Origin of the sequence: Cellvibrio sp. PSBB023 (assembly GCF_002007605.1) — a bacterium.
Lineage (GTDB): Bacteria > Pseudomonadota > Gammaproteobacteria > Pseudomonadales > Cellvibrionaceae > Cellvibrio.
Window position 1 is genome coordinate 3154386 of sequence record NZ_CP019799.1, and the last position, 57671, is coordinate 3212056.

57 protein-coding genes (2 of these 57 cut by a window edge) are annotated in these 57671 nt (G+C 51.3%); 25 read left to right on the plus strand and 32 right to left on the minus strand.

What is annotated here, in order from left to right; genetic code table 11:
• From B0D95_RS13705 to B0D95_RS13720, 4 genes are all read right to left on the minus strand, one after another.
• Positions 1-378: the 5' portion of a hypothetical protein gene (locus B0D95_RS13705; RefSeq protein ID WP_078044419.1), read on the minus strand. 45 nt of this gene lie to the left of the window's left edge; the window shows 378 of its 423 coding nt (coding positions 1-378); its start codon is at positions 376-378; its stop codon lies beyond the left edge, outside the window.
• Between the two features lie 188 nt (positions 379-566).
• Positions 567-1406, minus strand: coding sequence for a CPBP family intramembrane glutamic endopeptidase (locus B0D95_RS13710; protein WP_078044420.1), 840 nt, complete (start codon positions 1404-1406; stop codon positions 567-569).
• A 48-nt stretch (positions 1407-1454) separates the two neighbouring features.
• Positions 1455-3116 carry a serine hydrolase gene (locus B0D95_RS13715; RefSeq protein WP_078044421.1) on the minus strand — a complete coding sequence of 554 codons (1662 nt, stop codon included), beginning with the start codon at positions 3114-3116 and terminating at the stop codon, positions 1455-1457.
• A 120-nt stretch (positions 3117-3236) separates the two neighbouring features.
• Complete coding sequence (locus B0D95_RS13720; protein ID WP_078044422.1) at positions 3237-5423, minus strand: di-heme-cytochrome C peroxidase; 2187 nt, start codon at positions 5421-5423, stop codon at positions 3237-3239.
• 260 nt (positions 5424-5683) lie between these two features.
• Between B0D95_RS13720 and B0D95_RS13730 the strand changes: the two genes are divergently transcribed.
• Positions 5684-6001 (plus strand): DUF4156 domain-containing protein, encoded by a 318-nt coding sequence (locus B0D95_RS13730; RefSeq protein WP_078044424.1) that lies wholly within the window; start codon positions 5684-5686, stop codon positions 5999-6001.
• 177 nt (positions 6002-6178) lie between these two features.
• Positions 6179-8254: a polyphosphate kinase 1 gene (ppk1, locus tag B0D95_RS13735; protein WP_168172455.1), complete on the plus strand. Its 2076-nt coding sequence runs from the start codon at positions 6179-6181 to the stop codon at positions 8252-8254.
• Positions 8255-8344: 90 nt separating this feature from the next.
• Here the strand turns inward: ppk1 and hisF are convergent, their stop codons facing one another.
• The 6 genes from hisF to hisB all read right to left on the minus strand — a co-directional run bounded on the left by hisF (position 8345) and on the right by hisB (position 11761).
• Positions 8345-9118, minus strand: coding sequence for an imidazole glycerol phosphate synthase subunit HisF (hisF, locus tag B0D95_RS13740; RefSeq protein ID WP_078044426.1), 774 nt, complete (start codon positions 9116-9118; stop codon positions 8345-8347).
• A gap of 17 nt (positions 9119-9135) precedes the next feature.
• Entirely contained in the window at positions 9136-9399 is a 264-nt protein-coding gene (locus B0D95_RS13745) for a DUF2442 domain-containing protein (protein WP_078044427.1), read from the minus strand.
• On the minus strand, positions 9359-9598 hold the full coding sequence (locus B0D95_RS13750) for a DUF4160 domain-containing protein (protein ID WP_078044428.1): 240 nt from the start codon (positions 9596-9598) through the stop codon (positions 9359-9361). Before B0D95_RS13750 ends, B0D95_RS13745 begins: the two co-directional genes overlap by 41 nt.
• A 14-nt stretch (positions 9599-9612) precedes the next feature.
• The gene (hisA, locus tag B0D95_RS13755; protein WP_078044429.1) at positions 9613-10341 is read right to left on the minus strand and encodes a 1-(5-phosphoribosyl)-5-[(5-phosphoribosylamino)methylideneamino]imidazole-4-carboxamide isomerase; all 729 of its coding nucleotides are present in this window, start codon (positions 10339-10341) and stop codon (positions 9613-9615) included.
• A 130-nt stretch (positions 10342-10471) separates the two neighbouring features.
• Positions 10472-11128 (minus strand): imidazole glycerol phosphate synthase subunit HisH, encoded by a 657-nt coding sequence (hisH, locus tag B0D95_RS13760; RefSeq protein WP_078044430.1) that lies wholly within the window; start codon positions 11126-11128, stop codon positions 10472-10474.
• A gap of 3 nt (positions 11129-11131) precedes the next feature.
• The gene (hisB, locus tag B0D95_RS13765) at positions 11132-11761 is read right to left on the minus strand and encodes an imidazoleglycerol-phosphate dehydratase HisB (protein ID WP_078044431.1); all 630 of its coding nucleotides are present in this window, start codon (positions 11759-11761) and stop codon (positions 11132-11134) included.
• A gap of 216 nt (positions 11762-11977) precedes the next feature.
• Between hisB and B0D95_RS13770 the strand changes: the two genes are divergently transcribed.
• Positions 11978-12616, plus strand: coding sequence for a hypothetical protein (locus B0D95_RS13770; protein WP_078044432.1), 639 nt, complete (start codon positions 11978-11980; stop codon positions 12614-12616).
• A gap of 165 nt (positions 12617-12781) precedes the next feature.
• The gene (locus B0D95_RS13775) at positions 12782-13492 is read left to right on the plus strand and encodes a hypothetical protein (RefSeq protein ID WP_078044433.1); all 711 of its coding nucleotides are present in this window, start codon (positions 12782-12784) and stop codon (positions 13490-13492) included.
• On the opposite strand, the gene B0D95_RS13780 is transcribed toward B0D95_RS13775, so the two are convergent.
• Positions 13489-14790: a dicarboxylate/amino acid:cation symporter gene (locus tag B0D95_RS13780; protein ID WP_078044434.1), complete on the minus strand. Its 1302-nt coding sequence runs from the start codon at positions 14788-14790 to the stop codon at positions 13489-13491. The genes B0D95_RS13775 and B0D95_RS13780 overlap by 4 nt on opposite strands.
• An 80-nt stretch (positions 14791-14870) precedes the next feature.
• Positions 14871-15146: an HU family DNA-binding protein gene (locus B0D95_RS13785; protein WP_007638849.1), complete on the minus strand. Its 276-nt coding sequence runs from the start codon at positions 15144-15146 to the stop codon at positions 14871-14873.
• Between the two features lie 136 nt (positions 15147-15282).
• On the opposite strand from B0D95_RS13785, the gene B0D95_RS13790 reads away from it, so the two are divergent.
• The 5 genes from B0D95_RS13790 to B0D95_RS13810 all read left to right on the plus strand — a co-directional run bounded on the left by B0D95_RS13790 (position 15283) and on the right by B0D95_RS13810 (position 20651).
• Positions 15283-15906 (plus strand): chorismate lyase, encoded by a 624-nt coding sequence (locus B0D95_RS13790; protein WP_246841609.1) that lies wholly within the window; start codon positions 15283-15285, stop codon positions 15904-15906.
• A 136-nt stretch (positions 15907-16042) separates the two neighbouring features.
• Positions 16043-16867: a 4-hydroxybenzoate octaprenyltransferase gene (ubiA, locus tag B0D95_RS13795; protein ID WP_244904624.1), complete on the plus strand. Its 825-nt coding sequence runs from the start codon at positions 16043-16045 to the stop codon at positions 16865-16867.
• 129 nt (positions 16868-16996) lie between these two features.
• On the plus strand, positions 16997-17695 hold the full coding sequence (gene phoB, locus B0D95_RS13800; protein WP_078044436.1) for a phosphate regulon transcriptional regulator PhoB: 699 nt from the start codon (positions 16997-16999) through the stop codon (positions 17693-17695).
• Between the two features lie 150 nt (positions 17696-17845).
• Positions 17846-19129, plus strand: coding sequence for a phosphate regulon sensor histidine kinase PhoR (phoR, locus tag B0D95_RS13805; RefSeq protein ID WP_078044437.1), 1284 nt, complete (start codon positions 17846-17848; stop codon positions 19127-19129).
• Positions 19130-19457: 328 nt separating this feature from the next.
• Positions 19458-20651, plus strand: coding sequence for a lytic polysaccharide monooxygenase (locus B0D95_RS13810; RefSeq protein WP_078044438.1), 1194 nt, complete (start codon positions 19458-19460; stop codon positions 20649-20651).
• Positions 20652-20746: 95 nt separating this feature from the next.
• Here the strand turns inward: B0D95_RS13810 and B0D95_RS13815 are convergent, their stop codons facing one another.
• Both B0D95_RS13815 and B0D95_RS13820 read right to left on the minus strand, forming a co-directional pair.
• Positions 20747-22519, minus strand: a complete 1773-nt coding sequence (locus B0D95_RS13815) for an ABC transporter transmembrane domain-containing protein (protein WP_078044439.1) — start codon at positions 22517-22519, stop codon at positions 20747-20749.
• Positions 22520-22700: 181 nt separating this feature from the next.
• Positions 22701-22910: a cold-shock protein gene (locus B0D95_RS13820; protein ID WP_007638858.1), complete on the minus strand. Its 210-nt coding sequence runs from the start codon at positions 22908-22910 to the stop codon at positions 22701-22703.
• A gap of 261 nt (positions 22911-23171) precedes the next feature.
• Between B0D95_RS13820 and B0D95_RS13825 the strand changes: the two genes are divergently transcribed.
• The 4 genes from B0D95_RS13825 to B0D95_RS13840 all read left to right on the plus strand — a co-directional run bounded on the left by B0D95_RS13825 (position 23172) and on the right by B0D95_RS13840 (position 26078).
• The gene (locus tag B0D95_RS13825; protein WP_078044440.1) at positions 23172-23597 is read left to right on the plus strand and encodes a hypothetical protein; all 426 of its coding nucleotides are present in this window, start codon (positions 23172-23174) and stop codon (positions 23595-23597) included.
• A 119-nt stretch (positions 23598-23716) separates the two neighbouring features.
• Complete coding sequence (locus B0D95_RS13830; protein ID WP_078044441.1) at positions 23717-24916, plus strand: Bcr/CflA family multidrug efflux MFS transporter; 1200 nt, start codon at positions 23717-23719, stop codon at positions 24914-24916.
• Between the two features lie 9 nt (positions 24917-24925).
• Positions 24926-25144 carry a VF530 family DNA-binding protein gene (locus B0D95_RS13835; RefSeq protein ID WP_078044442.1) on the plus strand — a complete coding sequence of 73 codons (219 nt, stop codon included), beginning with the start codon at positions 24926-24928 and terminating at the stop codon, positions 25142-25144.
• Positions 25145-25235: 91 nt separating this feature from the next.
• Positions 25236-26078: an MBL fold metallo-hydrolase gene (locus B0D95_RS13840; protein ID WP_078044443.1), complete on the plus strand. Its 843-nt coding sequence runs from the start codon at positions 25236-25238 to the stop codon at positions 26076-26078.
• Here B0D95_RS13840 and B0D95_RS13845 read toward each other — a convergent pair.
• The 7 genes from B0D95_RS13845 to B0D95_RS13875 all read right to left on the minus strand — a co-directional run bounded on the left by B0D95_RS13845 (position 26075) and on the right by B0D95_RS13875 (position 33521).
• Complete coding sequence (locus B0D95_RS13845) at positions 26075-26440, minus strand: response regulator (protein WP_078044444.1); 366 nt, start codon at positions 26438-26440, stop codon at positions 26075-26077. The genes B0D95_RS13840 and B0D95_RS13845 overlap by 4 nt on opposite strands.
• Entirely contained in the window at positions 26418-28676 is a 2259-nt protein-coding gene (locus B0D95_RS13850; protein WP_078044445.1) for a type IV pili methyl-accepting chemotaxis transducer N-terminal domain-containing protein, read from the minus strand. Before B0D95_RS13850 ends, B0D95_RS13845 begins: the two co-directional genes overlap by 23 nt.
• A 283-nt stretch (positions 28677-28959) precedes the next feature.
• Entirely contained in the window at positions 28960-30774 is a 1815-nt protein-coding gene (locus B0D95_RS13855) for an ABC transporter ATP-binding protein/permease (RefSeq protein WP_078044446.1), read from the minus strand.
• A 56-nt stretch (positions 30775-30830) separates the two neighbouring features.
• The gene (locus tag B0D95_RS13860) at positions 30831-32204 is read right to left on the minus strand and encodes a sensor histidine kinase (RefSeq protein ID WP_305763979.1); all 1374 of its coding nucleotides are present in this window, start codon (positions 32202-32204) and stop codon (positions 30831-30833) included.
• A complete protein-coding gene (locus B0D95_RS13865) occupies positions 32201-32869 on the minus strand; it encodes a response regulator transcription factor (protein WP_078044447.1) in 669 nt (222 codons plus the stop codon). Before B0D95_RS13865 ends, B0D95_RS13860 begins: the two co-directional genes overlap by 4 nt.
• A complete protein-coding gene (locus B0D95_RS13870) occupies positions 32869-33177 on the minus strand; it encodes a PepSY domain-containing protein (protein WP_078044448.1) in 309 nt (102 codons plus the stop codon). Before B0D95_RS13870 ends, B0D95_RS13865 begins: the two co-directional genes overlap by 1 nt.
• Before the next feature lie 35 nt (positions 33178-33212).
• Positions 33213-33521 (minus strand): PepSY domain-containing protein, encoded by a 309-nt coding sequence (locus tag B0D95_RS13875; protein ID WP_078044449.1) that lies wholly within the window; start codon positions 33519-33521, stop codon positions 33213-33215.
• Between the two features lie 323 nt (positions 33522-33844).
• Here B0D95_RS13875 and B0D95_RS13880 point away from each other — a divergent pair, with 323 nt between their 5' ends.
• Both B0D95_RS13880 and B0D95_RS13885 read left to right on the plus strand, forming a co-directional pair.
• A complete protein-coding gene (locus B0D95_RS13880) occupies positions 33845-35815 on the plus strand; it encodes a S9 family peptidase (protein WP_078044450.1) in 1971 nt (656 codons plus the stop codon).
• A 120-nt stretch (positions 35816-35935) separates the two neighbouring features.
• Positions 35936-36796: a PA4780 family RIO1-like protein kinase gene (locus tag B0D95_RS13885; protein ID WP_078044451.1), complete on the plus strand. Its 861-nt coding sequence runs from the start codon at positions 35936-35938 to the stop codon at positions 36794-36796.
• A gap of 54 nt (positions 36797-36850) precedes the next feature.
• On the opposite strand, the gene B0D95_RS13890 is transcribed toward B0D95_RS13885, so the two are convergent.
• Complete coding sequence (locus B0D95_RS13890; protein WP_078044452.1) at positions 36851-37606, minus strand: SDR family NAD(P)-dependent oxidoreductase; 756 nt, start codon at positions 37604-37606, stop codon at positions 36851-36853.
• Between the two features lie 134 nt (positions 37607-37740).
• Here B0D95_RS13890 and B0D95_RS13895 point away from each other — a divergent pair, with 134 nt between their 5' ends.
• Positions 37741-38643: a LysR family transcriptional regulator gene (locus tag B0D95_RS13895; protein WP_078044453.1), complete on the plus strand. Its 903-nt coding sequence runs from the start codon at positions 37741-37743 to the stop codon at positions 38641-38643.
• A 74-nt stretch (positions 38644-38717) separates the two neighbouring features.
• Positions 38718-39641: a DMT family transporter gene (locus B0D95_RS13900; protein ID WP_078044454.1), complete on the plus strand. Its 924-nt coding sequence runs from the start codon at positions 38718-38720 to the stop codon at positions 39639-39641.
• 38 nt (positions 39642-39679) lie between these two features.
• Here B0D95_RS13900 and B0D95_RS13905 read toward each other — a convergent pair whose 3' ends face one another.
• The 6 genes from B0D95_RS13905 to B0D95_RS21010 form a co-directional block, all read right to left on the minus strand.
• Positions 39680-40375, minus strand: a complete 696-nt coding sequence (locus B0D95_RS13905) for a hypothetical protein (RefSeq protein WP_078044455.1) — start codon at positions 40373-40375, stop codon at positions 39680-39682.
• A 66-nt stretch (positions 40376-40441) separates the two neighbouring features.
• Entirely contained in the window at positions 40442-42085 is a 1644-nt protein-coding gene (locus B0D95_RS13910; RefSeq protein WP_078044456.1) for a histidine kinase N-terminal 7TM domain-containing protein, read from the minus strand.
• Positions 42086-42168: 83 nt separating this feature from the next.
• Entirely contained in the window at positions 42169-43974 is a 1806-nt protein-coding gene (gene recQ, locus B0D95_RS13915) for a DNA helicase RecQ (protein ID WP_078044457.1), read from the minus strand.
• A gap of 3 nt (positions 43975-43977) precedes the next feature.
• The gene (locus B0D95_RS13920; RefSeq protein ID WP_168172456.1) at positions 43978-45198 is read right to left on the minus strand and encodes a type II toxin-antitoxin system HipA family toxin; all 1221 of its coding nucleotides are present in this window, start codon (positions 45196-45198) and stop codon (positions 43978-43980) included.
• The gene (locus B0D95_RS13925) at positions 45188-45457 is read right to left on the minus strand and encodes a helix-turn-helix domain-containing protein (RefSeq protein ID WP_078044459.1); all 270 of its coding nucleotides are present in this window, start codon (positions 45455-45457) and stop codon (positions 45188-45190) included. The genes B0D95_RS13920 and B0D95_RS13925 overlap by 11 nt, the downstream gene beginning before the upstream one ends.
• A gap of 245 nt (positions 45458-45702) precedes the next feature.
• Positions 45703-45825: a hypothetical protein gene (locus B0D95_RS21010; RefSeq protein ID WP_256386830.1), complete on the minus strand. Its 123-nt coding sequence runs from the start codon at positions 45823-45825 to the stop codon at positions 45703-45705.
• Between the two features lie 187 nt (positions 45826-46012).
• On the opposite strand from B0D95_RS21010, the gene B0D95_RS13935 reads away from it, so the two are divergent.
• The 4 genes from B0D95_RS13935 to B0D95_RS13950 all read left to right on the plus strand — a co-directional run bounded on the left by B0D95_RS13935 (position 46013) and on the right by B0D95_RS13950 (position 48488).
• On the plus strand, positions 46013-46363 hold the full coding sequence (locus B0D95_RS13935; protein WP_078044461.1) for a helix-turn-helix transcriptional regulator: 351 nt from the start codon (positions 46013-46015) through the stop codon (positions 46361-46363).
• A 79-nt stretch (positions 46364-46442) separates the two neighbouring features.
• Entirely contained in the window at positions 46443-46979 is a 537-nt protein-coding gene (locus B0D95_RS13940; protein WP_078044462.1) for an SRPBCC family protein, read from the plus strand.
• Positions 46980-47083: 104 nt separating this feature from the next.
• Positions 47084-47575, plus strand: coding sequence for an Rrf2 family transcriptional regulator (locus B0D95_RS13945; protein ID WP_078044463.1), 492 nt, complete (start codon positions 47084-47086; stop codon positions 47573-47575).
• A 4-nt stretch (positions 47576-47579) separates the two neighbouring features.
• Complete coding sequence (locus tag B0D95_RS13950) at positions 47580-48488, plus strand: NAD(P)/FAD-dependent oxidoreductase (protein WP_078044464.1); 909 nt, start codon at positions 47580-47582, stop codon at positions 48486-48488.
• Between the two features lie 12 nt (positions 48489-48500).
• Here the strand turns inward: B0D95_RS13950 and B0D95_RS13955 are convergent, their stop codons facing one another.
• The 4 genes from B0D95_RS13955 to B0D95_RS13970 all read right to left on the minus strand — a co-directional run bounded on the left by B0D95_RS13955 (position 48501) and on the right by B0D95_RS13970 (position 51808).
• A complete protein-coding gene (locus B0D95_RS13955) occupies positions 48501-48752 on the minus strand; it encodes a helix-turn-helix transcriptional regulator (RefSeq protein WP_078044465.1) in 252 nt (83 codons plus the stop codon).
• A gap of 32 nt (positions 48753-48784) precedes the next feature.
• Positions 48785-49324: a DUF2975 domain-containing protein gene (locus tag B0D95_RS13960; protein ID WP_078044466.1), complete on the minus strand. Its 540-nt coding sequence runs from the start codon at positions 49322-49324 to the stop codon at positions 48785-48787.
• A 158-nt stretch (positions 49325-49482) separates the two neighbouring features.
• Positions 49483-51165: an RNA-binding domain-containing protein gene (locus B0D95_RS13965; RefSeq protein WP_078044467.1), complete on the minus strand. Its 1683-nt coding sequence runs from the start codon at positions 51163-51165 to the stop codon at positions 49483-49485.
• Positions 51158-51808: a DUF4062 domain-containing protein gene (locus tag B0D95_RS13970; RefSeq protein WP_078044468.1), complete on the minus strand. Its 651-nt coding sequence runs from the start codon at positions 51806-51808 to the stop codon at positions 51158-51160. The genes B0D95_RS13965 and B0D95_RS13970 overlap by 8 nt, the downstream gene beginning before the upstream one ends.
• Before the next feature lie 372 nt (positions 51809-52180).
• Between B0D95_RS13970 and B0D95_RS13975 the strand changes: the two genes are divergently transcribed.
• From B0D95_RS13975 to B0D95_RS13990, 4 genes are all read left to right on the plus strand, one after another.
• On the plus strand, positions 52181-52939 hold the full coding sequence (locus B0D95_RS13975) for an HNH endonuclease (RefSeq protein WP_078044469.1): 759 nt from the start codon (positions 52181-52183) through the stop codon (positions 52937-52939).
• A gap of 81 nt (positions 52940-53020) precedes the next feature.
• Positions 53021-55183: a Z1 domain-containing protein gene (locus B0D95_RS13980; protein ID WP_078044470.1), complete on the plus strand. Its 2163-nt coding sequence runs from the start codon at positions 53021-53023 to the stop codon at positions 55181-55183.
• Between the two features lie 61 nt (positions 55184-55244).
• A complete protein-coding gene (locus B0D95_RS13985) occupies positions 55245-57350 on the plus strand; it encodes a GNAT family N-acetyltransferase (protein ID WP_078044471.1) in 2106 nt (701 codons plus the stop codon).
• Positions 57343-57671: the 5' portion of an ASCH domain-containing protein gene (locus B0D95_RS13990; RefSeq protein WP_078044472.1), read on the plus strand. It continues 91 nt past the right edge of the window; 329 of the gene's 420 nt are visible here — the first part of the coding sequence; the start codon lies at positions 57343-57345; its stop codon lies beyond the right edge, outside the window. The genes B0D95_RS13985 and B0D95_RS13990 overlap by 8 nt, the downstream gene beginning before the upstream one ends.

Consider the following 57671-nt stretch of genomic DNA (forward strand, 5'->3'; position numbering starts at 1 on the left):
CAGCCCCACCAGCAGCAACAGGAGTGGCAGGGTTTCGGACAAGTGCTGATCGGTGCTGCGGGACTGATTGACATAAAACCCGGCACTTTGCGCTGAAGGTGCGGCCAGTGAATGGGCTTGCGGGGTAAGCACGGCGACCACACTGTTGGCGGCGGCCAGGGTGAGGTCATGACGGACTTCACTGCCCGATAAGCCTGCCAGTTGGGGTTGTAAGTGCAGGGTCAGGCAATCATGTGCTACGCCGGACGAGGTAGGAGAGGAACAGTCAGCATAGGCGGCAGAGGCATTCATCGACAGCATCGCCGCCAGACCAAACAACACACCCAACAGGGCGTAAGCGCCAATTGAAAAGGTCATTCTGCTGTTATTGCTGGCCATATCCAGATTCCTGAAGGGTCGGAGTATTTGTGACTCTAGCAGCAATAAATAGTGATGCAAGTCACACAATAATCAGATTTATCCCCCAAGCACCCGCCAAAATGAAAATTTAAGCGCCAAGTTGTTGATTTTACAGAGGTGTTTTTAGGCGCCAAGCCACATCATTATTTGTAGCTATAAGCAGGCGTTTATAAAGAAAAAAATAATCCAGGCATTTCCTGTTTGCGCAGCAGGGCGGCGATATCCATGCTGAGGGCGACGCCAGCATGCACCAGAACGCCCCCCCAAATCGAACGGGAACGCAGCGCCAGGATGCCGAGGAACAGACCAAACAAAATCGCCCCGGTGGCTTCCAGCCAGAGCTTGGGGAAGTGAATCATCAGGTAGGGAACACACATCACCCAGATGGCATTGGCACCCAGTGCAGGACGCAGGGCATTCAACATAAAGCCGCGAAAGAAGAATTCCAGAAAGATGAACTGGCTCATGTAGAGCAATTCCCACAACAGGAAATCCAGCCAACTGCGCCCGGCCAAACCGTAAAAGGGATAGTGGTTGACGAAGTCTTCACCAAAGCTGACCAGTACCACAAATACCAGGATCGGGCTGAGTAACAGCAAATAGCCGCGCCAGTGGGCGCCGACCTGATTCCAGCGCCAGCCGAAATCGATCATCTTTTCCTTGAACAACCAGCGGATAACCAACCAGGGAATCAGGATAAAGGTGAACAGGTGGCAGCCCGTCCACCAGGCATAACCCGCCAGCTCCAACCAGCCACTGGCCTCCAGCGCGCGCAAATAATAGTGAGCATCCTGCATGCGCCACTGCCCCAAATAGCCCAACAGTGCGTGGAAATTTGTCGAGTAGCGACTGTAGTGAAGGATCAACAGGCTCACACAGACGGCAGCCAGTACCGCGAATACCCGGCGCAAGGCAGCCGGGCGGCTCAGGCTGTAAGACGGTGCTTCAGCATCGATGGCATCCAGCGCCTGCATGATGCGGCGCGGGTGCAAGGCGGCCAGTGCCATAGTTGTCCCTCGGCGATGGTGATGGAATCGGGTTATTGATCTTATCGCTTAGCGTTTTTTGGCGGCGCGGGCGGCTTGTTGCGCGCGCTCGTGCATATCCAAAAACTTGAAAATCACATCGCGCGCCAGACGGGTTTCGGAGTTGGAGAGAAATACCATACCGATCTGCAAGTCGCGGTTAAACACCATCTCGGTGCGGAACCCTTTTACATGGCCGCCGTGATGGACAAAATTCTTGTTGCGGCCGTAATCAAACACCCGCCACCCCAGGCCATAGGCAGTATTGTCCACGGCTTTGCGCACGCCGTAGTAATTCTGCTCAGGGGTATTTTTTGTCACCCGCGATTGGATCGGTTTGAGTACCGCCAGCGGCAGTGCATCCTGGCGACGGCCAATCTGCCCCAGCAAAAATTTGGACATATCCACAATACTGGCATTGACCCCGGCGGCAGGCGCCACTTTGTACCAGTTGGATACCACCGCCGTTGGCACCCAACGCTTGCCGTTGGCAATGTGGGGCGAGGCGCGATTGGGCGAAGCATTGTAGCTGTTCAAACCATAGGACGCCGTACGCATGCCCAGGGGTTCAAAGACTTTTTTGCCTACATAGGACTCAAAACTCATGCCCGATTTCTGTTTGATCATATCCCCCGCCAAACTGTAAACCACATTCTGGTAGGCGTAGCACTTGCCCGGCGGGCAGACAAAATTGACGTAGCGCAAGCGGCTGACCACATCGGCATAGTTCATGTTCTGGTCGATATAGTGGCTATAGGTGTGGCGCGGTAACCCAGAGGATTGGCTGAGCGCGTGGCGCAGGGTGAGCTGGTTGCCGTAGCGGGTATTTTTGAACCCCACCTTGGGCAGCACCGAGGTGATCGTCGTATCCCAACTGATTCCTCCCTCATTGACCAAAACGCTAGCGGCTGTCGCAGTGACCGGTTTGGAGAGCGATGCCAGGCGAAATACAGTGTCGGGCGTGACCTTTTCACGGGTACCGGCGCGGCGCACACCAAAGCCTTGCAGGGATTTAATCTGCCCACCCGAGACCACCACTATGGCCACACCCGGTACAAAGGGCGCAATTTTATGGGCGACATAATCCTCAAACTCCGCGACAAACGCCTCCGGGTGCCCAGCGGGATAACGCGGTGCCTTGATCGGCGCCGTGGTCACCAACGGAATACTGATCGCCGGTTCCGGCGCAGGTTTGGCCTTGGCAACCTGGGCGTTGGCGGGCGCTGGCTTGGCTGCCGCCGAAGAGGCTTGGGCCTTGCTGGCTGCGACTGCCGGAGTCGGTGTGGCGACGGTGGTCGCGGTGTTGTCCGGCAGTACCGCAGGCTGACTTGAGGCTGCCAGCGACGAGACCACAGCCACTGGTAGCGCCACAAGGGGCTGGGCGACTACGGCAGGCTCTGAGCTGGGCAGGTTGGCGACAGGCGCCGCACTGGATACTGCGGCGGAAGACGGCGTAGCCGTTTGGGTGAATTGGGTGGTTTGCACGCTATAGGCCGAGGGCGCTACCGCAGCAGGTGCCGAGCTGGCCTGGATGCTACTCTGCTGCTGAAACGGCAAGGCGATAGGTACAGTGACGCGCTTGGTATCTGCTGTGGCCAGCGGCGCGGCGGCTGCCAGCACAAGTGTCAGCAGGTGCCAGCGCAGCGGGCGGCAGCGGGGTGTTTTCCAGAGATTCGGTATCGTTAACAACATACGCCGTCGGGCAACTCAAATTGGGGTAATCCACATGCAACAACGCCACCCTGCTCACACCCGCCGCGAATGCCGGGCGTGAAGAGAGTGGCGTTATCGATCCTTTGACCCGTGCAGTAGCTACAAAGTTTTAATGTATTCGACTAAATCCCAACGCTCACTGTCGGTCAAAGGCTCCTGTGGCTGACCCTCGACCGGTGGCGCATGGATAGTGCCGTACTCGTGACCACTGTTAAAGTCGCCGCGCTTGGTGGCTTTGAATTCAAAGCCGGGATAACCCTCGCTGCGCAGGCCGATTTTGATAGGATCAAATTCACGGCTGCCAACGATAAATTCATTGGGGCGGTACTCACCCTCCTCCGGATCGCCCGGGCGCTTCACCGGCAGCAACAAGTCGTAGATGCTGGGCACCGAACCATTGTGCAGGTAGGGCGCTGTCGCCCAGATGCCGTTGAGTGCACGCGCCTTGTAGGATAGCAGCGATTGATAGGGCGCTGCGGTGGTATCCGCAAGATAATTGCCGGATTTTACACTGGCTTTAATTTCATTATCAAAAAAGGATTTGGCCATTAAATAGAGCCAATCCATTGCGCGGCGCGGCCACCATTTATCCGGGTCTGGCTCGGTCGCCACTTCACCCATGGTCGCCGCCGTTAAAATTTGCACCACCGGGGCGCGGTCTTTAATCACCAGTGAACCGACACTCTCGGACTGGTAGGTATTTTTGAAGTTGCCCGAATAGCCAGTGTAATTCACGCTGTTTTCCGCCATGGCGCGGTCAGTGCCCACCACATCAATATTCGACATATTGGCCACCAGGATGCGATCCCAATCGGTGCGGTCAACTACCTCGTGGCAGGATTCACAATACTCCGCGTACAGCTTGCGGCCGCGCCGCACCTTGGCATAGTCGATACGCCATTCAGGCAGGGCGCCAAAAATCGCATTGGCTTTTTGCTGCTCAAGGTTCTTGGTGCCGGTATCGATAGTGGGCCAGACCGGCGAGGTCAGGCTTTTCAGGTGGGATTCCAGGCGCGACAAATTGACCAGATCAATGGAGGAGCTAAAGTCGATTTGATAGCTTTTGCCACTTTGTCCCGTTAAAAAGGACGATAAACTCCAACCGCGCTCACGGGCGGTCCAATCCAGAATACCAAAGACGCCAATCACCTCACCGGTATTACGCCCCAGCGGCCCCATGGCGGCATTGCTCGCCAAGCCATTCCACTGCACATAATCGGACTGGGCGATATCCCACAGGAAGGGGTAACTGACCGGTGCGTTGGGCTCATTGAAAATAAGCGTTTTCACCCGTTCCATATCGACCATACCCAAGCCCGGATACCCCTCATCGGTCGACATCAGCCGCTCGATAATCTTCGCGAACTGCAAATCGCCAATAATGGTTTCACTGATATTGTCGAGCACCTTGTCGACCTGGGCGGCGGTCATCAAATTGGTATCGCCATCGGCTTTGGTGGCGCCGAGCAATACGTCGCGCACCTGCCGACGGCTGATCACATGCTCCAGCACCCGGTTGTAAATGCGCCCAAACGCATCGAGGCGCGCATAGCCATAGTCGACACGGGAGTGATTAATGGTGTTGTAAAGGTTGACCTTGCGCGTCCAGCGCTTCAGGTCGCGCTGCACCTCTTCCGCGCGACTATAGTTGTTGCCAAGCGCCAGCACATTACGCACAAAGCGCTCGTTCTTTTCCGCATCGGTCAGGGCGCGGGTCATGCTTTTTTCCAGTTCGGTGAGAAAGCCCACCATATCTGCCAGCGCCGGGCCACCGTCGATGCGTAGGGCCGTGCCTTTATAGTTGACCTGTCCGGTATGGCAGGCGGCGCAGGTGAAGCCGATGTAATCCTTGCCCTTGTAACCTTCTTTGACAAAGCCAACGGGCAACCCATCCGGATTAAAGAAGGTGGGCTTTTGTGGCAGGTAACGGTATTTGTCGATCAGGCTATTGGAGCGAAACGGCTCGTTGAATTCCGCCTGCTCCAGCGCGATAAAAAAGTCGTAGGGGATCAGCGCCGACCCTTGTGTCGTGTTGTAGTACCAGAGGCTGTCATTAGCGCTCCAGCCCTGATCCAGATACAGCGGCGTAGAATAATCCTCGCCAAAGGTGCCGTTCTGAATCGCCAGCGCACCGCGATCCGGATCGTCATCCCACTTTTGATAGAGCTTGCCAATCGCCAGGGTGATCGACATCAAGAAACCAAACAGTATGAGCAGTTTAATCAAGCGCCGTATATTTTGCCGGCTGAACAGGTGATGGAAAGCACCTTGTGGTGATGAACCCATTGGTAAAGTCCTCGCTGGGGATTGTCCTATCGTTGATTCACATTATTCGTAAAGGCTGGGCCGACGCACAGGGATGCGACCCCGCTAAAGATACTACTGCCGATTGCGATTGCTCAAATTTATTCGCGCCGGTGCCCGCCCTCACTCGCGGGCAAGACTTGCAACTGAGGCCCACTGGCATTAGTGTAGCCGCGAGTTTTGGGCTGGTGGTTAAATGCTAACCACGCGGCTTCCCCACCATCACCTGCGAGGATCTGTCGATGAAAAAAATGTCTCTGTTAGTGGTTGCTATGGTTGCCTTGACCAGTGCCTGTACCTGGGTAAAAGTCAACGAACAAGGTGCCAACGTCGCGGTAGCCAACGCCGCCAACGTGCGCAGCTGTGAAAAAGTCCGCACCGTGAATGTGAAAGTGAAAGATAACTTTGTCGGCTCAATGAAGCGCGATCCCAATAAAGTGGCCACTGAATTGACCAATATGGCACGCAACGAAGCCAGCGCCTTCGGCGGCGACACCATTGTGCCTGCCAGCCTGGTGAACAATGGTCGCCAAAGCTTTGATGTGTACAAGTGCAACTGATCGCCCGCCACTGATCCGCTCACAAGGCCTGCTACTGCAGGCCTTGTTTTTTTACCTCCCTCCCTCATCCACCGCGCTAATTCTTTGCTAGTGTTACAGCAGGCACAGTGTTGTCTTATTTCTGTCACACAATTGCCATAATCTGGCGCAATCTGTTGGTTTTACATGAAGCGAGTCATGAGGTACAAGGTGGATAACGCCTATTTCAATCGCGAGCTGAGTCTGCTCGAATTCAACAAACGCGTCCTGCACCAAGCCTATAATCGCAGCTTGCCGCTGCTGGAACGGCTGCGTTTTTTGTGTATTTTTTCCACCAACCTCGACGAGTTTTTTGAGGTGCGGGTGGGCGGTCTGGTGGAGATTCTGGAGCGCAATGCCCCACCTACCCAAGGGCCGGATGGCCTGACCCAAACCCAGACCCTGAACGAAATTTCCCTGCGCGCCCATCAGTTAGTGGATGAACAATATCGCATCCTCAACGAAGAGTTGCTGCCGGTGCTGCACAGCAACGATATTTATGTGCTGCGCCGCGACGAATGGACCCAGGAACAAATACTGCATTTAAAGCAGGTTTTTTTATCGGAAGTGCTGCCGGTACTTAGCCCTATCGGCCTTGACCCGGCGCACCCTTTTCCGCGCATCCTCAATAAAAGCCTGAACTTTATTGTCAAACTCGATGGTAAAGATGCCTTTGGGCGCAACTCCGGGCGCGCCATTGTGCAGGTGCCCCGCTCGCTGCCACATATCATCGAACTGCCCAAAGATCTGGTCGAAAAAGGACGCGCCTTTGTGTTCGTTTCCTCCATTATTCACTTTTTTATGGGCGAGATTTTTGTCGGTATGACAGTGATGGAAAGCTATCAATTCCGCCTCACCCGCAACTCGGATATTTTTCTCGACGAAGAGGAAACCGATGACCTGCTGCGCGCCGTACAAGGCGAGCTGGCCTATCGCCAATACGGCGATGAAGTGCGCCTGGAAATTACCGATACCTGCCCCAGCGAACTGGAACAATTTTTATTGCAGCGCTGCGAAATTAAAGAGCGCGACCTGTACCGTATTAACGGCCCGGTCAACCTCAACCGCTTTGCGGATTTGTTCGATTTAATCAAAGACCCGCAGCACTATTACAAACCCTTTGTGCAGGCCATGCCCAAACTGCCCAAGCGCACCAACTCCTATTTTGAAGTGCTGCAAAAGCAGGATTTATTACTGCATCACCCGTTTGATTCGTTTCAATGTGTGGTGGATTTTTTGCGCGAAGCCGCCGCCGACCCGAATGTATTAGCGATCAAACAAACCCTGTACCGCACGGGCTCCAATTCACCGATTGTGGATGCACTGGTCGCCGCCGCCAAAGCCGGAAAAGAAGTCACCGCCATTGTGGAATTGCGCGCGCGTTTTGATGAAGAGCAAAACGTGGCGCTGGCCGAGCGCTTACAACGTTTTGGTATTCACGTGATTTACGGTGTAGTCGGTTTTAAAACCCACGCCAAAATGATTTTGGTGGCGCGTCGCGAAAACACCAAGCTGCGTTACTACGTGCATTTGGGCACCGGCAACTATCATCCACGCACCAGTAAAATCTACACCGACTATGGTTTGCTCACCTCGGATAAGGATTTGGGCGAGGATGTCTACCGCGTCTTTTTGCAATTATCGAGCATGGGCAAAGCCTCCAAAATGGAATCCCTGCTCTATGCGCCCTTCACCTTGCACAAAGGGATGATCCGGCGCATTCGCATCGAAAAAGAAAATGCCGAGCAGGGCAAACCTGCGCACATCATTGCCAAAATGAATTCACTTTACGATGAAGAACTGGTGAATGAACTCTACGCCGCCTCACAAGCCGGTGTGCAAATTGATTTGATTGTGCGCGGTGTCTGCCAATTGCGACCGGGCGTAAAAGGGCAATCGGAAAACATTCGCGTGCGCTCTATTATTGGCCGTTTTTTGGAACACCATCGCGTCTTTTATTTTGAAAACAACGGCAACCCGGAGTTGTACTGCTCAAGCGCCGACTGGATGGTGCGCAATATGTTTCACCGCGTGGAAACCTGCTTCCCCATCAAGCACAAAAAAATTCGCGATCGCATTCTGGAAGATCTGGATTTATACCTGCGCGATAATACCCACGCCTGGATATTGCAGGCGGATGGCAGTTACCTTCCCAGCCAGCCACAGCAGGGCGAAGAAGCCATCGATGCACAGGCCATTTTGTTGGAACGCTGGTCAGCACACGTCACCACCTAGGGCGAGCATTGCCCAATCGCCCATTAAAAAAGCCAGCCCACAATCATATGGGCTGGCTTTTTTTGTGCGATCGGTTTGTAGCGTTCGCGTTTATAAACGCACTTCTATCCCGCGCTCACGCATGTACTCTTTGGCTTGTTGCAAGGTATATTCGCGGAAGTGAAAAATACTCGCCGCCAACACCGCATCGGCGCGGCCCTGGGTCACGCCATCCACCAAATGCTGCAAATTACCCACACCACCTGACGCAATCACCGGCACGGGTACGGCATCGCTAATAGCGCGCGTCACACCCAGGTCGTAACCTTTTTTGGTGCCGTCGCCGTCCATACTGGTGAGCAAAATCTCGCCCGCACCATAGGCCGCCATTTTGGCTGCCCACTCCACTGCATCAATACACGTGGGTTTGCGGCCACCGTGGGTGAAAATCTCCCAGCGCGGCGTTTCACCTTCAAGGCTCACTTTCTTGGCATCAATCGCCACCACAATACACTGGGCACCAAAGCGATCAGACGCTGCTTTTACAAAGTCCGGGTTAAACACCGCCGCCGAGTTGATGCTGACTTTATCCGCACCGGCATTGAGCATGATGCGTATATCCTCCACCGTGCGAATTCCACCACCCACGGTGAGCGGAATAAACACCTCACTGGCGATTTTCTCCACCGTGTGCACAGTCGTCGCGCGGCCTTCATGGGTAGCGGTGATATCAAGGAAGGTAATCTCATCCGCCCCCTCCTGGTTGTAGCGCTTGGCGATTTCCACCGGATCACCCGCATCGCGGATATCCAGAAATTGCACACCTTTGACCACACGGCCATTGTCCACATCGAGGCAGGGAATTATGCGTTTTGCGAGGGCCATAAATAACTCTTAACCAATCAGACTTTGGCTTTTAAAGGAAATCGTTCGGGATGCTCGATCATCTCTTCGGTGAGATCCACATCCATATCCGGCCAATAAAAATGGCCGGGGCTTTGTTCTTCAATATTAAGTATTGCGCCTACGGGCTGATCCTTGAACCAAGGAAAATCCACATACGCCATAAACAACTCTTTTCCATGGCTCAGCAGCCAAACGCCGTGTGCTGATATATGGGTAATTTCAACCGCCGAAGTGTTCTTGCCAAGCGTTGATAAGCTCATGGTAGTGAACCTCAATTAAGGACTCGATCTCTTTCAATTGCTGGCGCGAAAACTGATGGTTTCGCGCCAATTCAATTTCCGGCTGCAACCAAAACTTCGCCTCACCATCGGCGGCCACTACGTGGACATGCACTCCTTCCTCCTCGCGGGAGAAAAAGAAGAATCTATAGCCTTTTTCCCTAAAGACAGTGGGGCTCATCGCACTTAGTCTCTTTATTGATCGCAGTAAGCCTGCGCTTCCGCCATGCTCAATGTGCCTTCATAAATCGCGCGGCCGGTGATAGCACCACAGATGCCTTTATGGGCTTCGGCTTTGAGCGCGATGATATCGTCCATATTGGTGACGCCGCCGGAGGCGATAATCGGGATGCTGGAGGCCTGAGCCATGGCGACAGTCGCCTGCACATTCACGCCTTGCATCATGCCGTCGCGGGCAATGTCGGTGTAAACGATGCTGCTTACGCCGTCTTGCTCAAAACGTTTGGCGAGTTCAGAGGCTTGGACATTGGACACTTCCGCCCAGCCGTCGGTGGCAACCCAGCCGTCTTTGGCATCCAGACCAACGATGATGTGGCCAGGAAATTGTTTGCACATATCAGTCACAAACTGCGGCTCTTTCACCGCTTTTGTGCCGATAATCACGTACTGCACACCCGCATTCAGGTAGTACTCAATGGTTTCCGCGCTGCGAATTCCGCCGCCGATCTGGATTGGCAGGTTAGGGTAGGCTTTGGCGATGGCGGTAACCACGCCGCCGTTGACCGGTTTACCCTCAAAGGCGCCGTTCAGGTCGACCAAATGCAAACGGCGACAGCCTTGTTGCACCCATTGTGCTGCCATGGCGACGGGATCATCGGAGAACACGGTGGAATCGTCCATCAAACCCTGGCGCAAACGCACACATTGGCCGTCTTTTAAATCAATTGCGGGGATAATTAACATCTAATCGATCTCTTAATATTGTTGAATCCCCCTAACCCCCTTTTTCAAAGGGGGGACAGGAACTCACTTCGCAACCATTTCGAGGTGCATTCAAATTCCCCCCCTTTGAAAAAGGGGGGCCAGGGGGGATTTAGATTTTTCCATCCCACTGTAAAAAATTCTTCAGTAACTGCAATCCCGCCGTATGGCTTTTCTCCGGGTGGAATTGCACCGCAAACAAATTGCCCTGTGCCAATGCCGCGTGAAATGGCAAACCGTAATCGCAAGTTGCAGCAACTTGGCTGGCATCATCGGCCAAAATGTAGAAACTATGCACGAAATAGAAACGACTATCCTGTGGGATATTCGCCCAGAGCGGATGCTCGTTGTGATGCACCTGATTCCAGCCCATATGCGGCACTTTCAGATGATTTCCTGCCGCATCGCGATGGTTTTCGCCGAAGAAGCGTACGTTTCCGCGCAAAATACCAATGCAATCCACACCGCTGTTTTCTTCGCTGTGATCCATCAGCGCCTGCATGCCCACACAAATCCCCAGTACCGGTTTGCCGGTGGCGATTTGCTCGCGCAGCAGCTGATCGAAGCCGAGGCGTTTGATTTCTGCCATACAGTCGCGGATCGCACCCACGCCGGGGAAAACCACACGGTCAGCAGCGGCTACTACCGCTGGGTCGGAGGTTACTACGACATCTTGTTCGGGGGCGACGTGACTCAGGGCACTGGCTACCGAGTGGAGGTTGCCCATGCCGTAATCGATAACGGCGACCGTCTGTTTAGCATTGGCCATAAATCAGAGACTACCTTTGGTGGAGGGCATAATGCCTTCCATACGCGAATCTTTTTCCAAGGCCATACGCAGGGCGCGGCCAAAGGCTTTGAATACGGTTTCGATCTGGTGGTGGGCATTGTGGCCGCGCAGGTTGTCCACATGCAGGGTGACGCCGGCATGGTTGACAAAGCCCTGGAAAAACTCCCAGAACAGCTCTACATCAAACTGGCCGATACGCTTTTGGGTAAAAGGGATGTGCATCACCAGACCGGGGCGACCGGAAAAATCAATCACTACGCGCGACAAAGCTTCATCCAGCGGCACATAGGCATGGCCGTAACGACGGATGCCTTTTTTGTCGCCCACGGCTTTGGCAACGGCCTGACCGATGGTGATACCTATATCTTCCACCGAGTGGTGATCATCAATGTAAGTATCGCCGTCGCAGGTGACGTCCAGATCGATCATGCCGTGGCGGGCGATCTGGTCCATCATGTGTTCCAGAAAAGGCACGCCGGTATTGAATACGCCTTTTCCGGCGCCATCGAGGTTCAGGCTGACGCTGATTTTGGTTTCCAGGGTGTTGCGAGCTACAGTAGCAACCCGTTGATTGGGGGTAAGAGGGTCAGAACAAGGGGTTGAATCGGTCATAAATACACTCGGCAGGGAGCAGGCTAAAAAGATGCGCGAATTATATAGACTCGGGGCGCCAAATTCACGGAAAGCTGCGCTATAAGCACGATTGTTAAGTAGACATACAGTTTCGGCCGCTCAAAATTCCATCCAAGTCCGCTACCGGATGCCCAAATCACCGACTACTCTTCCCTTTTTTCTTTTGCCACTTTTTTACCTGAACGGATTATCACTATGAAAAGTTACCTGCTTAACACCCGCCGCACCCTGCTCGCCAGCGCCTTATTGATGACCAGCCTGTCGGCGCTGGCGGCATCACAGAACAACCAGCCCAATGCCAACTACACCGGTTGGAGCTGGTCGGGCCATGTTGATCACATCACTTTTGACAAACAGGCTGCGGCGACGCAGTTCATTGAAAAAACCGCCACCGCCGTGGGTGGCGCTGCCGAATACTATTCCAGCAACAGCGAAAACACCCTGTCACTGGGCGTTAACCTGCTGTTCTACCGCGATAATGCGGCCTTTGGTCAATATGTTGAAGACTATTGGGATGGCGATGTCGACTATGAAGAGTCCGATGCCAATGCTTTTATGCTGTTTGCCGAATACGGCCCCAAGTACCGTTTCGGGCAAGACAACATGACCTTTGTGACCATACGCGGGGGCCTGAGCGGCATTCTGGCGTCAGAGCGCAGCATCAGCAATTGCCGCAACTGCTACGCGGAAGATATAGAAATTGATGGCGGACTCTATGGCGTGATCGGCATAGGCCAGACCTTGGGTCGCCTGGATTTAGGCCTGCAATTCCAACAGTATTTTACCGGCGACATAGACAACAGTGTGCGCCTGAAGCTCTCCGGCGCGTTTTAAGCGACACCCATAAACCTGATGTCCTATGACAGGGCATCAGGTGAATTTCGGCAGTTATGCCATTTCTTATAAAAACACGTTATTAAGACTCACTTGCATTTGCACTGGCATGGTTTACTTTTAAAGCGCCGCTCGTTGAAGCAGGCGCCGCGAAGGACAATAAATGTGATTACTTATAACCAGTATCAGGGCACTATGAATGACCCCTTGAATCCAATCCGTCAACTGATCCGTCAAGCGCAGGAGCAGGATTCGGTGTCGGGCAAATTGCTCGAATTTGTCGAGTGCCGCAAAGGGCACCTGCATAACGCCATCAAATTACCGGCTGATAAGGCCACCAAAAAGCTCGCCGATTTTGTGGTGCGCTACATCAAACACGTGCCTGACTTTATCGACGCCATACGCACCATGGCACAGGAAGCGGGTATTTATGAGGACGTCCAACCGCTGCTGAAAATCGCCAGCGATTACTTTTTATCGCCGCCCTCGATTGTCGACTCCCACAGCCAGTTGCAAGCGCTGTTGGATGAGGCCTACCTTGCCCATCGCCTGCTGGAAGAGGTGAATGATCGCTTTATGGCGAAAAGCGGTATTCCGCTGGCGCCCATGGATATGACCCTGGCCAACGTGATTGCCCATGAATTGATTGGTGAACCCTTTGCCAATGAGTTGGATCAGGCCGTGCTCTTTTCGGCAGAGCTGCTGCTGGATGAACAGGGCTTTAGCGGTGAGCAGATAGAAGACTACGTGATTACCCATAGGGTGAACGGTTGGACGCGGGAGTTGGAACGCTGGCCCTGTCTGGTGGAAGACCTGTCCATCAGCGTGGAATTTGATCTGGACAACAATGACGACGAAACCGCCACCCGTCACTAGACGGGGTCGGTCTCGGCATTGAGCTTCATATTGTGAAAACGGGTTTCATCGAGCATATCTTCACTTTTTGCCACTATCACTGACACTGTCGCATCGCCAGTAATATTGACGGCGGTGCGCACCATATCCAAAAAGCGATCCACCCCGATAATCAGTGCAATCCCTTCCACCGGTAAACCTACCGACTGCAACACCATCGCCAGGGTCACCAAACCGACACCGGGCACACCGGCAGTACCCACTGAAGCCAGGGTGGCGGTAAGAATCACCATCAAATAACCCGCAATACCAATATCGATGTTGTAGGCCTGGGCGATAAAGACGGTAGCAACACCCTGCATAATGGCGGTGCCATCCATATTGATGGTGGCGCCCAGCGGCACCGAAAAGCTGGATACTTTGTTGTCCACCCCCAAATCGTGCTCAACGGTGCGCATAGTGATCGGCAGGGTGGCATTACTGGAAGCAGTACTAAAACCAAAGACCATGACCTTCCACATTTTGCGGAAAAAAATCACCGGATTCAGCCCGGAGAAGGTTTTCAGCAACACGCCGTAAACCCCCAAGCCGTGCAGCATCAAGACAAACAGCACAGTAAAGAAATACTTGGCCAGATCCAGAATGGCGCCAAACCCCAGGGATGCAAACAATTTCACCAATAGGCAGAACACGCCATAAGGTGCCAATTGCATCAACAGCATGACCATTTTAAGCACAACCTGATTCAGGTTCTCAAAAAAGGCCGCCATGTTGGCGCCGATAGTGCCTCCCGTACGGGCAATCGCCACCCCAAAGAGAATTGAAAAGACAATCACTTGTAGCATATTGCCTTCGGCCATCGCCTGAATCGGGTTGCTGGGAAATATGCCTACAAAGGTATCTTTAACTGATGGGGCAGTTGGCGCTTCAAAACTGGAGGCAAGGGCCATATCCACATCACCACCCGGCTGCACAATTACCGCCACCCCCATCGCCAGTGCAATGGCCAACGCGGTGGTCAATAAATACAGCGCCATCGTCTTGGTGGCCAGCGCACCCATGCGGCTATGGCCACCGAGCGATGCCGCACCGCACACCAGCGAGACAAATACCAGGGGCACAACCAGCAGTTTGAGCGAGGCCACGAACACCTGGCCAATGGCATCCAGTACACCATTGATGACAAAGGTCTGCAGCCATTGTCCATGCGGGGTGGTGGGAATTTTGTTGACCTCATCCACGCCCAGAATCAGGTTAAAAATCACGCCAACCACAATACCCAGCAACATGCCGAGCAAAATCTTGTTAGTCAGGGACATAGATGAGGCCTCTTGGAATTATGGAATGTCGAGGAAAGAACGCTGCGGCGACTAAGCACCGCAGGGCAAGAAGGTAAAGCTTATTCGTTGACTGCGTCTTTGAGGGCTTTACCGGCCTTGAAGGTCACGGTTTTACTCGCCGCGATCTGGATAGTCGCGCCAGTCTGTGGGTTGCGACCCTCGCGCGCGGCGCGCTCACTGACGTTGAAAGAACCAAACCCCAACAGGGCAACCGATTCACCGCGGGCCAAGGCATTGGTGATCTGTTCGATAAATGCCGAGACAACCAGGTCCGCCTTATTTACACCCAGGTCAGTGGTATTTGCCAGGGCAACAACAATATCGGTCTTATGCATAATGAGCTCTCCTTTAGTAGTAGCAGACGGGAGTTTACCTGCTTGCAGTCAGTTGCGGCAGACTTGGCACCGGTTTTTCCTCACTCGGGGCAATACAAGCTGATAAACTGCGCCCGCTCACAGCCAGGCAGAGGAGATGGTTTTGCCCAGTGCCATAGTTCATCACCGCCGTTCCCGCTGGTGCCCGCGCCGGCAACTTGCCCCCCAGTGCCGCCCGCCCGCCATGCTAAACACCTGGCTGGATGACAGTGGCTCGCTCACCGCGCGCCTGATCGCACTCAGCGATAACCACTTTGCTGTGGATGTGTTGCGCCAGACCATCGCCCTGCCAAGCCCTGATGAGCAGCGCGCATTGCATATGCCGCGCCCCGGTTATGCACTGATCCGCGAGGTAGTATTGCGCGGCCACCAGCAGCCCTGGGTGTTTGCGCGCAGCGTGCTGCCCCTGTCCAGCCTCACTGGCGAATTACGCCACTTGCGCAAACAGGGCAATCGCCCCTTGGGTGCCTTTTTGTTCAGTCAGCCGCACTTAACACGCAGCCCCATTGCAGTGGCGGCATTTAACGCCGATGATGGCTATGTGCCTGCCGCCATCGCTCAATCCTATCCCTTGTGGGGACGACGTTCGGTATTTGCGCTGAAAGGTAAACCGCTGTTGGTGAGCGAGGTGTTCCTGCCCGCGCTGTGCGAGCAGTTGCACGGACATCAACCTATAACAACCAATAACAAGTCATTACCTCTAACGACGGCTTTTATTTGAAATCTGGCTTATGACAACTCCCAACAAACCGCGCCGCGCGGCTAAATCCACCGCGGCGATGAAACCTCCACACACTGGCCTGCCACAAGGTATTGTCGCCACCCTCAAACACAAGCTGCCGCTGTACTGGCGCCTGATGCGCATGGATCGCCCCATAGGCACCCTGCTGTTGCTCTGGCCGACACTCTGGGCCCTGTGGCTGGCCGCCGAGGGGGTGCCCAGCCTGAAAAACCTGCTGATTTTTACCCTGGGTGTGATTGTGATGCGCGCCGCCGGTTGTGTGATTAACGATTTTGCCGACCGCAAGATCGATGGCAGCGTAGCGCGCACCAAAGATCGCCCACTGGCCACCGGCGCCATTTCCAGCCGAGAGGCGATCGGCTTGTTTATCGGCCTGTGCCTGCTGGCATTTGTATTGGTGCTGATGACTAACCTGCTCACGATCGAATTGTCGGTAGGCGGCTTATTGCTCGCCTTTTGCTACCCGTTTATGAAGCGCCACACCCACCTGCCACAGGTAGTACTGGGCGCCGCATTCGCGTGGGGCGTGCCCATGGCCTACGCTGCTGAAGCGGGTTCGCTGCATGAAAATATCTGGCTGATTTACCTCGCCGTCGTACTCTGGACAGTGGCTTATGACACCTTTTATGCCATGGTAGACCGCGACGACGACTTGAAAATCGGGGTGAAATCCACCGCGATTTTGTTTGGCGAGCAGGATCGCCTCATGACGGCCATACTGCAAATACTGTCGCTCTACGCGCTGATTCTGGTGGGAGACCGCTTTGCATTGGGGCTGCTCTACTACTTGGGCCTGGCGGTGGCAGGTGGTTTGTTTGCGTATCAACAATGGCTGATTCGTTTTCGCGCACGCGAGGCCTGCTTCAAGGCGTTTTTAAACAACAACTGGGTAGGTGTGGCGATATTTGTCGGGGTCGCTACCGATTACTACTTTCGCTAGGACGCACTGAAGTAGCGGCATAAATTTTTAGCCTGTCATAAATATGTAACACTGAACTTATTAAATAAGCTGCAACAATAGCTTCACAAACCCGTGAAGCTTACCCAGGTTTTATCTAGGCAGACAATTATGACCGGTCGTAAAATCCTTATCGTCGACGATGAATCCGCCATTCGCGATATGCTGCGCGTTGCGCTTGAAATGGCTGAATACCAAGTGCTGGAGGCAAGCAATGCGCAGGATGCCCACAGCCTGATTATCGACGAAAAACCCGACCTGATTCTGCTGGATTGGATGATGCCCGGCACCAGCGGCATAGAACTGGCGCGTCGCCTGAAGCGCGATGAAGTCACCGCCAGCACCCCCATTATCATGCTCACCGCCAAGGGCGAAGAGGACAACAAAATCCAGGGGCTGGAAGTAGGCGCCGACGATTACATCACCAAACCCTTTTCGCCGCGCGAACTGGTTGCCCGCCTGAAAGCGGTTCTGCGCCGCGCCGACCCGCAAATTACCGCTGCGCCCATCACCGTGCAGGGCCTGTGCCTGGACCCGGCCAGTCACCGCGTGACCATCCACGATCAGTCAGTCGATATGGGGCCCACCGAATATCGCCTGCTGGAGTTTTTTCTCACCCATCAAGAAAGAGCCTATACTCGCAGCCAACTGCTGGATCATGTGTGGGGCGGCAATGTGTATGTGGAGGAGCGCACGGTCGATGTGCATATCCGCCGCCTGCGCAAAGCGCTGACCATCGACGGTCACGAAGACCTGATCCAGACCGTACGCGGAACAGGCTATCGCTTCTCCACCCGCATCGAAGCCTGATTACCCTGAATTCGCACAAAGAGACGGACAGTCCTGCAAGACACGCCGTAAATCCATCCCTGGAGGCTCATCGTCGGGATCCATCCCTCCGATGGTCTTGCAGGACTGTCCGTCTCTTTGTGCTCGCTTTTGTGCCACGAGGTTTAGGTCTTGTTAAAAGGTTTCAGCGCTGAACTCCAGCGCATTCTGATTATTCTCGCCATTTGCAGTGTGGTCGGTTTTTTCAGCGACAACTACGCACTCTGGCTGCTACTGGGCTGCGGCGCCTACATTGTGTGGATGCTGTGGCAGATGCGCCGCCTGAACCTATGGCTGCTCAAACGCGAGAGCGAACACCCGCCCGAGGCCAGTGGTATCTGGGGGCAGATTTTCGACAACATCTACCAGTTGCAGCGCGACCAGCGCATTGAAAAAGATAACCTGCAAGCCGTGATCAAGCGCATTCAGGAAATCAGCTCTGCCCTCAAGGATGGTCTGATTATTCTGGACGCCCGCGGCCACCTGGATTTCTGGAATCCCGCCGCCCATCGCATGCTCGCCCTGAATACCAAAGACCAGGGCCAATCGGTCATCAATTTTATTCGTCACCCCAAGTTTGTGACCTATTTTGAAGAGGGCAATTACGGTGAGCCACTGGAAATTCCCTCGCCGCGTTTTCCCTCCAAATACCTGCAATTTCAAATCACGCCCTTTGGTAAACACGAGCGCTTGATTGTGGTGCGTGATGTGACGCAATTGCACAACCTGGAAAAAATGCGCCAGGATTTTATCGCCAACGTCTCCCATGAATTGCGTACACCACTGACAGTGATCAACGGCTACGTGGAAACCCTCGCCGATAACAACACAGTGCGCAGTTGGGATAAACCGCTACAGCAAATGCTGCAGCAAGCCAAACGCATGTCGCTCCTGATCAACGATTTATTGGTGCTGTCCAAACTGGAGACGACGGAAGCGGGCCATAATCACAAGCCCATCAATATCGAACAATTGCTCAGCATTGTAAAAAGTGAAGCTGAAGTACTCAGCAAGGAAAAAAATCAGCAACTCACGCTGGTGTGCAACAACACAACACGCCCACTGTTGCTGCCGGGCAATGAAAAGGAACTGCACAGTGCCTTTTCCAATTTAGTGATTAACGCCATCAAATACACCCAGGAAGAAGGGCGCATTACGATTTTGTTATGGCAGGATCAAAAGAATTTCTACATCTCGGTCAGCGATAATGGCCCCGGCATAGAAGCCCAACATATTCCGCGCTTGACCGAGCGCTTTTACCGCGTTGATGCCAGCCGCAATAGCGGCACTGGTGGCACAGGATTAGGTCTGGCGATTGTAAAACACGTATTAATGCGCCATTACGCCGAGTTAAAAATTACCAGCGAATTGGGCAAAGGCAGTATGTTTATTTGCGTCTTTGCACTGCCGCAGTAACAACCCGCAACGACTGCATTCATTATTTTTTATCGCATTTGCGCCTCACACCACAAAAGTGATGCGCATCACAATTTTTTCAGCTTTGCAGCAAACGTATTTTTTTCCTCCGCATTAATCACAATTAATGCCAAAACTCGAACGCTTTACCCAAACTATTACTGTCCAAACTGAAAGTCGAACTCGCCAGTACAACGTTGTCATTTTAGACTCACCGCTGATGCAAAATTCCCTGGCGCCACCCTGCCGGGAATGACTGCACTGAAGTTGCCGCGTCACTCAAGTGACACCGGTTATTATTATTTACTTCCCGTAGGAGAGATTCAGAGTGAACAACATCAATAAGTGGCACTCACGCCTCAGCCTTAAAAACTGCGGTGTATCCGCCTTAATCATCAGCCTCAGTTCATTGTTTGCCATCGCCGATGCCAGCGCACATGGTTATGTATCATCGCCTAAAAGCCGTGTGATTCAGTGTAAAGAAAACGGCATTGAAAACCCGACTCACCCAGCCTGTATCGCCGCCAAAGCGGCCGGTAACGGCGGCCTCTACACCCCACAGGAAGTGGCTGTCGGCGGTGTGCGCGACAACCACGAATACTTTATTCCGGATGGCCGTCTTTGCTCCGTAGGCCGCTCTAACCTTTATGGTATGGATTTAGCGCGCACCGACTGGCCAGCGACCAACGTCAGTGCAGGCCCATTGCAATTTGTGTGGACTAACACTGCTGCACACAAAACCATGTACTTCCGTTACTACATCACCAAAGAAGGTTACAACCACGCGCAACCACTGCGCTGGTCTGATCTGGAATTGATTCACGATTCAGGTAAAGCGGATCAGGAACAATTCTCTTACCACACCGTTCAGATGCCACAACGTACTGGCCGTCACATCGTATACAGCATCTGGCAACGTGACTGGGAAAGAGACGCAGCTGAAGGCTTCTATCAATGTATTGACGTAAACTACGGCAATGGTAATGGCGGTGGAAACTCTTCAGTAGCGTCCTCCGTGGCCTCGACTAGCTCAAACTCCTCGACTGGTTCCAGCATTTCCAATAACACCTGTGCTGGCTTGGGTATCTGGAATCCAACCATTGCTTACCAAAACCCAACCCAAGTACAACACAACGGCAAGCGTTACCAGGCTAACTACTGGACTCAAGGTAACAACCCGGAGAGCAGCAATGGCCAATACGCTCACTGGCTGGATTTGGGAGCATGCGGTGGCTCCACCACTTCATCCACACCGTCCAGTGTTGCGCCTAGCTCATCCAGCCGTTCCAGCTCCAGCGTTGCACCCAGTTCATCCAGCGTAGCCTCATCTGTCTCTACCGGTAACTGCACATCTCCCGCCTACGTAAATGGTGCTACCTACGCGACCGGCGCTAAAGTCGTTAATGCGGGCAGTGAGTATCAATGTACTGTTGGCGGCTGGTGTACTGTTGGCGGCCCCTATGCGCCAGGTACTGGCTGGGCATGGCAAAATGCCTGGTCGCTGGTACGCAGCTGCCAGTAATCGCACCTGCTTGACCGGAACTGTCCTGCAAGTCTGTTCCGGACTGCATAAAAAAACGGCCATCCTCAGGGATGGCCGTTTTTTTCACCCACCCATTACACCAGCGGTGGCTGCTCGCCCGGTGATTCCTGTTGGAACTGCAAGCGCGCCAGTTGTTGATAAAGCTCACTCTGCGCCAGTAATTCAGTGTGGGTGCCCGTCGCCACAATGCGCCCTTGCTGCAACACCAGAATACGATCCGCATTGACTACCGTGGACAAGCGGTGCGCAATCATAATGGTGGTGCGATTTTGCATGAGCCGCTCCAGCGCCTGCTGTACCACCTGCTCGCTATTGGAATCCAGTGCACTGGTGGCCTCATCCAGCAACAGGATGGGTCGATCCGCCAGAATTGCACGCGCGATGGCGATACGCTGTTTTTGCCCGCCGGACAAGCGCACACCACGCTCCCCCAAATAGGTATCCAATCCCTCTGGCAATTGGGTGATAAATTCCAGCGCAAATGCCGCCTCACACGCGGCGATGACTTGCTCGTCAGTCGCCTCCGGCTGAGCGTAACGCACGTTGTCGCGCACACTGGCAGCGAAGATCACCGGATCCTGCGGCACCAAGGCAATGCGCGCACGCACCGCGTGCAGGTCGGCATCTTTCAGATCGACGCCATCGAGCAGCACATGACCGCCCGCTGGATCATAAAAGCGTTGCAGCAGTTGGAATACCGTGGTTTTGCCCGCACCGGATGGGCCGACCAGGGCAATTTTTTCACCGGGATTTACCCGCAAATCAAATCCCGCAAATACTGGTGTATCCGGCCGGGAAGGGTAAGCAAAATGCACCGCGCGCATCTCCACCAAACCGGCAGCGGGTTGCGGCAAGGGCAGGGGATCTGTACACAGTGGCAAGCTGGAAGGTGTCGCCAGCAGCTCCACCAGACGCTCGGTCGCACCGGCAGCGCGCTGCAACTCGCCAATCACCTCCGAAATCGTGCCCATGGCACTGGCCACAATTACCGCATAAAAAATAAAGGCCGACAGCTCGCCCGCGCTGATCCGCCCCTCCAATACATCGTGGCCACCGACCCATAAAATCAGGGCCACCGCACTGAATACCAGGGTAATCACTGCCGCCACTAACAGCGCTCGCTGCTGTACCCGTTTGACGCCAGTGGCAAAGGTCGCCTCCACCCGCTGATTAAACACAGAACCCGCCGCCGCTTCATGCCCATAAGCCTGTACTGTGCGAATTTCGTGGATCACCTCGTCGGTATAAGCGCCAACATGGGCCACCGAATCCTGACTCGCGCGCGCCAATCTGCGTACCCGACGCCCAAAGGCAATGATCGGCACCAGCACAAACGGAATCGCCACCAGCACCAACGCCATTAACTTCAAGCTGGTCACCGCCAACATCACCAGACCGCCGAGCAATAAGAGTGCGTTACGCAACGCCATGGAGACGCTGGAACCAATCACCGTCTCCAACTGGGTGGTGTCATTGGTCAGGCGCGAGAGCACATCGCCCGTACGATTCTGCTCAAAAAATACCGGCGACAAGGTCAGCAGGTGGGCGAACACCCGGCGACGCAAATCAGCCGTAATGCGCTCCCCCAACCAGGAGACCAGATAAAAACGGGCATAGGTCGCCACCGACATCAGCAAAATGACGCCCAACAATCCCAATAAGGCGATATTGAGCAACTCCGCACTCCCTGCCACAAACCCCTTATCGATCACCTGTTTAAGGCCCTGCCCGATCAACAACACACAACCGGCCGCAATCACCAAGGCAAGCAGCGCAGCGGCAATACGGGATTTATAAGGCATGAGTAAATCGACCAGAATCTGGCGGCGAGTCAAAGCAGTGGACATAAGAATTCCCAAAGGGAGTGACAGATCAGCAGGAGATTGGGGGAGCGGAATCTAAATACAAGCAGCGGGGGAGTGAGTGGTGACCTTTGTCAGGCCGGGGGGGCAGTCATAAAATAGCGGCAATAAAAAAGGCGAGATTCTCATCTCGCCTTTTTAATCACACTTCTAAATCCGTAAGGAATTAGATAGCGGTGATGTTTTCAGCCTGTGGGCCTTTTTGGCCTTGGGTCACAGTGAAGCTAACTTTTTGGCCTTCGGCCAGGGTTTTGAAGCCTGAACCAGAAATAGCGCTGAAGTGAGCGAAAACATCTGGGCCAGATTCTTGTTCGATGAAACCAAAACCTTTAGCTTCGTTGAACCATTTTACAGTGCCAGTAGTAGTTTTAGACATAGTGTTACCTATTAATACAAAAGTAAGGATTACCCCGAGGGGCGATTGTGCTGGAAATGTGGGAATTACTTATGTAAACAGGACAAAATTCTATTACTGGAACTTCGAAATGTGGTGCATAAATATTAGACGTACTTTCAAGCTGAGCCCAAGTCTACACGCCTTTGAGGCAAAGTCAATCATTTAACTTTTCCCGGCGCTGTCACCCGTGCGGGGCGCAGAAGGTATAATTCCCGGGCATTTATTTTGGCGGAAATCATCATGTTGTCATTCTTAAAACGCAGCTTCTTATTACTGGTAATCTGTTTTTCCAACACCACTCTGGCGCAGACCGGCACCTTCACCTTGTCCGATTGGCCCGCCACGGCAGCGACCTTAAAACCCCTGTACGTAAAAGCGATTATGGAACAAGCGGGCATCCATCAAGTTTCATTTACGCGCGACGCCAACTTTTATGTGGCCGAGCTGGATAAGTTTGCACAATTCGCGCAGGACAAGAATTATCGCCCCTATTTAAAAACATCCGTTGCGCAAAACCTGGCAACCCTTGCCGTAGTGAATTGCGATTGGCACAACGGCGTTGCGCCCTGGGAATTTGCCCAGAAGTATTTGGGCAATGAACAACTCGCGCTATTGCAACCGCTCTATGCGGAAGCCATCGCCAAATTACAAAACAATTGTGAGTGATGGCTCCATCTATCTAAAAATTGGTTGAATTTGTTTTACTCGCGGGGCTCTTTATTGTGCGGCGCAGAGCGTAGGATGCCCCATATCCTCTCGCTCTCTTTGCGGTTCCCTGTTTTGTTATGACTCGTCAATCACACCCTTATTTAATTGTGCTGCTCGCGGCAGTTATTGCGACTACGCCACTGGCGGTGGATATGTACCTGCCCGCCATGCCTGCTATCGCCAATGATTTGCACACACACATAGGTACAGTGCAGCAATCCCTGAGCATTTTTCTCGCTGCCTATGGCACCGGCATGCTGCTCTTTGGCCCGCTGGCGGATTCACTCGGACGGCGCCCCCTGGCTATTCTGGGTTTAACCGGTTTTACCTTGAGCAGTATTGCGCTGGCACTGGTAAACGACCCGCAACTGTTTTTGCTACTGCGCGCCACACAGGCATTTTGTGGCGCGGCCGCCACAGTGGTGGTGCCGGGCTTTGTGCGCCAGTTGTATCAGGAGCACACCGCCAAAGGCATGTCTTATTTATCCATGATGATGATGTTGGCACCGCTACTCGCACCGGGTATTGGCAGTGTGATTTTATGGTTCAGCGATTGGCGCAGTATTTTTATTGTGCTGGCCCTTTATGGCGCGATGATTTTTGCACTGGTGTGGAAATGGTTGCCGGAAATCAGCCAGCCGATCACGCGTGAAGATGCACCGCGCCCCGGATTTTTTAGCGGCTATCGGGTAGTGTTTTCCAATCGCAGCGCACGCCCCATGATTATGAGCATGATGTTTGGCTCCTTTTCATTTTTTTGTTTTATCACCGGCGTGTCATTTGTGTACATCAATTATTTTGGTGTGAGTGAACAAACCTTTAGCCTGCTATTCGGGTTGAATGTGATTTGTTTAATGCTGGCGAATTTTATTAATAGCCGTCTGGTTACACGCCTTGGTCCATTGCGTATGCTGCGTAGCGGTTTGCTGATTGCGCTGATCAGTGCCTTGTCACTGTGTCTGATCAATTATTGGCAATTGGACATTCTCTGGACGGTATTGAGCATAGCGCCACTGATGGGCGCACTCACCTTAATGTCCACCAATGCGGATGCCATTGTGCTCATGAAATTTCCACACAATAGCGGTACAGCCACCGCCGTGACTGGCACCTTACGCTTTGGTAGCGGCGCGGTTGCCGGGCCACTGCTCGCTTATTTCTACACAGGCACAGCCATGCCACTGGCGCTGTTAATGCTCAGTGGTGTGGCTGCCGTTGGCCTCTGCCAACTCTGGTATTGGTTTATCGAACCATCGCCCGCACCGGGCGCTCACTGAGTGACGTTTATGCACGAACAAAAAAATAACCCGCTCCACGGACTGACACTGGAAGCGATAGTCACCCGCCTTGTTGAACACTATGGCTGGGATGCACTGGGGCAATTGATTAGCATCCGCTGCTTCCAAAGTGACCCGAGCGTGAAATCCAGTTTGAAATTTTTGCGCAAAACCCCTTGGGCGCGCGAAAAAGTAGAGCAGCTGTATCTCTCCACCGATTTTTCATAAGCCCTATTTTTTGTACGGTGTTTGACGCGCATCAAACACCGCTGGCGCCAAGGCCCTATGCTAGCCACTTTGTATTCAGGACATTACTGGCATGAGTCAGGCAAGCATCACACGCGACAAAGCGCATTTTTTGTATAACAAGGATGGCCACCAATGCATTCAATTTTCCGATTTGGTGGTAGGCGAGGGCATTCAAGCCAATCAGTTTTTAATTATTGATAATAACCGCGCGGCGCTGATTGATCCCGGCGGCGATTTAACCTACACACCGCTTAATATTGAATTGGGCAAACGGGTTAAAACCCATCAACTGGATTATATTTTTGCCTCACACCAGGACCCGGACATTATTGCATCGCTGCCACGCTGGATGATGTATACCCAATGCCAGGTGGTCACTTCCAAACTCTGGTCGCGATTTTTACCGCACCTGGCCTCGCAATATATTACCCAACAACTGAACCACAATCTGGATGAACGCATTATTGCCATGCCCGATAAAGGTGGCGCTATTGCATTTGGCCGCGGCGAGATAATTGTATTGCCCGCACATTTTTTACATTCTGTGGGCAATTTTCATTTTTATGATCCGGTGAGTAAAATTTTATTCAGCGGCGATATGGGCGCCTCACTGGTGGAGGAACACGCCGAACAAGCCGTTGCGGATTTTGATGCACACATTCCCCACATGCTCGGGTTTCACCAGCGCTATATGGCCAGTAACAAAGCCTGTCGTCTCTGGGCAAATATGGTACGCGAGATGGATGTAAACATGATGGTGCCGCAACACGGCAGTCCCTTTGTCGGGCGGGCGATGGTAGAGCGCTTTCTCGATTGGATTAGCAACCTGCCCTGTGGCATTGACTTGATGAGCCAGCAACATTTTGATGCGCACAACGCCGGTTATAACCCGCCTTATGCACACCGCGCTTAGGTGTCTCGCACCAGCTCGCGCAAGGCCGCCAATAATTGCTCATCGCTAAAGGGTTTAGGTAAAAAACCGCGCGCGCCTTTTTTCAATGCATCAATTCCCACTGCTTTGTCGGTGACGGCAGAGATCACCAAAATACGCACACTGGGATCAAGGGCAATAATTTGTTGAATGCAGGCCACGCCGTCCATTTTCGGCATGGTTAAATCCATTGTGATTAATTGCGGGCGCGTTTTTTTAAACAATTCCAGCGCTTGCAAACCATTCGCCGCCGAGGCAACAACCCTGAATTGATCACTGTCATTGCAGCGTTCAATAGTGCGGCGAATAATGGGAGAATCATCAACTACCATCAACGTCAGCATGGCCAGATCCTGGTGAAACCGATACTTCTTGCGGCACCTGTGCCGGAGCAACAATCGGTAAATGGATAACAAAACGACAGAATTCTCCCGCACGGCTGGCAACAGTGATTTTGCCGCGCCGGGCAATAACATGCTGCATGACCAGATCCAACCCCGCGCCGCGACCGGCGTCTTTGGTGACCTCCTTTGCAGTAGTGAAACCGGGGTGGAAAATAACACTGCGCAATTGCTCACTGCTCCAGCCGTCCATTTCCTGCTCAGACCATTTTCCCAAGGCAATGGCTTTGTTGCGAATGGCAACAGTATCCAGGCCCTGGCCATCATCCATCACCATTAATTCCATTTCAGCGGGCGCAATAGCGGCCAGGCGTAAATCGATCCTGCCAGTCTGCGGTTTTTCACTCAGGGCGCGGTCATGGGGTGTTTCTATGCCGTGCACAACGGCATTGCGCAATAATTGAATGCATATCTCTTTGAGTTGTTGCGCGTAATCTGCTGCCAGCGCAATCTCGCTCAAGCCGCTCACCACCAATTGCACCCGCTTACCATTGCGCAGCGCGATATGTTGTACAAAATCATGCAGGTGATCCCAACCATCGTTGCGACGGCTGCCGGTGATATGTTGGTTATTCAACGAGCGCGGTGCCTGCGCAGACACCAGTGTAAATTGCCCGAGCCGCGCAGTGAGTTGCTGCACTTGCCGTGTGTCATTGATCAGCTTATCCAACTGTTCCGCCAGCGTCGCATAATCATGGCCGGTCAAATCCTGTTTGTTGCGCAACTGTGCGAGGCTGTCTTCCATGCGATGGGCGGCGTTTTCAAAAAAATCCAATTTGAGCGATGCAGCTTCACCTTTGAAATGATGAAGCTCACGAAAAATAGCGACGGCTTTATCGCGCACAGCCTGTGTCGTTTTGGTTGGCTGCTGCAAAATGCCATGAATGCGCGTAAAACACTGAAAGCTGTTGTTGATAAATTCGTTCAGCAGTTGCGGGTGAGTGTGCAGCAAGCTGGTGAGCATCTGCAATTGCGCATCGTTATGTTGACGACTGTCGCGCAGCGCCTGCGCCAGAGTGACTTGCGCAGAAATATCCTGCACCGTCACTAACACATGGGAAATAGCGCGTTCCTGATAGACGCGCGCAAAGGTAAATTGCAGATATTTTTCACACAGGTCGCCATTGGCCTGCACGCTATTCACAGCCACCTTGTTGAGCGGGTTCAAATCGCCAATCAATTTTTCTTTAATCGCTGGATCAAACAACAGCTCAACATACTGGCGAGCTGTTTCAGCCAGGGATAGATCAAGGGATGGCACAGTAGAGAGAACACTAGAGGGAGCAACAGATGAGGCGATAGCAGGATTGATAATGGATTCAAGCAACGCGTGAAAGGATTTACCAGCAACGGCTGACATGCCAAGAATATGAGGTAATTTGGCAGAGTATTGTTCACCAATTATCAGTTGGTGATCAATCAGAAACAGGCCTTCATTCACTGTGTCCAAAATCTCTGTGGTTTCCCGTCGCGCTTTTTCGATAACCACATCGCTGTCGCGTAACTGACGAACAAAGTGCAACAAAATAAACAAAAAATTCACAATGGCCAAACTGATGCCGATGGTTTGGATTAACCGCAAGCGTTTTGCCTTGGAGGCGGCCACTTCCTCCAAGCTGAGGGTGAGGTCATTCATGGAGTCCAGAATCGGCAAGTTATGCAAACGCGCCATGGCCACAGCGGCCGCCAACGCGTTTTCCACCTCGGGCGTTAACTCGCCGTCCGGCTTCTTGGTCGCGGCACTGGCAATTAATTGATCCACGGCATTTTTGTAGGGACGCCATAATTGTGAAGTGTTGTGTAGCGCATCGCGCCCGGCGCGATTCATCACCGCATCCAGAATGACTGTTGCATTGCCGGCGCCGCGCACGGGGCCACCCTGAATAAACGCTTGCAATGTGTCATCGAACAGGGTTTTGCTCAGCAACAATTCATCGTAGGCGGCGTTGAAGGCGGCAGGATCGGTGCGTGAACTGTCCAATACAAACAAGGTTTTTGCCATGCGCTGCGACAACATGCGCTGGCGACCAGCAAGGTTCACCCCTACCGCATCGCCGGCAATTTCAAATGAGATATAAAAATTCAGCAGCAATACCGAAGCATCCAGCAATAAAAACAATGCAACGGAAATTAAAATGCCACGGTATTTACCGTAATCGAATTGCAACGAGGTCGACATACATCACGCCCTGATGACCAAGAATTGCAGCCTTGTGCAAGCTGCCGGGCGCTCCAGATTTGCCCTCCACTACTCCCGCGCTATGGCGCTTATTGCACTAGTTATAGCGAAAGCTGTGCCAAGGCAGAATTAACGGCAACGGCTCATGGGCGGTTATTCCATGCGCTGTGCACGACAGCCAGTGCACACACCCGGATACACAGCGGTATAGGCTTGGTGCACTGACTGAATAATGCGCACCGCTTTGGATCTTTTTTGCGACCGCAGTACGGCCTCATCGCTATTATTTTTCGTCTTGTTGCTGCAAGGCCCACATTTGTGCGTAGCGGCCATGCAATTCCAATAATTGGCTGTGGGTGCCCTGCTCAATAACGCAGCCTTTATCCATCACCACAATTTGGTCGGCATCCACAATGGTGGATAATCGGTGCGCAATCACCAAGGTAGTATGCCCTGTTGCTACTTCGCGCATGGCTTCCAGAATAGCGCTTTCAGATTGCGAATCCAGTGCGCTGGTGGCCTCGTCAAAAATTAAAATGGGCGCGCCTTTTAATAATACTCGCGCAATGGCGATGCGTTGTTTTTCGCCGCCGGATACTTTTAAACCGCGCTCGCCCACCAGGGTTTGATCGCCCTGCGGCAAACTGCTGATGAAATGTTCCAGGTGCGCCATTTTTATCGCCCGTGTAATTTGTTCATCGCTGGCCTGCGGATTGCCGTAGGCGATATTGGCGCGAATGCTGGTATTAAATAACACCGTGTCTTGCGGCACTATGGCGATGGCACGGCGCAAACTGTCGAGCGTCACGCGGCGAATATCCTGCCCGTCAATTTCAATACTGCCGGATTGAATATCGTAAAAGCGATACAACAAACGCGCGAGCGTACTCTTACCGGCGCCCGAAGAGCCCACAATCGCCACTTTGCTGCCCGCGGGAATATGCAAATTAAATTGCTGCACTATCGGACGCTCGGGGTGATAACCAAAACCCACATCGCGCCAGTGAATATCGCCGCGCGCAATAGCGAGTGGTTGGGCATCCCCGGCATCCTGAATACTCGCGTCACGTTTTAGCAACGCCAGCATATTTTCCAAATCCGTCAGCGAGCGACGAATTTCGCGGTAGACAAACCCGAGAAAGTTGAGCGGAATAAACAGTTGGATCATGTAGGCATTGATCATCGCCAAATCGCCCAGGGTCATTTCTTTATTCAACACACTTTGCGCGGCCATCCACATCATGGCGGTAATTGCCAGGGCGATAATCAGTGCTTGCCCGGAGTTGAGCGCCAGTAGCGACATACGATTTTTGAGTTTGGCCGTTTCCCAGTTAGCGAGAAATCTGTCGTAGGTTTCTGCTTCGTATTTTTCGTTATTAAAATATTTTACCGTTTCATAATTGAGCAGCGAATCAATGGCGCGGGTGCTGGTGGTGGAGTCGGCCTGATTGGCTTCGCGCACAAATTTATTGCGCCACTCAGTGGTGTAAATGGTGAAGACGATATACACCGCAACCGCCACCACAGTGATCAGGGCATACCAAATAGAAAAGGCGGCGGCAAAAATAATCGCCACCATTAAAATTTCAAACAGCGTGGGCACTATGTTGAACATTAAAAATCGCATTAAAAAACTGATGCCGTTGGTGCCGCGTTCAATATCGCGGCTAATGCCACCGGTGGCGCGATCCAAATGGAAGGCCAGTTCCAATGAATGCAGATGGTTGAATACACGCAGGCCAATTTTGCGCATGGCGTGTTCCGTCACCCGGCTGAACAGCGCGTCGCGCACCTCGCCAAAAAAAACGCTGCCGAAGCGCAGGGCGCCGTAAAAAAGGACAAAAAAGGCGGGAAACACCAAGGGCGCGGCAAGGCTCGCATCCACACCATCGATAATGTGCTTCAGCGCCCAGGGCATGACCAAGGTTGCGCCCTTGGCGGCGAGCAGCGCGAGAATCGCCAGTAACACCCGGCCTTTGAATTCCCACAAATAGGGCAGGAGATACGCCATGCTCTGGCGTAAATTCACCCTGGCATTTTCGGTGCGTTGTTCCTGGTTGGGGTGGGCAGATAAACCCGAGGAGTGCATACCGCGCATAACAATAGTCTTTAACCCTGAGAGTGAAAAAGACGCCGTTAGCGCTCGGATAAAGGCTAGTCGGCGTTGGTCGCCGGCAAGTGTATAACAACCGCGAGGCCGCCGAGTGAACTCTGTTGTAACTGCAAGGTGCCGCCACAGTGTTCGACAATATCGCGCACTATGCCCAGCCCCAGCCCGTGGCCTTGCACTTGCTCATCAATGCGGGTACCGCGGCTTAAGACTTGCTCGCGCTCGGCTTCGGCAATACCGGGGCCATCGTCTTCTATCACCAACTCAAATTGCTGTGACGCCGGCAGCTGCGCAATGCTCACCTGCACCTGCTGCCGCGCCCATTTGCAGGCGTTGTCCAGCAGGTTGCCCAACAATTCCAGAATGTCTTCGCGATCCCAGGGCAAACGCAGCTTGTCCGGTGCTGACCACTGTATTTGCAAATCGCGGCGATGAATTAATTGCAACGTAGAAATTAAATCGGGCAGTTCGGTGGCGCAGTGAAAATGCGCACCGGGCAGGGCTTCACCGGCAAGCCGCGCCCGCGCCAATTCGCGGCTGATGCGCTCCTGCATTTGCTGCAGTTGGGTGCGCAAATTATCGCGCAGTGCTGGCTGGTTATTTAATTCATGGCGATTGGCGAGACTAAACAAAATCGCCAGCGGCGTTTTTAACGCATGGCCTAAATTGCCCAGCGCATTGCGCGAGCGTTTCAGGCGATCCTCCGTGTGTTGGGTGAGACGATTTAATTGCGCAACCAATGGCTGCAATTCTTCCGGTACGCTGGTGGCCAGCGTCGTGCGCTGCCCCTGTTGTAACTGGGCAATTTGCAGGCGCAAGTCTTCCAGCGGGCGCAGGGAGCGCGCCACCAGATAACGCTGCAACAACACCAGGATGATGAGCGCAGCCAAGCCCAGACCGGCGCCCATCCACTGCATACGCCGAAAATTATCGAGCATGGGTGTGTAATCCTGCGCAACCTGAATCACGATGGTTTTACCAAAGCGGCGAAATTGTGCGCTGTAGACTAATAACTGCTGCGCTTCCGGGCCGTCTTGCAAATCCGCTTGCAGGCCGCGCGTGTTTGTCTGAGGCAATTGATGATCCCACAGCGAGCGCGAACGCCATTGCTTGCCATCAAAATCAATTAAAAAATAGTAGCCGGAAAACGGACGACGATAGGAGGAACCAATGCGCTGCATATCTAACTCAATACCATTGGGGCCGCGCACCAGTGCCGCCAACAGGGTTTCACTTTCCTCTTGCAAATGCGTATTCAAATAGCGGCGCAACCCCTGATCAAACACCCACAAGCTGACTTGTGCCAGCAGCAGCCCCACCAGAATCACCACGCCAATCAGCCCCAGGCTGAGCCGCTGTTGAATGGAATTTAACGCGGGTTTCAGCGCGGCGGGAATGAAGGCGGAGGGTTTTATCACGATGGTTGTTCCACCAGGCGATAGCCTTGGCCGCGCCGGGTTTCTATCGCCGCTTTGCCCAATTTTCCGCGCAGGTGATTGATATGCACTTCAATCACATTGGAGTCGCGTTCGCTTTCGCCATCGTATAAATGATCGTGCAGTTGTGCTTTGGAAATAATTTTGCCCACGTTCAACATTAAATAGCGCAGCAGGCTAAATTCAGCGGCGGTGAGATCAAAGGTCGCGCCACCTTGCGTGACTTGTTGCAGGGCTTCATCCAACTGCAAGCCCGCTGCCGTCAAGTGGGTTTGATTGGCCTGACCGTGACTGCGACGCAGCAGCGCTTGAATGCGCAATTGCAATTCTTCCGGGTGAAACGGTTTGGTGAGGTAATCATCTGCACCGGCTTTCAAGCCCTCAATACGCTCGGCCCAGTGATCGCGCGCAGTGAGGATTAATACCGGGCGCAGGATTCCTGCGGCGCGCCATTCGCGCAATACCTCAAGGCCGGATTTCCCCGGTAAACCGAGATCCAGCACAATTAAATCATAGGGTTCCGTTGCACCTTGGTAGGCGGCATCGCGTCCGTCGGCGAGCCAATCCACGGCGTAACCGGCGCGTTTTAAATCGGCCGTTAATTCATCGGCGAGGGCGACATTATCTTCCACGATGAGAATTCGCATCAGTCATCCTCTTCGTCTTTTAGCAACTGGCCCGTGCTCGCATCAATTTCCAATTCGCGCACCGTGCCATCGCGGGTAATCAGTTCCACTTCATAGATGTAAATATCGTCATCCTCCTCCAATTCCACTTCCAGCAAACGAGAGGCGGGATGACGTGCTTGCACAATCGCCAGCAAATTTTCCAGCGGCATGATGCGCCCCAACTCGCGCAAACGCAGCGCTTCGTCCTGGCTCAGGTCATCCGCATTGACACTCAAGGTGAGTGCCAATAGCGGGATATAACTGATGAATCGCAATAAGGGGCGCATTCGTTACCTTGCTGTTTTTTGCTGACGCTGACGAATTAATCGTCTTGTTGGTTTTTGAGGATTTCACCGGTGTTGGCATCCAGCTCTATGTCCCACTCAAGGCCTTGCGCATCGCGCAGTTCGATTTGATAGACATAGCGGCCCCACTGGTTTTCCAACTCGGTTTCATGCACCACGCCACCGGGGTGTTGGGCAATGGCCAGGGCGTTGAGTTTATCAAACGCCTGAATGCTGCCAGCATCGCGCAATTTGATGGCTTCATCAAGGCTGACATCTTTTGCCTGAGCCAGAACAGCGGTAGACATTAACGCGGTAAAAACGAGGATATGTTTAGTAAAAGTCATGATGGTCTTCCTATTCATTTCATACAGTGATGGTTAAGGGTTTCAGGCAGATGCCTGTGTCGACCTGTTCAGAATAGGGCGGCCCGCTTAAATGAACCTTAATTTCACACCGCATGGATTTTTCACCCGCTCCCGCCTCCGCATCCACAATCTTCACCACAACCACAAGTGGAATTGACTGGCAGATGTGGCTTATAGATACTGCGCACACGCCGTAGGACACTACTTGTTATGAGGAACCGCGTAAGAGCCATGTGCTCATGGAACCCGGCACAAGGAACGAGTCTGCGCGCGATTCCAATAATCACACCAAGGATTCACCTATGCTCCTGCGCATCTGCCTTGCCGCAGCACTGCGTGTCAGCGCCCTGCTGGCACTCCTTATCTGCAGCCTCTCCTCGCTTCAACTGCACGCCGCTACTGCACATAAACCACTGCCGCTGGAAGTGTTTTATAACGATGCGATGATCGAAGATATCGAACTCTCACCCGATGGCACTCACTTGCTGGCACTCAAAAATGTGGGTGGCGATACGGTGGTGATGGTGGTGGAATTGGCCACCGGCAAGACCTTTTACTCCACCAAAACCGATAACAAGGAATTTAAATTTAATTGGGTGCGCTGGGCCAATAACGACCGCATTTTGATGAGCCTGCGCTTTGATAGCCGCCTGCCCAACGGTGTGAAATACATGCAATCGCGCCTGCTGGCCACCGATGCCAAACAGCAGGGCAAAATCATCACCCTGGTCAAACCCGACAAGGACGCCGCCTACAACTGGGTGAGCCAGTATCAGGACAATGTGATCAGCCTGCTGCCCGACGACCCGGAGCACATACTCATCAGCGTGGATCGCGAAGTGCCACTGCATCAAACCGTCTACAAAGCCAATGTGTATACCGGCCGCTTGCAACGTGTGAAAAAGCACTCGGGCAGCGTGCGCTCCTGGTTTGCCGACCATCAGGGCAATGTGCGCATCGGTGAGCACTATGACGATAAAAAACGCAAAGTGACGTACAAAATCCTCGATCTCGCCACAAACAAATGGGTTGTTGCCTGGGAATATGTCGTCTTTGACGAACCCTCGATTGATATCGCCGGTTTTGGTAACAACCCGAATGAACTCTATATTTTTGCGGATCATGAAGGACGACAAGCACTGTTCCGTGCCGACTTGTCCAAGCCCGGCTTCCCGCGCGAGCTGGTATTGAGCGATGACAGCTATGACATCAGCGGTCGCCTGATTTACTCCCACGCGCACAAAGAAGTCGTAGGCCTTTATTACAACGATGGCAGCTCGCGCAGTGTGTTCTGGAACAAGGAATTCAAAGCCTTCCAAGGTGGATTGGATAAAGCCTTGCCCGACACTCGCAACTACATAGTGAACATGAGCGCCGACGCTCGAAAATACGTGCTCTTCAGCACCAACGCCACCAAACCCGGCACCTATATGTATGGCGACCGCGATGCCAAAACCCTCACGCACCTCGCCGACACTTATCCGGCGTTAACCGAAGAGGTACTGATTGCCAAGCAATCGCGCCGCTACAAAGCGCGCGACGGTTTGGAGCTGGAAGGCTTTTTGTCGCTCCCCAAAACCTTTGCCAACAACCCCACCGCCGCGATCATCCTGCCGCACGGCGGTCCCATGAGTGAAGACGGCAAAGCGTTTGATATGTTCTCAACCTTCATGGCCAACCGCGGCTACGTCGTATTCCAACCCAACTTTCGCGGCTCCTCAGGCTACGGCCACGACTTTATGATGCAAGCGGTAGGTGGCTACGGCCTGGAAATGCAGGACGACCTTGAAGACGCAGTGAAATACCTGGTCGATGAAAAAATTGCCGATCCGAAAAAAGTTTGCATCGTCGGCGCCAGCTACGGTGGCTACGCCGCACTCATGGGCGCTACCAAAACGCCGGATTTATTCCAGTGTGCAATCAGCTTTGCCGGTATGTCCGACCTGGTGCAAATGAGCAAGAGCTTCCGCCACTTCACCAACAAAAACACTGCGCGCAAACAATTTGGTGAAGATAAAGGCCAATTGAAAGAAACCTCGCCGGTGCGCATGGCTGAAAAAGTCAAAATTCCTGTTCTGTTAATCCACGGCGACGATGACACATCAGTCCCTGTGGAACAGAGCCGCCTCATGGCGCGCGCACTGAAAAAACACGGCAAAAACTATGAATACATCGAATTGGAAGAGGGCACTCACTACCTGGATTACCTGCCCCATCGCCAACAAACCTTTGAGGCCATGGAGAAGTTTTTGCAGTCCTATTTGAAAATCTAACGTGTTCCCTGTCCATCAACCCAATAAAAACGCCGCCCTGTAGACTGCAAGGCGGCGTTTTTCCGGTTATCGGGGATGAGTGGTATTATGCAGCCACATTCGCCCTAATCCCGAGCATCAATGAAAATACCCAAACGCTTACAACCTCTGGTCGATGATGGCCTGATCGACGAGGTTTACTACCAATTAATGAGCGGCAAAGAAGCGCAAGTGTTTGTAGTGCGCGCCAATAACGAAGTCCGCTGTGCCAAAGTCTACAAAGAAGCCAATAAACGCAGCTTTAAACAAGCAGTGCAATATCAGGAAGGCCGCACCGTGCGCAACTCGCGCCGCGCCCGCGCCATGGCCAAAGGCACCCGCTACGGCCAAAAAGAAGCGGAAGAAGCCTGGCTGAATGCCGAAGTGGATGCCCTCTATCGCCTCGCCGAAGCTGGTGTGCGCGTACCTACGCCCTACTGGTTTTTGGAAGGTGTGCTGGTGATGGAACTGGTGGTTGATGAAGACGGCGACCCCGCGCCGCGTTTGGATGACGTCGCCTTTGACCCCGACACCGCACGCGATTATCACCAGCAAATGATGATGGAAATTGTGCGTATGCTCTGCGCCGGGCTGGTACACGGCGACCTGTCAGAATTCAACGTGCTGGTCGACCACAGCGGCCCGGTTGTCATCGATTTACCGCAAGCCGTAAATGCAGCGGGCAACAACAACGCCAAAGCTATGCTCACCCGCGATGTGAATAACATGCGCGACTACTTTGGCAAATACGCCCCGGATTTATTAGTCACCCACTACGCCGACGAAATTTGGGATTTATTCGAACACGGCAACCTGCACCCAAACGTAAAACTCACCGGCGAATTCGCCGAGAGCAACATCGACGCCGATATCGCCACCATGATGCGCATTATCGAACACGCCAAGCAGGAAGAAGAGGAACGCAAAGAGCGCGAACGCATGGCGCGGGATGGGGAGTTTTAAAAATCACCGCATTAACACACTGGCGATAATCCTATCGCCAGTGCTCCGCAAGACTTACAACATCATCCCACCCGATACCTCAATGCGCTGCGCATTAATCCAGCGATTCTTCTCGGATAACAGCGACGCAATCATCGGCCCTATGTCATCGGCGACACCGACTCGCCCCAAGGCGGTTTGCGCGGCAATCATTTGGTTGAGCTGGTCATTATCGCGTACGGCACCGCCGCCAAAATCGGTTTCAATTGCGCCCGGCGCGACAACGTTTACCGCAATACCACGTGCGCCCAATTCTTTTGCCATATAGCGGCTCAAGACTTCTATACCGCCCTTCATCGCCGCATAAGCCGCGTAGCCGGGAAAGCTGAAACGGGCGAGGCCGGTGGAAATATTGACTATGCGACCGCCATCCTTAATCAGTGGCAATAATGTTTGCGTGAGAAAAAAAGTCCCTTTCAAATGGATATTCATCAGCAAATCAAATTGCTCTTCCGTGGTTTCTGCAAAGCTCGCATGAATGCCGATACCGGCGTTATTGATTAAAAAATCGATATTGTCGCGCTGCCATTGTGACGATAAAAGTGCACCCAATTGATAGGCAAAGGCCGCAAACGTTTTGCTATTACCCACATCCAGTTGCAGCGCAGCTGCCTGTACACCCAGCGCGCGCACTTCAGCCACAAGGGCTTCAGCCTCGGCCTGTTTGCTGTTGTAGGTGAGCACCACATCCACGCCCTGTCTGGCCAATGCCAGTACCGTATTTTTACCCAAACCACGGCTACCGCCGGTGACTAACGCAATGTTGTTCATAGGAACCTCGTTGTTGTACCCATCTGCCAAAGGAAGAAATCATGTATCGAGGCCAGTCTATTACCCGAATATTTTTCGATAAACATGCCAATTCTGATTAAACTGTTCGCATTATCCGAACAATTAGAGGGGCGATGATGAACCAACTGGAAGCGATGCAAGTATTTGTGCGAGTGGCGGAACTGGCCAGTTTTACCAGAGCGGCCGAGAGCCTTGGGCTGCCCAAGGCCAGCGTCTCTACGGGCATCCAACAGTTGGAGAGCCTGCTTGGTACACGCTTGTTGCAACGCACCACCCGCCGGGTGCACATGACTCAGGACGGTCAGGTATTTTATGAACGCTGTAAAGATCTGTTGGCCGATATGGAAGAATTGGAAGGTTTGTTTCAACAAGGCGCGAGCAATTTAACGGGAAGGCTACGCATTGATATGCCCAGTGGCCTGGCCAAACGGCACCTGCTGCCACGCCTACCGGAATTTCTCGCGCAGCATCCGCAATTGCATGTGGAACTCAGCAGTACTGATCGCCGGGTAGACCTGGTTCGCGAGGGCTTTGACTGTGTGATCCGCGTAGGCAAACTCGGCGACTCCTCATTAATTGCGCGCCCACTGGGTTCGCTTTCCTTGGTCAATTGCGCCAGCCCTGACTACATTGCACGCTACGGTACTCCGCAATCACTGGCGGACTTGGCACAACATCAATTGATTCACTATGTCTCAACCCTTGGTAGCAAATCAGCGGGTTTTGAATATGCAGCTAATGGCGAAACCCATTTCGTCGCCATGCCCGGCAAGATTACCGTGAACAATTCCGATGCTTACAGCGCGGCCTGCCTTGCTGGTTTGGGAATAGCCCAAATTCCCCGGATTGCCGCGCAGGATTATCTCGCCAAGGGGCAATTGGTCGAGGTCTTGCCACAATATTGCGCCGAAGCCATGCCGGTTTCGCTGCTCTACGCCAACCGCCGTCATTTATCGCGGCGTGTACAAGCCTTTATGGATTGGGTGAGCAGTGTAATGCGTGATTATGTCGCGTGAATCAGTGACAATGGCCACCCCCGCATTGGCTTTGCCTTTACACCCGCGTTTTTCTCACGGATTTACCCCACGCCATGAACGCTACACCCGATTTATTTACCCGCCGCCATTCTGTATTTGTGTTTGCAACACTCTGCACGCTGCTCTGGGGCAGCTCTTATCCTGCGATTAAAAGCGGTTATGCGCTGCTGGCGATTGCGCAAGATGATGTCGCCACCCAAATGTTATTTGCCGGTTATCGTTTTTTGCTGGCGGGAATCTTTCTCATTCTGCTGGCGCAACTCAGTGGTAAACCCGTCTTTCGTTTGAACCTGCGCCAAGTCGGCCAACTCAGCATTCTCGGGCTAACCCAAACGACCTTGCAGTATGTGTTTTTTTACATCGGCCTGGCTTATGCCACCGGAGTTAAAGCGTCGATTCTGAATGCGACAGGCACATTTTTCAGTGTGGTTATCGCCCACTTTATTTACCACAACGATCGCCTCACACAGCGCAAAGTGCTCGGTTGTATTACCGGTTTTGCCGGCGTATTCGTGGTGAACTTTCATAAAAGCCTGGTGGATTTTGAATTCACCCTGATGGGCGAAGGTTTTATTGTGATAGCGGCTTTTATACTGGCATCGGCCTCGATTTACGGCAAACGTATTTCACAATCCATGGATACCTTGATTATGACTGCACACCAGCTAACGCTCGGTGGTTTTGCGCTAATCGTTTTAGGCTGGGCTAATGGTGGTGCGTTAAAGGCTTTTGACTGGCAATCCGGTTTATTACTGGTGTATCTCGCACTCCTGTCATCTGCCGCGTTTGCACTCTGGAGCGCGCTGCTCAAACACAACCCTGTGGGCATGATTACTATTTTTAATTTTTTAGTGCCGATTTTTGGCGCGTTACTCTCAGCGCTGTTTTTGCATGAAAATATTCTGGAATGGAAAAACTTGTTGGCATTGTTACTGGTGTGTAGCGGAATTTGGTTGGTTACACGCGCACGTGGATAAACCGGCTAGCGCCCTGCGTGGGCGCTAGCGAGTAAACATTAAACGTTTTGACCAACGCTGAACAGGTTGCGATAAACCACACCCATTACCACATTGACCAATGGCACGGCCCAAATCAAACCAATACCCAAGGGTAAGAGCGCCAGAATAATCAGAACCATTATCACCACATACAAACCAAACATTCTGAACCAGCATTTGTGAATGGTTTTACGCGAGGTTTCCAAGGCTTCCCAAATACCCATGTTTTTTTCCACCAACAGAGGAATGGCCATGGAGTAGGCAACAGCCAAATAAATGCCGGGAATAATCAGCAGTACAAAACCGATCAGCATTAATACGACCATCGAAACATACAACAAAAAGATGGGGATAATTTTTGCGTAGTAGTCAAATACCATAAACGCATTGGTAGCGGCGCCAACACTGCGCTTGATACCCAACAAGGTGATACCGGCATAGAGTGGATAGGTCACCAGACCAATCACAATTTGCGAAATCAGTATCATAATCAGTGAATCTTTGCCGATAAATTCAAACGGTAGCGATACCGCGATAGAGATACCGATATAAATCAGCAGCGCGCCCCAGATGGTTGCTTTGTAACCGCTGGTCAGTTGCCAGGCTTCTCTAAATACATCGCCAATATCCCAGTTGGGATTCACGTTGTACTGTACCGCTTGCGGCTCTTGCAGATTACTTTGTGGGGTTTGATAGGGATTAGCGTCCGTCATGTCCTTGCTCCAGGTTGTTAGATTGAGGCGCCAATTAATCATTAATCGACAGGTTCGTCAATCCGCTTATGGCAGAAGAGCGAGGTAGACACAATTTCGTCCGGCATCTTTTGCTTTATACAGCGCGGCATCCGCATGCAGGATTAATTCATCCAGCGTATCGCCTTGTTGTGGCCAGATGGCCAAGCCTGCCGAGAAGGTCAGCGACAGCCCGCCTTTGCGCGTTTCCATCGGCATTGCAGCAAAATCGCTGCACAGCTTGCCAAGCCGCTTGTGCGCATCAGCGCCGTCCACTTCCGGCAGTATCACTAAAAACTCTTCGCCGCCAATGCGAAATATCACATCGGATGCGCGTAAATTTTCAACCAGAAACAGCGCGACCGATTTCAGCACATCATCGCCAATTAAATGGCCGTGATCGTCATTCAGTTGTTTGAAGTGATCCAGGTCAATTAACGCCAGCGCCATGGGCTGCGATTGTCGGCGTGCGCGCGCAACGGCAAGCATAAAAAATTCATCCAGATAACGGCGATTGTATAAACCGGTCAACGGATCGCGCAGCGCCTGCTCGCGCAATAATTCATGCAAATTGGTGATGGTTTTCAACCGTTGCTCACTGATCGCCAACGCCTCGGATAATTTTAATTCGCTCAAATAACGCTGGGTCACATCGCGCAGGTACAGCATGTGCCCGAGCACCAGGGGGCCATCGCGGGTTGCGCGGGTTATCGCACTCACGCGCAATTCAAAATAGCGATCGCCATCTTCCAGGGTGAGTAATTGTGGCTCGCTGTCATTGATTTGCAGCGCGAGCAGTTGTTGTAAATCCTCGCCCACTACCGGCCACTCCACCAAAGGCCGCCCTTGCCAATTTGCCGGGAAATTTGCCAGCTGCAGCGCCGCCGGATTGGCCTCTATCACCCGCTGGCGCGGATCAATCACCAGTACCGGATCCAACAGCGCCTCCAACAATAAGTGCCGCGCAACAGGCAACACATCAAACAGACGCACACCCACAATTAACCAGGCAAATGCGGCCAGCGTAAACGCAAAACTGAAGGGGGTGGGATCAAACCCGAAAATGGTGCGGCCAAAAACCACATAGCTGATATTGGCTGTCCAGGGCACAGCAGTAACTGCCGCAAACGCCAGATAATGACGGCGGTGCAAACCGCGACTGCGCATTGCCGCCTGGATAACAACCGCAATACAAAACAACATAAAGAAGTAGACATACACCGCTGCCGCATAAAATAGTGGGCCGTGGTGATAGCGAATAGGCGCGCCCGGTTCGCTGCTAATGGGAGCGGTATCGGCGCCGTAAAAAAGGCCGTGCAGTGGGTTAGTTAGGGCGAGTATCCAACAACACAGGGGCATCACCATGAGCATCAACAATTTTGCGCGCGGTAACAAACTGTGAATACTGTTGACGTATTGCCACAAAAATATCGCCCAGAATGTTGGCGCGGCTACTATGCCGGGCCAAGCCATGGCGCCCCAGAATAATTTATCGGCTGGTTGGAGGGCCGCCATTTCCAGGGCAGCCGTTAACATCCACCACAGGCAGGCAATGTGAATCAACACAAAACTGACGCGCCCGGGGAAAACGCGCTGCCCACTCACCCAATGGGCGAGCCAACCCACGCCAACGCAGGTACATAGCGTAAAAATAACCGGGAAGCTCAAGGTGCTTTCCAAAGATAAACTCATGTTACCTCGTGGTGATACTGCAAATTCACCGAATGACACTATGACAACAGGAACAGCCACCCGCAGGGGCCGGGTACTGCATCTTACTCCTCATATTCCGCTTCGCGAATCACTGCCAAAAATTCTTCGCCAAAGCGTTTTAATTTACTCTCGCCCACACCGGTAATGCTGCGCAATTGCTCCGGCGTGAGTGGGCGGAACTCCAGCATTTCGCGCAAGGTCGCATCGTGAAAAATTACATAGGGCGGCACGCCCTGTTCTTCCGCGAGACGTTTACGACAAGCGCGCAGTGCGTGCCACAGCCCCTGATCCTCAGCGTCAATGCCTTGGCCCAGATTAGCGCGACGCGGTGTGCTGACGGTGGTTTTGATATCGCGCCGCAAGCTGATTTTTTCCTCGCCACGCAAATAGCTACGGCAGCTTTCATTTAATACCAAGCCACCAAAACCATCGACGTTCACATCCAGCAAACCGCGTGCGACCAACTGGCGAAAAATGGCTTTCCATTCATCAGCACTCAAATGCTTGCCAATACCATAGGTGGTGAGTTTGTGATGATCGAACGACAGGATTTTTTCATTGTTGCTGCCGCGCAGCACATCGATCACATGGCCAGCGCCAAACCGTTGGCCAGTGCGATACACGCAAGAGAGCGCCATTTGCACCGCTTCGGTGGCATCCCAGGTTTGCGGTGGTGTTAAACAACAATCGCAATTGCCACAGGGTTGTGCGAGGGTATCGCCAAAATAGCGCAATAAACTTTGGCGGCGACAGCTGGTAATTTCACACAGGCCAAGCATCGCATTTAAGCGCTGTTGTTCGTTGCGTTTAAATTCTTCACTGCCTTCACTCTGCGCCATCATCTGCCGCAGCTTTACTACGTCTTCCAAACCATATAACAAGAGTGTTGTAGCCGGTTCTCCATCGCGTCCCGCGCGGCCGGTTTCTTGATAATAGGCTTCGATACTTTTGGGTAGATCCAGGTGCGCCACAAACCGCACATCGGGTTTATCGATGCCCATCCCAAACGCAATAGTCGCCACCATAATGATGTTGTCTTCGCGTAAAAACCGCTCCTGATTTTTTTGCCGCACAGCCGCAGGCAAACCGGCGTGATAAGGCAACGCGGTAAAACCCTCGGCGCTCAACCACTCGGCAATCTGCTCCACTTTATTGCGCGACAAGCAATACACAATACCCGAGTTACCCGCTTGCTCCTCGCGTAAAAAACGCATCAGCTGGATTTTGGGATTATTTTTTTGTGCGATGCGGTATTGAATGTTGGGGCGATCAAAACCGTTAATAAATTGTTGGGCATTTTCCAACTGCAAGCGCGCGATAATTTCATCGCGCGTGCGCACATCAGCCGTGGCCGTCAAGGCGATGCGCGGCACCTGTGGAAATTCGCGGTGCAGTAATTCCAGCTTTAAATAATCGGAGCGGAAATCGTGACCCCATTGGGATACGCAGTGGGCCTCGTCAATCGCAAACAGGGAAATTTTTATCTGGTGGAATAATTCCAGCGTCCGCGGCTGGATCAACCGCTCGGGCGCCACATAGAGCATATCCAGCTCGCCACGCTGCAAAGCCAACTCGGTTTGCCACATTTCCTGCGCGCTGAGCGACGAATTTAAAAACCCGGCACGCACTCCCAATTCACGCAGGGCACTGACTTGATCCTGCATCAGCGCAATCAGCGGCGATACCACAATGCCTACGCCCTCGCGTACCAGTGCGGGAATTTGGTAACACAGGGATTTACCACCGCCGGTCGGCATCAGCACCAGCACATCCTCACCGGCAACCAACGCGTCAATCACTGCCGCTTGCGGGCCGCGAAACTCGTGGTAACCAAAGGTGGAATGTAAAATTGATAGGGGAGTTTTCATTAATCACATCATCCTTTGCTGCAATAATTTCCCTATTTCTTCACCAATGGGTCTGAACCCTGTGTGAGCTGTCATCAGCTGTTCCAGTTGTGAATAACTATTTTTACAGGATTCTTCAACATCACTCACAATTTTCTCGATCGTTTTGCCATTCAAGCGGCAATGAATTTTGGCGAATTTTTCCACCACTTTCCACTTCGGCCAGCGTTTACTACCGGTCAGGGTAAGTGCCATAGAATCGCGAGGAATGTAGGGCGTAGTGCTGATCAAATCAAATACGGGGGCGAGCTGGCGTGTGGCAGAGGGATTTTGTCCGCTGCGGTACTCCGTCAAGCCGGAATAGAGAACTCCAAGATTTTTTAAATGGGCATCGCCATTCCTGATGATGATGTTGAGCAGGGTGAGTTTAAATAAATCTTCAAGTGCTTGCTGCACGTATTCGGGCGATACAAACTGAACAATAGTGCCAGCACAGGCTTCTATACTGGACTCATATTTTTGCTGGGTGGTTTTGCCTTGCAATACACAAAAATCCTCAAAACCTAGCGGCTGATCTTGCGCATCAATATCAAAGCGCTCACACACCAATAATTTTCCATTGTCGCTGAGATAAAAATTCGGCGTCGTTAAACCCGCGCTGCGCGCCAGTGTTAAACAAAAAAATTCGTTACACGCCAGCTCCGGAAATTCTGCTCCCCAACTTTTTACAATGTATTTTTTTAGCGGTAATGTTGCCTTATCGGTCAGCGAAGGCGAGCGATCAGTGCGTATATCCATTAATACTTTGGGCTGCACTCCCGCAACGCCGGAGTGCAGCGCATAGCGTTCAAATAATTGATGGAACAATTCTGCATCATCACCCTGTAACAACTCCGTGAGCGACAGATCTGAGTGCGTATCATCGGGCAGTGGTTTATCGGCCAGGCTATAGCGCAAGCGGCCAATCTGGTGATTCCCCAAGAGCGTGAGATAACTCAAATCATCACTACCGAAATGTTTTGCTGCATAACGCTCAATGGCCTGACGCAAATAACCTTCGGGCAAATTCATTTGAAACAGCGGATGCAACCCCTGCTCATAGCTATAGGTTTCCAGGCGCAGCGGCATAGTGAGCGAGAGTGCGTCGGTCGCATCCAACCCATAGGTAAAACTGTGGCGCTGTTGCGCGCGCGCCAAGCGGCCGGCCAAATGACGGGAGACAAATACATCGACCTTATCCTTCACGGGGCGACTCCTCAGCCTGGGCAGCGACCAACTCATCCAGCGTGGGCAAACCGGCATTCACCAAGGTGAGTTTTTTACCCAGCAACTCCAATACCCGCTGCACTTTGCGAATACCAATATCGGTGTAGTCATTGCGCTCCAGCATGCCCAGCGTCGTGCGATCCAGACCGGCCATTTCAGCCAGTTGTGACTGGCTCCACCCCTTTTGCTTGCGCAGGGTTTTGATTTGCAGGCCCATGTGTTCAAGTGCAGAGGTCATAGAAAGGTTTTCATAGCCACATTATTTGATGAATATATACATCAAATTAGCCAACATCAAACAATTTGATGCATATATTCATCAAGCTGCAATAAAAACCATAGGGTAGATGAGACAGAAAAAGGAGAAATACAGCGAGGGGACTAAAAATAGGGAGGAAGGGCGCAATAACAAACGGGCGAGACAGACAGGCTCGCCCGACACAAACCGCCAGCGCCTATGGCTGGCGGTATCGATTCAGGTATTTATAGCACCGCGTTTACGGCGGCGGGCTTGGACGATGATGGGCTTCGCCCTTCGGGCACAACCACCATCACCAGGCCCCACATGATTAACAAACCTGCCATCACTGATACCGACTTTTTCACGATTTATCCCTCCAGCGAATATGTCGTACCAGACTAGGCTGCAAAAACTGAACCATGGCTGAAAAAACGGCATGGACATCAGGGCGATACAAAAATCCGCACCTTTCCGCTTATGCTAGCCGCAGGAAATAGAAATTATTAAACCAAATGGTTGACAATTAATATCCACCGGAGAATACTTAACCACATGGTAAACAATCAACAAGATCCACTTGACGCCGTATTCCATGCCCTTGCCGATCCCACACGGCGGGCGATGGTTGCACGGCTGGCGCAATCGCCCTGCGGCATCAGCGAGCTGGCAGCGCCGTTTGAAATGACACTCGCCGCTGCATCCAAGCATGTCAAAGTGCTGGAACGCGCCGGTTTGCTGGTGCGCTCCATTGAGGGGCGCAATCACACCTGTGCGCTGGATACTCGCCCCATGTTGGGCGGCCTTGAATGGCTGCGTCACTACGAGCAGTTCTGGAACCAGCGGCTGGATGCACTGACCGCCGCGCTGGTGGCCGATGACCAAGCCGAGCGCAACACCGACTAACCGGGCCAGACATCATTCCCAGGCCCTTGACCTGCCCAGCCACTGGGCCTAAACCGGCTCACAGCCAAAGGAGTTTGCGATGAATGATTATGGTGTCCTGACCGCCCCCGATACCCTGCGCCTGGAGCGCCTCTTGCCCGGCCCCATTGAGCGGGTCTGGCAGTACCTGACCGAGTCCGACAAACGCGCTACCTGGCTGGCCGCAGGCGATGTCGAGCAGCGGGTCGGTGGCAAGGTGGAACATACCTTCCGCAACTCGGAACTCTCCCCCGAGCACGACATACCGCCACCTAAATATGCCGATTGCGCGGGCGACGTTGCCATGCTGGGCAAAGTCACCGCCTGCGAACCCCTGCGTTTGCTGCGCTATTTATGGAATGCGGGATCGGCCGAGGAATCCGAAGTGAGTTTTGAACTCAGCCCCCATGAGGATCAGGTCAAACTCACCGTCACCCATCGCCGTCTCACCAACCCAGCCGAACGCCTGAGTGTGGCTGGCGGATGGCACACCCACCTCAATATTTTGCGTGACCGCCTTTGCGGCAATACACCACCGGGTTTCTGGCGAGTGCACACCCAACTGGAACAGGAATACGCCGAGCGCCTGGCAGGGTGATTCAAGTTGATTTTGCCATCACGCAACAATAAAAGTTGCGTGATGGCAAATCCTGCAGTATCTTTTCATGTAACTACTGCCATTACATGAAAAAGAGGCTGCCTATGAAACGCGATTCCCGCTTATCCGGCGTGCTCCATGTGCTCCTGCACATGGCCGAAACCGAGGCGCCCATGACCTCGGAAGCACTGGCCGCCATGATGAAAACCAACCCGGTGGTGATTCGCCGCATTCTCGCGGGCCTGCGCGAACACCAACTGGTCTGCTCCGCCAAAGGTCACGGTGGCGGCTGGCAGATCTGTCGGGCGCTTGCCGACATCACCCTCCATGACATTTACCGTGCACTCGACGAACCCACGTTGTTCGCCATGGGCAATCGCACCGAAGCGCCCGGCTGCTTGGTGGAAGAAGCCGTCAATAGCGCACTCAACCACGCCTTTGAGGAAGCGGAAAACCGGCTGCTGGAACACTTTCGCCGCGTCACCCTCGCGCAACTGAGCGAGGATTTTCACCAGCGCATGCAAGCGCGCGGCTTCTCTGGCAGCCACGCACATTCTATTTTTCCGGATGACCATTCAACCTCAGAACAAGGGTGAGTTTATGCAAACAACCTACGATGTGATTGTGATAGGCGGCAGCTACGCCGGTATGGCGGGCGCCCTGCAATTGGCACGCGGACGACGCACAGTCGCGGTAATCGATGCGGGCATTCGTCGCAATCGCTTCGCCGCCCATTCCCACGGCCTGCTGGGGCAAGATGGAAAAAGCCCATCCGCCATCGCCGATGAAGCAAAAGCACAACTGCTCAAATACCCCGGCGTGACCTGGATTGACGGCAACGCCCTGGCAGCAGAAAAAACGGGCGACCTCTTCACTGTAACCACGGCCGACCACAACAGCCTGCGCGGCAAGCGATTGTTGCTCGCCGCCGGCGTCAGCGACCACTTACCCGCCATCACCGGCCTACAAGACCGCTGGGGCAGCTCGGTATTTCACTGCCCCTATTGCCACGGTTACGAACTGAACCAGGGTCCGCTCGGCGTACTCGCCGTGAGCGAAGCCTCCATTCACCAAGCGCTGTTAATTCCCGATTGGGGCCCAACCACATTTTTCACCAACAACTGCTTTACGCCAACGGAAATCCAGCGACAACAACTGGCCGCGCGCCAGGTACGGCTAGAGACCGAAACCGTCAGTGAAATTGCCGGCGAGCAATCTGCCATCATCAAACTGGCCAATGGTCGCCTGATTGAACTGGCGGGGCTATTCGTCGCCAGCCTCACCAAACCCGCCAGCCCCATCGCCTATGACCTGGGCTGCGAACTGGCGGAAAGCCCGGTGGGCTTTTATGTGAAAACCGATGAACTGAAACAAACCTCAATTCCCGGCGTATTTGCCTGCGGTGATTTAGGCCGCCCAATGGGCAGCGTAACCTTTGCGATTGGCGACGGCGCACAAGCCGGGTTTGCCATCCACCGCTCGCTGATTTTTGATGGTTTGCCCCAATAAATACACCATTCGTCAGGCGGGCGCGCCAGCCGCGTCCGCTGCGTCTTTTATCTCTTTAACGTCACTGGAAAATGCCAAAATATCCCCCGGCTGACACTCCAACACCGCGCAGATTTTTTCCAGCGTATCAAACCGAATCGCCTTGGCCCTGCCAGTTTTCAGCACCGACAAATTTTGCGGCGTGATATCCACCAACTCCGCCAGCGTATTCAAGCGCATTTTGCGCTGCGCGAGCACCACATCCAGATTCACAATAATGGGCATAACCACTCCTTACCTGTAACAGACACCAACGCCTATATCGTCAGCTCGGATTCTTCGTTAAGGTCGCAGCCAATTTCCAGCGCCCACAGCAACACATACATCACGCCGAAAAACATCAGCGCCACAATAAAATCCGTATTCACCACAATATGCACGGGCGATGCTTGCATCGCGCTGTAAAACCAACTGCCCAGCAACGAAACCAGATACACCCCGTACATCACCATGCCATGGTGCAGCGCCTTGCGCGCATGATCAATCGCCTGTTTATTAAAAATATCTCCCACCGAAAAATGCCGGATCAACTCGCGGCTGTGATGAGTAATTTTCAGCGCAAGCCACAAAAACACCGACAGCAACGCCACCATCAACAACCGCTGCACCAGCGTCAGCTCAACATCCTGCATTTGCACAACACCCACCGTAAGCTGCATTTTGCCGCCCACCAAAAACACCGCCACCATCAAAGGCCACACCACCCACAGCGCATAACGCACCCAGGTCAGGCACACATACAAATAACCACTGATCTGCTTAATACGCGCTATCCGCTCATGCCGCTGAATATCCATACCATTCCCCAAAAAAGACAAAGCTGAATCCAAAGAATACCTACAAAATACCAATTTACAATATTTATTTATTGATATTCGATAAATAAAGGTTTTGGCTATTAGGGAGAATGGAATGATCAGAATCACCCTACTTGAGGAATTTATAGAGGAGTCTGTTAATGGCCCTTAAGTGGGCAATCGCGACTATGTTCCGAGACAAACCTAAAATAGGGATCCTGTCTCCGCTCCGCTTTTGGCTTATCCAGATTTACACACGTAGCTTGGGCATTGCAGGTTGGCTCCGGGCACTTGAATGCGGACTTGGATTTTATCCTTCCCGCCTGATAGAGCTCATCTGCTCTAGCAGCCGTAACATCCATATTCAGCTCAAGGGAGAAAGCTTGTGCCAGAGAAATATTCCTGGCTCTTTTTACCCTCATCCCCATTGGACTCAGGCGGTATTTCTGTTTGCTGCTGTTAGGTTTATCCGGTTGTGTCTGCTCAATAAGCCCAGCCGCTAAAGCCGCGTTGATATACCTGCTGCGAATGTGTTCCGGATCCCTCAATTGGAGCACCTCTTGCAACTCAGCCCGGCTCAATTCACCCGTTAGCGAATCAATCAGCCTCCCCACTTCCAAGGTAATTTCGGGGATGACTTCCTGGGTGACTTCCTGGGTGACTTCCTGGGTGACTTCCTGGGTAGACAGCGTAAGAGTAACTCCAAAAGCTGGATCTGAATGCCATTTTGGTGCCAAAAGACCAGCCTTTTTACACGCCTGCTGGATCACTACACTGCCACGCCCCAACTTTTCCATATAACCCTGCAGATATAAACCATGCGCAATATCCGGGTTACGCAATACCGATATGTGCCCCTGCTCCAACTTAGCCACATCTATACCCTGGGGCAAACCACCAGAGTTCCAGATCTCCACCTGGTTTGGGCCAACCTCAACCTTAACCCCACCAGAAAAGCTACTGTAATCCCGATGTGCAAACGCATTGACCAGCGCCTCGCGCACCGCCTCTGCCGGGTACAGGGGAATATCCTCGCGCTGACTTGAATTGTTAGCAAAGCGCGCACGCGAAGGTGTATTGCGATGAATAAAGTCGATCAGCTGCTCAATAACCTCGACTATCGGGCCCTCGAAATGCTTCAAGTCTCTGTAGGTATTTTCGGCCTTGTTGTTGTAGCAGACCGCTCGCACGCGAGTTTGAGGATGGCGACGCGATGGGTCTTTGGCCAGGAGCACATCGGCTGCATTGGTTAATCGTCCATATTTAGCCAAGGACAGAAGCTGTAATTGATGCAATAACCCTTGTTCAGATTGCTTCACCTCCAAAGGCAAACGCGCAGCACCCAGTAGTTTTTTACAGGCACTGGCTGAGAGATCATCTTCATCTAATTCAGCAGAAAAACGACGCTCCCAGCGTTCGGGTTCCACCTGCTTGCGCAGAACCATATCGCGAATGGTTTCTATATCTGCTTTTCGTGTTAGCTCACCTACACGAATATAAATGTCATTGCTAAATGCGTAGGGAATGTCCTTACCCTTGGGAGTTTCTATCACCAATACCGATTTTTCTTCGAGCTCTATTACATCAATTGAAAAGAGCACGGGAGGCTGGATCTGGCTTTTTAATGTAGTTTCAAGCTGCGCAGCAACCTTTTCTGCGCTGCTAATGCCCAGTACGTTACCTTTATCGTCAATACCACAAATTAAATAACCGCCTTCGGCATTTAAAAAAGCACAGATGTCTGGGCCACAAATTTTAGCTTCCGCCCTAGATTTAAACTCCCGAGTTTGGTGTTCACCGAGCGACAAGAGCTGTTGTATTTCAACCGAAGATTTACTCATCGCCACCTCCATTCAATATTTTCTCAATAAGCTGAGGATTTTCAAAATGCTCTCTTAATCGCTGTTCTACATCTTGGTAACGCGAAAACTGGGCAACCACAAAAAGATTCGCATCATCATCGCGATCAAATTTTTGAACCCAGTTGCCGACTCTATCTTCAATGAGAAGACCATCCATCTCAGGAGTTCGGATAGCATCCTCATACATATCAAACACGCGCAAATCTTCAATCGATTTTGCGCCCGGTTTCAATTTGAGCTTCTTGCGCTCATCACGGTTTTTATAACCCAAATCAGCCAGCAGCCTACGGCCAAATACGACCTGATCATGAGCCAAAAACCACCTGGGCTTGTCCCGCTCGATAGCCTTTCTAATTTCCTGATGGGTAATTGAAAGCGCATCCTCTTCTCTTTCTTTACCGCTTCCATACTGAGCGGTGATGATCCCGAGGAACAAATCGCACTTTTCTACGGCGGCCAAACAGCTTTTAAATGCAGATTCGGTTGAAAAGACAGGCACCGTACCTTTATGGGACATCCACACCTCATAGCCAAACGCCGTGAGCAAGGTATAAACCCTATCCAGCAACTCTTCTACGCCGTATACAGTAGAGGAAACCATGATTGTTAGCTTTTTATCCATAGGTTAAAAACTTCCCTGATTAATCGTTATTGCCCTGATGCCACAGGTTAAGTTACACAGGCATTGAATCACCAAAAGGCCAAATTCCGATAGTGTCACCCAAGAACCTGCAATCTGTACAGTCCAACGCCCCTACAGAACACTCACAGGATAAAACGCTCAATAAATGTAGGGCTGGGTTTCAAAGGCCTATTGACCAAACAGCCCCGCCAACACTTAATTAGCAGCAGCTTTTGGTTTACAAAAACCCATCATGTAATGCGATGTATTTCACATTTGCCCCGTTTTGATACAGAATCAGCCTCAGGGAACAGCTATGGAATACAGCGATGAACAATAAATTGAGTACAAAAGACCACCGAGGGTTAGCGCGTGGCGAATAACTGGCAAGAAGACGAACTGTTGCTAACGCTGCACCTCTACTGCCGTACGCCGTTTGGCAAATTGCATCAGACCAACCCCGAGATTATTAAACTCGCCCAAATTATTGGCCGTACGCCATCGGCTGTGGCGATGAAAGCCTGCAACTTCGCCAGTCTCGATCCCGCACTCGCACAAAAAGGCCTAGCCGGTGCCAGCAAAGCCGACCGCGCCCTGTGGAATGCGTTTATGACTAACGCTACAGAAGTCGCCGACAAAGCCGAAACGCTTTATGAAACCCGCGTACTTCCCACTGAACCAACCACAACTGAAAAGCCACTCGCATTCCCCACTGGCCCAACTGAAACCACCCGCGAAGTAAAAGTACGCCGCGTGCAACGCTTCTTCCGTCAAACGGTTTTAGAAAGCTACAACAACCGCTGTGCGATTTCGGGGTTAGCAATTCCTGAGCTATTAGTGGCGAGCCATATTATTCCCTGGGCAGAGAACGAATCGCGCAGAGCAGATCCGACAAACGGCATTGCGCTGAATGCGCTTTATGACAAAGCGTTTGATCGGCATTTAATTTCGTTTGATGAGGATTTTAGGTTGGTGTTGTCGGAGCGGATCAAAGCGCGGGCCAAGGAAGAGATGGTGAAAGAGTATTTTTTGAAAGTTGAGGGGAAGGTTTTGGAGATGCCGTATAGGCTCCTTCCTGATTCTGAAGCATTGAAAAACCATCACAAATCCACACTTACATTGAATGTATAAACAAACCAAATAAAAATAATTAAACCTAATTTAACATAAAAAATGCAAAATATAATTTTATAATCAATAGGAATAGTTAAAATGAAAGGCATCCATACCACTGGTGAATATTACAAGCATTTTATTGAAAAGGCAGAATACCCTTACACCGAAGAAGAGCGAGCCTGTATCAAAAACACGATATCAAAACTTGGAGATGTTGAAACACTTGGCTCCAAACCAGGAATGTTACTGGGGAAAATTCAATCAGGTAAAACAAAAACATTTTTAGCAATAATTGGACTAGCTTTTGATAATGACTATGACATAGCAATAATATTAACAAAAGGAACTAAAGCTTTAGCCAAGCAAACGGAACAACGAATTCAAAGGGAGTTTAAACCTTTTCATGATAGAGATGAAATTCTAATTTATGACATCATGAATATGCCCGATAAACTAGGAGGATGGGAGTTAAAAAAGAAAATAATATTGGTAGTAAAAAAGCAAAAGGATAACTTTGATAGACTGCAAAATATTTTCCTAAAAAAACATAAAATCCTATCCGACAAGCGAGCCCTGATCATTGATGATGAGGCTGATTATGCAAGCGTTGGATACAAAAAAAAGGGAGGTGAAATTGATGCCAACCTCACAGCCCATAAATTAGATGATTTGCGTAATTCCGTTAGACACGCATCATTTCTTCAAGTAACTGCCACACCCTATTCATTATATCTGCAACCTGAGTCAGTTGAAGTTAAAGGTATTAGTTTTTTACCAGCACGGCCAGCATTTACAGAGTTAGTTCCGGTTAATACTGCATACATCGGCAGTGATTATTATTTCGACAGCGACTACTCAGATTTACTATATATTCCGCTTACGGCAAATGAACTAACAACCCTACGAAAAAAAGATGGTCGGCGCTTAAAAATTACTGATGTATTAACGTCTAGTGCAGTACAAGGATTAAGAGATGCATTTTGTAACTTCTTGGTGGGCGGCTGTATAAGGCAATTACAAGCTATATATAATAATACTTTGAAAAGTAAATTTAGCCTTCTCGTTCACACTGAAGTTTCTAAAGATACTCATCTATGGCAGGAAGAAGTAGTTAATGCGTTATGCAATGCATTAAACAATGAAGCCAAAAAGAACACTGATTTATTCAGTAGTTTAATTTCAAGAGCATATCAAGAAATTAAAGCCAGCATCGAACTATCGAAATTTCATTTACCTACAAAAGAAGATGTAACTCAACGTGTTCAAGAGGCCTTAATTGATGAAGAAGTATTAATTAGCAGTATAAATTCAGACAAACAAGTTGAAGCTCTTCTCGATGATTCAGGTCAATTGCGCTTACGCACACCATTTAATATTTTCATTGGTGGCCAGATACTGGATCGAGGAATTACAATTGGTGGGTTAATTGGTTTTTTTTATGGCCGAGCTCCAAAAAGATTTCAGCAAGATACCGTTCTTCAGCACTCAAGAATGTATGGTTACAGACCAAAAGAAGATTTGGCAGTTACACGTTTTTACACCGCACCTACTATTTATAATGCAATGAAAAAAATGCACGAAAGTGACGTAGCTTTGAGGGAGGCAATTGAAAGAAATCCACAAGAAAGTGTGCGATTCATACAAGGAAGCTCGTCTGGGACAATCGTACCATGTAGTCCAAATAAGATTTTACTGACCGAAACTACAACTCTCAAGCCATATAAGCGCATTCTACCAATCGGCTTTCAGACTGATTATAAGACGCGCACAAATAAAATTACTGAACATATTGATAAATTGCTTCTTGATGTATGCCCATCGGGCGCCAGTTCAGCGCCATTTAAAATTACAACATCATTAGCGCATACAATTTTAATTGAATCAGCAAAAGCCATAATAATGGAAGAAGAAGAGGGGTATAAATTTGATTGGGATAGCATGCATGCTGCTATTGATTACATGGCTGAACAGTCATCAAATCCAAATGAAATATGGTGTCTTTGGTTAACCAATCGTAATAACGCAAGGTTGGCAGGAATAGGTAGCCACACTAGATATGTGGCAACACCAGATACAGCTACCACTGAAGGTGCAATTGCAAAAAAATATGCTAAAGACTCACCAATGCTAATGTTGTTTAGGCAAAACGGTAGCGATTCTAAGGAAAAGGGATGGATGGGTGCACCATTTTATTGGCCGCTGCTTTATGCCTCTGGCAAAGTACCAACAACTATTTATGCTAATAGAACCTCAGAATAAATGATAGATGGATTCAACTGCGAAGCGTATAACTCAACCCGCATAGAAAAGTGAGTGCGTTATGGAATATATTATTTTGAAACAGTCTGATTATGTTTCTGAATATGTTAGTCAAGTGTCAGCCATTGCTGATAGAAACAAAGAAGCTTTCGGATTTTTATCTTCCTCTGCATATGAACAAATGGCCTCAAAAGGTCAGTTATGGATAGCAATTAACAGCGATAAAGAGCTCAAAGGTTACTTAATGTTTGGCGGCACTATGCCCACCCTAAAAATATTTCAGCTTTACGCATGTAGATCCGTGAAAGGCAAAGGTGTTGGAAAACTGTTACTTAATAATTTAAAAGATCACGCTAGAAGCAAGCATTATCATACGATATCAGCTAGAGTTGCTTCAGACTTACCTGCAAACAATTTTTGGGAAAAAACCGGCTTCATTATCCACAGACAAGTCAAAGGTGGCGAAACAACAAAGCGCATAATCAATATCAGAGGCTACTCACTGGAGGATAATGATCTATTCGGAGGTTTAGCAAAAGAAACTTTGGCCCCTACACCAAGCAGCCCAATGCTGAGTCGCCCTATATATGCCCTAGATGTAAATTTACTCCTTGATATTTATAAGGCGCGCCCAGGCTACAATAAAGTCATCAAGCTCATGCAAATTGGCCTACAGGGTGAATTTTCAATTTGCATTACACCCGAATTCAAAAAGGAACTGGAACGTCAAACCATGAACTTTGCCGATGATCCTGTTCTTAGACTAGCTGAAATGTTTCCAGAATTAAAAATAGAAAACGACATATCGAGCATTACTATTGCCCTGCGAGAAATAGTGTTTCCATGTAGATCTTCCACTAGAAAATTTATTCAAAACGATGAGTCCGATCTAATGCATTTAGCTTATTGCATCTCCGCTGGAGTAGGAGCATTCGTTACAAGAGAGAAAGCATTGCTGAGAGCTAGCGATGACATTAAGGCTCAATACAATATTTCCATTCTATCTCCTGATGAGTTAATTCTCGACGATGGTGACATATTAGACATTTCCAAACCATTGAATGCAGATTTTTTCCTTGAAGCTTCATCAAACACACCAGAAGTTCGAAATTTTCTTCGAGACTTTTCAACTCCAGATCCTATAAACAAAAAACTATTCTCTAATTCTCCAATCGGAGACAATAGCGCTATTTATGAGGCCAGATTAGACAGTTGTCTTTTCGGGGTTTATTTCTTTCAAAAGCCAACAAAAAGTACCGGACTTGCATTGGCATGCTTATATATCGATGAAAACTCCCCAAAAGCAATTGCAGCTATCGATCATTTTCTAGAGAAATCTATGAGATATAGAAGTGGGTTTTCATACCGACTGAATTTATACATTGGAGAAGATCAGCATTTAACAAAAGAGACCTTAATAAAAAAGGGCTTCTTTAAATTCGAAGACCATTATGTAAAAATAATGTGCAATATTTTTTTACATAATAAGAATTGGAATAATTTTGCAAATGAAGTTAAATCTCTTTGTGGGTTCTCTATACCAAATAAGCTACCCACTAAAAAAGAGCTTTTAAATACTGGACTTTGTCTTACAGATTCAAAAGGCAAAGTTTTAACCTTATCATGGTTTGATTTTGAAACTATGATTTCACCTAGATTTATATTTAACTCTGACAGAAATTGTATTCTTGTCCCCATCAGAGAAAATTATGCTAATGGGTTATTGGGCAACCTAACGAATCAATTATCCTTACTAGACAGTCATGACAAGACACTTCTATTAGAAAAAGCTTATTTTCGCTCTTGTAGTAAAGCCTCTCTTTTCAAAAAAGGAGAACTTATAGCTTTTTATGTCTCGGGCAGTAAAAGCCTTCAAGAAATCATAGGAATTGCCCGTGTAACATACTCAGACTTAATATCCATTGACGATGCGGTAATAAAAGTTGATCGGCAAGGAGTACTATCTCGCCAGGAACTATGTAAAATAGCGAATAAATATGGCAAAATTCATGTATTTACATTCGATAATTTTCTAGAATTTGATTCTAGAATTTCTTTCGGATTAGCTAAAAAGTTAAAGCTTATTAGTAATGCCAATCTCGTATCCCCGGAAAAAATTGGCTCGGATAAATTGAAGATTTTAATTAGAGAGGCATTCAATGAATGATGCAATTATTTCCATCAAACCTAAGCATGTTGAAAACATCTTATCAGGCTCCAAAACGGTCGAACTTAGAACTAGAAGTATAAACTTGCCAGCCGGATCTCGATTGTGGGTTTATACAACTCTGCCCGTTGGGAAGGTTAGACTATCCATGGAGATTGAGTTTATAGAGATATTGCCTCCAAAAGAAATATGGAAGAAACATGGAAAAAAAATATGCATATCAAAAAAAGAATTTGATGAATACACCAAAGATCGTGATGTTGTATCTGCTATAGGCTTGAGAAATATATGCCCTCTAGATGAGGATATTTGTTTAGAGAC

What these genes read in the sequence shown, in the direction of transcription:
- B0D95_RS13710 (WP_078044420.1), bottom strand. Translation starts at nt 1,406, where the DNA reads ATGGCACTGGCCGCCTTGCACCCGCGCCGCATCATGCAGGCGCTGGAT.
- B0D95_RS13865 (WP_078044447.1), bottom strand. Translation starts at nt 32,869, where the DNA reads ATGCGAATTCTCATCGTGGAAGATAATGTCGCCCTCGCCGATGAATTA.
- B0D95_RS13820 (WP_007638858.1), bottom strand. Translation starts at nt 22,910, where the DNA reads ATGTCTAAAACTACTACTGGCACTGTAAAATGGTTCAACGAAGCTAAA.
- B0D95_RS13840 (WP_078044443.1), top strand. Translation starts at nt 25,236, where the DNA reads ATGAGTCAGGCAAGCATCACACGCGACAAAGCGCATTTTTTGTATAAC.
- B0D95_RS13815 (WP_078044439.1), bottom strand. Translation starts at nt 22,519, where the DNA reads ATGTCCACTGCTTTGACTCGCCGCCAGATTCTGGTCGATTTACTCATG.
- B0D95_RS13980 (WP_078044470.1), top strand. Translation starts at nt 53,021, where the DNA reads ATGAAAGGCATCCATACCACTGGTGAATATTACAAGCATTTTATTGAA.
- B0D95_RS13985 (WP_078044471.1), top strand. Translation starts at nt 55,245, where the DNA reads ATGGAATATATTATTTTGAAACAGTCTGATTATGTTTCTGAATATGTT.
- B0D95_RS13770 (WP_078044432.1), top strand. Translation starts at nt 11,978, where the DNA reads ATGAAAAGTTACCTGCTTAACACCCGCCGCACCCTGCTCGCCAGCGCC.
- B0D95_RS13900 (WP_078044454.1), top strand. Translation starts at nt 38,718, where the DNA reads ATGAACGCTACACCCGATTTATTTACCCGCCGCCATTCTGTATTTGTG.
- B0D95_RS13895 (WP_078044453.1), top strand. Translation starts at nt 37,741, where the DNA reads ATGATGAACCAACTGGAAGCGATGCAAGTATTTGTGCGAGTGGCGGAA.
- B0D95_RS13940 (WP_078044462.1), top strand. Translation starts at nt 46,443, where the DNA reads ATGAATGATTATGGTGTCCTGACCGCCCCCGATACCCTGCGCCTGGAG.
- B0D95_RS13715 (WP_078044421.1), bottom strand. Translation starts at nt 3,116, where the DNA reads ATGTTGTTAACGATACCGAATCTCTGGAAAACACCCCGCTGCCGCCCG.
- B0D95_RS13855 (WP_078044446.1), bottom strand. Translation starts at nt 30,774, where the DNA reads ATGCGCGGTATGCACTCCTCGGGTTTATCTGCCCACCCCAACCAGGAA.
- B0D95_RS13850 (WP_078044445.1), bottom strand. Translation starts at nt 28,676, where the DNA reads ATGTCGACCTCGTTGCAATTCGATTACGGTAAATACCGTGGCATTTTA.
- B0D95_RS13950 (WP_078044464.1), top strand. Translation starts at nt 47,580, where the DNA reads ATGCAAACAACCTACGATGTGATTGTGATAGGCGGCAGCTACGCCGGT.
- recQ (WP_078044457.1), bottom strand. Translation starts at nt 43,974, where the DNA reads ATGAAAACTCCCCTATCAATTTTACATTCCACCTTTGGTTACCACGAG.
- hisF (WP_078044426.1), bottom strand. Translation starts at nt 9,118, where the DNA reads ATGGCCCTCGCAAAACGCATAATTCCCTGCCTCGATGTGGACAATGGC.
- B0D95_RS13845 (WP_078044444.1), bottom strand. Translation starts at nt 26,440, where the DNA reads ATGCTGACGTTGATGGTAGTTGATGATTCTCCCATTATTCGCCGCACT.
- B0D95_RS13880 (WP_078044450.1), top strand. Translation starts at nt 33,845, where the DNA reads ATGCTCCTGCGCATCTGCCTTGCCGCAGCACTGCGTGTCAGCGCCCTG.
- hisA (WP_078044429.1), bottom strand. Translation starts at nt 10,341, where the DNA reads ATGTTAATTATCCCCGCAATTGATTTAAAAGACGGCCAATGTGTGCGT.
- B0D95_RS13925 (WP_078044459.1), bottom strand. Translation starts at nt 45,457, where the DNA reads ATGACCTCTGCACTTGAACACATGGGCCTGCAAATCAAAACCCTGCGC.
- B0D95_RS13825 (WP_078044440.1), top strand. Translation starts at nt 23,172, where the DNA reads ATGTTGTCATTCTTAAAACGCAGCTTCTTATTACTGGTAATCTGTTTT.
- B0D95_RS13945 (WP_078044463.1), top strand. Translation starts at nt 47,084, where the DNA reads ATGAAACGCGATTCCCGCTTATCCGGCGTGCTCCATGTGCTCCTGCAC.
- B0D95_RS13745 (WP_078044427.1), bottom strand. Translation starts at nt 9,399, where the DNA reads ATGAGCTTATCAACGCTTGGCAAGAACACTTCGGCGGTTGAAATTACC.
- B0D95_RS13790 (WP_246841609.1), top strand. Translation starts at nt 15,283, where the DNA reads ATGGTTTTGCCCAGTGCCATAGTTCATCACCGCCGTTCCCGCTGGTGC.
- B0D95_RS13965 (WP_078044467.1), bottom strand. Translation starts at nt 51,165, where the DNA reads ATGAGTAAATCTTCGGTTGAAATACAACAGCTCTTGTCGCTCGGTGAA.
- phoB (WP_078044436.1), top strand. Translation starts at nt 16,997, where the DNA reads ATGACCGGTCGTAAAATCCTTATCGTCGACGATGAATCCGCCATTCGC.
- B0D95_RS13870 (WP_078044448.1), bottom strand. Translation starts at nt 33,177, where the DNA reads ATGCGCCCCTTATTGCGATTCATCAGTTATATCCCGCTATTGGCACTC.
- B0D95_RS13750 (WP_078044428.1), bottom strand. Translation starts at nt 9,598, where the DNA reads ATGAGCCCCACTGTCTTTAGGGAAAAAGGCTATAGATTCTTCTTTTTC.
- B0D95_RS13730 (WP_078044424.1), top strand. Translation starts at nt 5,684, where the DNA reads ATGAAAAAAATGTCTCTGTTAGTGGTTGCTATGGTTGCCTTGACCAGT.
- B0D95_RS13780 (WP_078044434.1), bottom strand. Translation starts at nt 14,790, where the DNA reads ATGTCCCTGACTAACAAGATTTTGCTCGGCATGTTGCTGGGTATTGTG.
- ppk1 (WP_168172455.1), top strand. Translation starts at nt 6,179, where the DNA reads ATGAGGTACAAGGTGGATAACGCCTATTTCAATCGCGAGCTGAGTCTG.
- B0D95_RS13830 (WP_078044441.1), top strand. Translation starts at nt 23,717, where the DNA reads ATGACTCGTCAATCACACCCTTATTTAATTGTGCTGCTCGCGGCAGTT.
- B0D95_RS13835 (WP_078044442.1), top strand. Translation starts at nt 24,926, where the DNA reads ATGCACGAACAAAAAAATAACCCGCTCCACGGACTGACACTGGAAGCG.
- B0D95_RS13935 (WP_078044461.1), top strand. Translation starts at nt 46,013, where the DNA reads ATGGTAAACAATCAACAAGATCCACTTGACGCCGTATTCCATGCCCTT.
- B0D95_RS13910 (WP_078044456.1), bottom strand. Translation starts at nt 42,085, where the DNA reads ATGAGTTTATCTTTGGAAAGCACCTTGAGCTTCCCGGTTATTTTTACG.
- B0D95_RS13885 (WP_078044451.1), top strand. Translation starts at nt 35,936, where the DNA reads ATGAAAATACCCAAACGCTTACAACCTCTGGTCGATGATGGCCTGATC.
- B0D95_RS13785 (WP_007638849.1), bottom strand. Translation starts at nt 15,146, where the DNA reads ATGCATAAGACCGATATTGTTGTTGCCCTGGCAAATACCACTGACCTG.
- B0D95_RS13875 (WP_078044449.1), bottom strand. Translation starts at nt 33,521, where the DNA reads ATGACTTTTACTAAACATATCCTCGTTTTTACCGCGTTAATGTCTACC.
- B0D95_RS13720 (WP_078044422.1), bottom strand. Translation starts at nt 5,423, where the DNA reads ATGGGTTCATCACCACAAGGTGCTTTCCATCACCTGTTCAGCCGGCAA.
- hisH (WP_078044430.1), bottom strand. Translation starts at nt 11,128, where the DNA reads ATGGCCAATGCTAAACAGACGGTCGCCGTTATCGATTACGGCATGGGC.
- B0D95_RS13890 (WP_078044452.1), bottom strand. Translation starts at nt 37,606, where the DNA reads ATGAACAACATTGCGTTAGTCACCGGCGGTAGCCGTGGTTTGGGTAAA.
- B0D95_RS13955 (WP_078044465.1), bottom strand. Translation starts at nt 48,752, where the DNA reads ATGCCCATTATTGTGAATCTGGATGTGGTGCTCGCGCAGCGCAAAATG.
- B0D95_RS13970 (WP_078044468.1), bottom strand. Translation starts at nt 51,808, where the DNA reads ATGGATAAAAAGCTAACAATCATGGTTTCCTCTACTGTATACGGCGTA.
- hisB (WP_078044431.1), bottom strand. Translation starts at nt 11,761, where the DNA reads ATGACCGATTCAACCCCTTGTTCTGACCCTCTTACCCCCAATCAACGG.
- B0D95_RS13960 (WP_078044466.1), bottom strand. Translation starts at nt 49,324, where the DNA reads ATGGATATTCAGCGGCATGAGCGGATAGCGCGTATTAAGCAGATCAGT.
- B0D95_RS13905 (WP_078044455.1), bottom strand. Translation starts at nt 40,375, where the DNA reads ATGACGGACGCTAATCCCTATCAAACCCCACAAAGTAATCTGCAAGAG.
- ubiA (WP_244904624.1), top strand. Translation starts at nt 16,043, where the DNA reads ATGCGCATGGATCGCCCCATAGGCACCCTGCTGTTGCTCTGGCCGACA.